Genomic DNA, 53929 nt, shown 5'->3' with positions numbered 1-53929 from the left:
CATGCCCATGCTGACCGTCGCCGACCTGTCCCGGGTCTGGGTCACCGCCGAGGTGGTCGAAGACCAGGGCGCCTGGATCGCGCCGGGCAAGAGCGTGGAGGTGAAGCTCGCCTCGCTGCCGGGCGAGGTGTTCGAGGGCAAGGTCGATTACGTCTACCCCGCTAGGCGTGCACAAATTATTTGAGACGCTGGCTCACATTATTTGCGACGTGCACGCATTGTATGCGACAAAACTTGTCTCACGGAATGCGTGCACGGTAGGCGGACGGCAGTTGCGATCCGGATACCTCGCTCTCGTAGCTCAGGCGGCAGTGGTCACGCTCAAGCGCCAGGAAAATAGCATCGATGACAGGGCGCAGGATGCGGCCGGCTAGCTTGCCTTGACTTTCCATGCGGTACGCCGCCGCGCTGATCGTCTCGTCCGGCGAGCCGTTGCCGAGCGTGAGCAACACCCAGGCAAGTTGGTCGAGCGCTATCAGGAGATTGAGCACACGCCATCTCATACCGCATTCACCTCTTCGATCGTCGTCGCGGCCTCAAGCGCAGCCTTCCGCGCCCATGACGTGGAGTAGGCAGTCTGCACCTGCTGCGCGATCACGCCAGCGATGGCGAGCAAGTCTGCGATGGACGTGACAGGCACGTCGTTGTTGTCTGCGTCACGCCATACCGACGGCAGCGGGAGCCCGGCTTGCGCAAGCGAGATGGCTTGGCCGAGTAGCTCTTGGCTGCGCTTGTCTGCCTGCCACACGTGGCCGTTGACAGTGACGTTCGCCACGCACTGCGCGTCGCGCTCGGCTTCGATCTGGAGCTTCTTGGCGGCTTTGACTTCGGCAATGGACGGCGTGGTATCAGGCGGATCGACCCACACACGGTGGATGACGTCGTAAACCGCGTCTGGGCGGTGCGGGGCCGTAGCTGTAGCGAACGTGGGACAACCTTCGGACTCGGTCTCACCGCTATATCGACGAGTGATTGGATTGAAAGCGTAATAGATCATGGCGCCCCCTTAGTATTTGATGTGTGCGTAAATCGCGTCTTCGCCGTAGTAAGTTGCTTCTGGCCCAACGTTTGGCAAGTAGAAGTTTCCAGTTGACGGGTTCTGCGCGATGTAGGACTTATGCGGGGTTAAATAATCGTTAAGCCCGCCTGAAAACGAAGCGGTGTAGACAGTGCTTACAGCACTGCTGACATAACCACCGAGCAGATATACTCGGCTGTTGGTGACGATGGCTTGAGAAAGGCTTAACGCCCCTGGCAGGCTCGTTCCGGTAGTCCATGCGCCTAGCGTACCGTCCGGATTGATCGGCGCAGTGTAGACAGTGCTTACAGCACTGCTGACATAACCACCGAGCAGATATACTCGGCTGTTGGTGACGATGGCTTGAGAAAGGCTTAACGCCACTGGCAGGCTCGTTCCGGTCGTCCATGCGCCTAGCGTACCGTCCGGATTGATCGGCGCAGTGTAGACAGTGCTTACGGAACCGCCGTTATCGCCGCCGAGCAAATATACTCGGCTGTTCGTGACGATGGCTTGAGAACGGCTTAACGCCCATGGCAGGCTCGTTCCGGTAGTCCATGCGCCTAGCGTACCGTCCGGATTGATCGGCGCAGTGTAGACAGTGCTTACGGAACCGCCGTTATCGCCGCCGAGCAAATATACTAGGCTGTTCGTGACGATGGCTTGAGGACGGCTTAACGCCCCTGGCAGGCTCGTTCCGGTAGTCCATGCGCCTAGCGTACCGTCCGGATTGATCGGCGCAGTGTAGACAGTGCTTACAGCACTGCTGACATAGCCGCCGAGCAGATATACTCTGCTGTTCGTGACGATGGCTTGAGAAGCGTACAACGCTCCTGGCAGGCTCGTGCCGGTCGTCCATGCGCCTAGCGTACCGTCCGGATTGATCGGCGCAGTGTAGACAGTGCTTACAGCACTGCTGACATAGCCGCCGAGCAGATATACTCTGCTGTTCGTGACGATGGCTTGAGAAGCGTACAACGCTCCTGGCAGGCTCGTGCCGGTCGTCCATCCAGTAATATCCGCATTCTGCGTAGTGTTTTCCCAATACTGCTGTCTGTGCGGCTTCCCGTTGACATACACGTTGCGCGTGTAGTTGTAAGTATCGCCGACAACGGCATACAACTCCGCGTATGTAGTCTGGCTCACCTCCTGCCCGTTGCAGCGTAAAAACCCAGACGGCGGCGTTTTGCTAGACGTATAGATGATACTGCCGACCGGCACGCCGGATGCGCTCAGGACCACACCTGTCAACGACAGCCCGCTCCCGACGCTGATCTCTTCTACCGCGCCGTCGCCGCTCGACGCGCGACCGAGCAGCTTGCCGGAGGACTGGGTGAGACCGGAGGATGTGATCGCACCCTTGAGTGCGAGGCCGAGATTCGGGTCGCTCAAGCTTCCCACCTCGATCCAGCCGGTATTGGCGGCGTTGCGCAGCTTGAGCTTGCCGCTGGTGGTGTCGGCCCACCACTGATAGGGATAGGTCGTCGCCGGCTCGGTCGCGCCGGCGTTGTTGCTCACGATGGCGGCGAGCGCCGCGTTGAGGTCGGCGCGGAAGGCAACGCCTGGCTGGTTGTCGATCAGATAGTCATGTTGCGCCATGTCATCTCCTTACACGGGTATCTTGGCCGCCACGGCAAGTTCCGAGACGGCGATGTTGTGCGCTGGCGATCCTGACTCCAGCACGCATTTGAAGCGCGCGTAGCGCCCGGTGAAATCGGCCGTGAGAAACGGCGTCCACGGCCCCCAGGCGATGCCGTCATCCGAGAGGGAGGCGAAGACGGTCGCCGTGCAGTCGTCGATGTCGCCATGCACGTTGAGCCAGTCGTCAACCGACTGGGTGCGGGTATCGATCAGGTCGGCGGCATCGTAGGACAGCGCCGCGATATGAGCCTGGAAGCGCCTTGCTGCGGATGAGCCGAGATCGAGCACGGCGTCGAAGGCGTATTCGCCGGTCGATGCGATGCCGCCCACGGTGTCGATGTCCGGCTGATCGTCTATCGCGCCGTAATCGTCGATGTCGGTCTGGTTGGCGAGCCGGATCGCGCCGCCGTCGAGATAGACGCCGGTCTTCGCGCCGGCGAAGGCCGGATGCTGCACGCTCGTGGCCACGGTCTGGAAGCCGGTCAGAATCGCCTCGGTCATCACGAAGCTGGCGGCATTGGCCGAGTGGCGACCGCCGGAGTCGACGAACTTGGCGAAGTATGTGCCTTGAGCGAGCGAGACGACCGCGTTGCTCGCGCTGCCGTTGTGCGCGCCGTCAGGCAGCACCACGGCATCATGCCATGTCGCGCCAGAGGTGAGCGGCGACCAGCGGATTTCGATGTCGCCGCCGACCAGCACATCGAGATCGGTGGCGCGATCCCACGAGGCGAAGGCGAGCCCCGCCATCGGCCGCGCGGTAAAGCCATGCACATCCTGCGGCGCGGCGGTGATGCCGTAAATCTCGCGACGCGCCGTGGCGGCAGCGGAGCGGCGGCCCAGCGCATCCACCGCGACGACGGAGAAGTCGTAGATGCCCGGCTCGATGGGCGCGATGTCGAGCGACGGCGCGTCGGTAGTCGCCGTGCCTGACTGGCCGTCTGCCCTCGTCCAGCGCACCTCGTATCGAGAGGCCGATCCCGTCCAGGACAGCGTTGCTCTGCCAGCCACCACCGCCGGGTTGAGTAGATAGAGCGACTCGGTGACGGTGAGATCGACCTGCGGCGCTGGCCCATCGCCGAGCAGCGTGGTGCGCGCAGGCTCCAGCACGATGTCGCGCTCGATGGCGTCGTACTTGCCGGGCTGATGCGCGAGCGCGGTCACCTCGACCTGGTGGCCGTCTACCTCACGGATGCCGATCACGCGCCATAGCGTGGGCGCCAGATCAGAGGCGGCAAGCACCCACACCGCGCCCGTCACAGGCGCGGCAGGCAGCGCGGAGGACAGGTTGAGAACCGTCGTCTCGCCGGGCGAGTTCGCCACCGCGCCGCTACCCACCGTGCCATCGGGCAGCATGACCGAGAGCGTGTAGCTATTGCCGGGCTCGATCGTGACCGGAGAGTCGAGCGTCACGCTCTCCGTGGTCGCCGCCATCACGCGCCCGCCGAAGCGCACACCGGCGCGCGCGGCATCTTGCACCGCGATCACCGCGCCCGGCCACACCAGCGCGGCATCGAGACCGGCGCGGAAGGTGACCGTCTCGGTCTCCATGCGCTCGGTGTAGAGCAGCCAGCGGCCCACGCGATGCGCCTGGCCGCGCGAGGTGCAGCCCACCGCAACGATCTCGGTCTCGCGCACGCCGAAGCGGCGGATGCCGTCCTCGTCTTCGACGTATTCGACCTTCTGCCGGTACATGTCGGCCGGATCGTTCCAGGTCACCAGCGCCACTGTGTGGCGCTGCTTCGCCGAGCTGCCGGAGTAGGTGAACAGCCCATCGACCACGTTCGCCGCCGTGAACAGCGCCACCGGATCGGCGGGCGCGTCCTGCGAGCAGGTGAGCGTTCCATTCGCCCACCACGTCATGCCGCGGAAGATCGCGGCCATCTGCTGGATGACGGTAAAGGCCTCTTGTCGCGTCTGCAAATAGATGTTGCATGTAAAGCGCGGCTCGGTGCCGCCGAAGCCGTCCGGCAAGCGCTCGTCGCAGTAGCGCGCGATCTCGTAGAGCGCCCACTGGTCGATCTGGCTTGCGTCGAGATACTGGCCCAGGCCGTAGCGCTCTGAGGTCAACAGGTCGTAAAAGCACCAGGCCGGGTTGTCCGTCCAGGCGATCTTGAAAGCGCCGTTCCACACGCCGCTGTAGCTGCGGGCGATCGGATCGTAGTTGACCGGCACGCGCACGCGCAGGCCCAGGATGTCGTAGCCCCGGCGTGGGATGCGATTGAACTGCGCCGCGTCGATCTGGAGCGCCACCAGCGCCGAGTTCGGATAGCGCAGCTTCGAGTCGATGATCTCGGTGTAGCTGTCCCAGAAGGTCTTGTTTTGCATGTTGGCCTGCGTGGAATCAGGCGTGATGCGCCGCACGCGCACCTGCCACGGGCCGGGCTGCGGCAGGTCGATGCGGTAGCTGCGCTGGTAGCGGCTCATGGTCTTGCCGCTGATGGTGTCGCGCCTGACTTCCTGCCAGCCGCCGCCGGCGTTGTCGATGTCGATGGCGATCTCGACAGACGTGCCAGACAGATCGCCATTGGAGGGATTCTGGTAGGACAGCTGCGGCACCGAGACGGTGACGCGCACGGCGGAGAGATTCGGGTTGGTGATGGCGCGCGCGACCGGGGCGGTATTCTTCACCTCGGTCGCCACGGCGATCTCGTTTTCGACGGCGGGAAAGCCTGGTACATGGCTCTGCGCTGGCAGACCATTGCGCCAGGCGACCGACACCCCGGAAAAGTTCATCGCGCCATCGGCGGACTGGATCGGCGTATCGTCCAGATAGATGCTCTTGAGCCCATCGACCAGGCCCTCGATCTCGCCCTCGGAGAGCACATCGATCACCCGCGCGTAGGCGCGACTGCGCAAGGTGTTCGGCGCCTCGGTCGGCACATGGGAAGAGCCGCCACCTCCGCCCTTGCCGCCTCCGCCGCCGCCAGCGCCGCGCGCGATCAGATCGTTCATGCCGCGTACTCCTCGGCGGCCATGCCAGCGGAGATGACCTGCGAGCCGACGATGAGCCGCCCATAGCACACCGGCACCGGGTTGCCCTGCGCGGCGGTGTTGACCGGCCCGTCGAAGATGTAGGATGGGCGGTTTTCCGGACGATCCGGCGCGCCTGGCGTCTTGGGCTGCGGCGAGAGCATCTGCGCCACGCCGCCCAGTACCAGAGACATGCCGACGTTGAACGCGATTGCTCCAGCGAAGGTTGCGCCGCCTGCGGCCCAGGCTGCGCTAAGCGACAGCCCGGAGCCGCCGGTGGCGACGCCAACGGCGATCAATGCCGCTCCCAGGATGACACTTCCAAGCCCGCGCCCGGCGCCAGCCGTCACGGGCACGATCTTGATCACGCCATCGGCTGGCAGCGCCAGCGTGTCGATGTCGCGCGCCACCTTGCCATCGAGCACGCGGTAACCTGGCCTGGAGTGCTCGATCACGTGCTGCCGGAAGCCGGGCAGCGTCGCACACAATGCGCGCACGGCCTCGGCCGGCGTGCGCACCTCATAGCGGTGCACGCGCCCGAAGCGCTTGGCCAGATGGCCGTAGAGCCGCACCGTCCTCATGCCATGCTCCTGTGCCGCAGCACGTGGGTGGTCACCTTGCGCCAATAGCCGCCATAGACATCGCGGCTGGAGAGCCTGCCGTGACAGTGGTGCACGAGATAGCCGTCGGCGTCGATCACGCCTGCGTGGTTGGGCACGGGGCTGGCGATCTGCATCAGCACCGCGTCGTGTGGCCCGAGCGCATCGGGCGCGATCTCCACAAACCCGGCCTCGGCGAAGTGGTCGAGATACAAATTGCCGCCCTTGAGCCACCAGTCGTCCTCGCGCCGGTAGTCGGGCAGGGTGACGCCGCACACCTCGCGGTAGTAGTCGCGGCACAGCGCGTAGCAGTCGAGCACACCATGCACGAAGGGCCGCCCGATGAGCGGCGCGCGGTAGCCGGATGGCGCGAGCATCTCATGCGTGCCAGCCGGATGCGAGACGATCAACCACGGCAGCCCGGTGGCCTCGCACATCACCCGATCAGCCTCGGACGGCACGGGCGGCAGATGCACGTGGCTGTGGCAGACAGCCACCACCTCGCCAGCGTCTTCTGCCGCGGCCTGGTCTTCCGGGTGGATGGCGAACTCGGCCTCGCCCGCGATGTTGCGGCAAGGCCAATAGCGCAACCGGCCCTTGACCACCACCGCCAGCCCGCAGCACTCGCGCGGCGCTTCGCGCGCGGCGTGTTCGCGGACGTCATCCAAGATGGGCGAGAAATCCATCATCGCAGCAGCCCCACGGCAGGGAAGCCGCCGAACGGGAGTTCTGCGTATGGCCCGAAGCGCAGCTTGCAGGAAGCGAGCCGCTTGCCGCAGCGGTCTTTTGCCGGGTCGGCGGTCGGCTGGTCTTTCTCGTCGGCCACGGGGCCGCCGGTGTAGCAGCACTCAGGCCCACGGTAGCGCCACGGACAGACGTTCTGCACGAACTGGCGGCGCGGCAGCATCACGCCAGCCAGGTCGAAGGCCGCCGCCAGCTCGAACTCCACCAGCAGCTTGTTCTCGGTGGCCTTGCGATCGACGAACCAGATTTCGCGGTCGATCACCTGGTTCGGGTCGGCCTGCGGGTTGCCGCCCGCGAAATTGACCGCGTCGAGATACTTGATGAACGTGCGCTCGCGGATGAGCTTCGCGCCGATCAGATCGTCGGCCACCGCGCCCACCAGCCCGCTGACGTTGGCGACCGCCAGCTTCGGGCGCGGCAGCGCGCCTTGGCCGGAACGCGCGAAGCCGGAGGCCTCGATTGGCAGGCTGGTATAGGTCAGCCCGCCGAACACGATGTCGCCGCCCAGCTCGTTCGGGCCGTGCGGGGTGAAGCGCAGCACATCCATGCCGCCCACGACGGTCGTATCCAGCTCATAGAGCTCGACGATGGCTGGAAGCTGGGCCTGCTGGATGTCGGCCTGGATGCTCACAGCGCCACCTCCTCGAAGGTCGCGGCCAGCTCCGCGCCGCCGCCCGGCCCATAGCTCACGCTCCAGGATCGGCACACCCACTTGCCGGGCCGGTGATCCAGCGCCGTCCAGTCGAACGGCTCGACGCCAGCGCGCGCGCGCAGGAAATCGTCCGCCGCCTTGACTGTTGACTCGTCCGCCGCCAGGCGCACGCTCCACTTGCGCAGCATCGTGTGGATGCCATCCGGGGTGCGCTGTTCATACCCGTCGCCAAAGCGCGTCACGCGCACGCGCGGGGCGATCTCCATGCGCTCACCGCTCGCAACGGGCCACGTCCACGCTGCCATCTCAAGCCCCCGCCAGCAGCCCGCCTGGCCGCTTCTCGGCCACCAGGATGCCGCGCACAGCACCGGCGATCATGTCGCCGAGTTGCCGCGCGCTGCCCGCATCGCCTTCGACCCGCGAGCCTGAGGCGTCGACAGCGACGTTGACCACGACATTGCCCGCGCCGTGCGCCTCCACGCCAAGCCGACCATCCGGCCCGCGTTTGAGCGGCATGATGGCCTCAGGCCCGGCTTCGCCCATCAGCCCCAGGCGCGGAATGCCGCCGGTGGCGAAGGTGAACAGCGTCGGCGCGGAGACGATCCGGTTGGCGTAGCGCGCAAGCGATTCGGACGTGTAGACGCCGCCTTGCGCGTTCTTGCGCACGCCGAACGATTTAAGGACGGCTTTGAAAATCCCCTCAGCCGCCCGCTGCGCGAAGATGCGCGCCAGCGATTGCAGGATGGACTGCGCCATCGAGCGGAAGGCGTCCGCCACGGTCTTGGTGCCGGTGACGATGTCGCCGAAGGCGTTGGCGAAGGCGTCCTGCATCTGCCCGGCAACCTTGGTCATCAGCGAGTCCGCCACCGGCTGGGTCTTGGTGATCTCGGCGCGCATGGTCTCCATGCGCCGCGCCACCTCATCGGGCGGGAAAAGCGTCTGCATCGCCGCTTCCAGATCGGGCAGCAGCGCCTCCAGCGCGCCCTTGGCCTCGCGCGCGGCGGCCTCGATGCGCGCCTGCGCCTGCGCGGACGTGAGCGTGCCAGCCTGCTGCAAGACGTTGGCGTTGTCCTGGGCCTGGCGCATGCGCTCGATGGCCTCGCGCCACTTCGCTTCCAGCGCGGCGAGATTGGCCTGCGCGGCCTTGACCGGCACGAGCTTATCGACCAGCTCGCGCAAAGCCGGATCGTCGCCGAAGCGGGCGAGGAGGTCGTCGTACTCGCGGCGGATGGCGGCCAGGCGCATCTCGGGCGTCTCCGTGCCGGTGGCCTGGGCGAATTCCTGCGCGAGCCTGGCCTTGATGTCGGCCAGTTCCTTGTCGAGCCGGGCGCGATCGACCTGGATGGCAAGCTCCACCGCCACCCGGCGGCCATTCAGGGCATCGAGCTGCGCCTGCAATTCGGCGGCCTTGTCGCGCGCCTCGCGCAGACGCTCGGCGATCTCGGCCTGCTGGTTGGCGTCCTTGGGCTTCACGCCGGAGAGCCGCCGGATCAGGTCTTGCTGCGCGGCGAGCTTGTCGGAGAGGCCGCGCTCTTCCAGATCGAGCGCGCGGCGCTGCGTCTCGGCGCGGGCCTGCCAGTACTGGTTTTCGGTCAGCAAACGGCCTTTGAAGCTCTCTTCGATGACGCTTTCGGCCGTCTTCAAGCCGTCTTTGAGGCGGGCGAGTTCGGCGTCGAAGGCATCGGCGAGGGAGGGCAGCCGGGTTTCGCTTTTCTCGAACGACTTGCGCACCAATGCCTCGGCTTGCTTGAACTTATCGGAATTCAACGCGATCCCGGCCTTCGCGGCCTGCTCACGCAGCTCCTTGAGCGCGGCGGAAAGCGGGTCGAGCTTCTTGCGATATTGGTCGATGTACTGGTCGAACTGCTTGCCGAGCAGTTCCGCGCCCAGTACGGTAGGGCCGCCGAGCGCTTTTTCGCGCGCTTCGATCTTGGCAAGTTCATCCTTGCGCGCGGCGAGTTCTGCGCGCACCCGCTTGAGTTCCTCGGCGGCCGCCTTAGAACCGGCCTTTGCCACGGACTCATTGAGCAGCCGCTCCTTTTGCTCCAGCGCGGCGATGCTCTCGCGGAAGATGGCGGCGTCGCCCGTGCCGAATCGCTCCTCTTTGCGCAGCCGCTCGGCGGCCTCACGCGCCGCGTCGATGGCGTCCCTGGCTTTGTCAGCCGACGATTTCGCGCGATCGCCCCAGATGGCCCAGGCCGTCGCTCCGGCGGTGAGCAGCGTGAGTATCAGGCCGAGCGGGCCGCCGACCAGGCCAAGCGCCGCGGACAGGCCGCGCGCGATGCCGGTTCCGGCGGCCATCGCCGCATTGTGCGCCGCCTGCGCGGCGGCGAGCCGCTGCTGCGCCGGGACAAGTTGCGTCTGCACGACGGAAAGACGCGCCATGCCGCTCGATGCGGCGACCGCTGCATTGGCTGACGCAAGCATGGCCTGTGCCTTGGCCACCTCGTGGGCGGTCACGGCCTGAGCCGAAATCGCCGCCTGCCGGTCGGCGGCGATCTTCGCCAGCATCTCGCCGATGGCTGTGCGCGCCGCCTGCGCGCCGCGCACGATGGCGGCCGTCATGGCCCCGGCGGCGGCGACACCCGCCACCCCCAGCGCCGTCTGCATGTGCTGCGCCAGCGCCGAGAAGCCGCTGGCCAGCCCCGCCGTCGCGCCCGTCGCCCGATTGAACTCATCGACCACGCGGCTAAACTGGTCGCGCACCTCGGAGAGCGACTGGCCTATCGTATTTGGCATGCGCGCGGCTTCGTCGGCTAGTTTCTGCCGCTGCGATTCGAGCGCGCGCGTGATGATGTCCGTGGTGAGCAGACCCTGCTCGGCCAGCTCGCGCAGGCGGCCGATCGGCAGGCCAAGGCCATCGGCCAGCGCCTGGGCGAGCCGCCCGCCGTTCTCCATGATGGAATTGAACTCGTCGCCACGCAGCGCGCCCGCGCCCAGCGCCTGGGAAAACTGGCGGATGACGGAGGAGGCCTCGGCCGCTGAAGCGCCTGAGACCTTGAGCGCCAGCGCGGTCGCCTCCGTGGTGCGCGCCACTTGTTCCTGCGTGAGACCGAAGCCGCGCGCGCCCTGCGCGAGCCGCGTGTAGAGCGTGGCCACCGCCTCGTAGCCCGCGCCCGTCTGCGCCGCGACCCGGTAGGCCAACTGCTGCGCGGCGACGAATTCGCGCAGGCCGTCCGTGGAAAGCTTGAGCCGCGCATTGACCGCCTGCACTTGATCGGCCAGTTGCGCAAGGCCGGACAGGCTGTTGTTGAGACCCGAAAACGCAAAAGCGGCTGCGCCGTAATGACCGATGCGGCGCAGCGCCTGAGCAAGCCGGTCGGACTGCGATTCGACGTCGCGCAGCGCGGCCTTGACACGCTGGTTGCCCTCTAGCGCGAGGCGGATGGCGATGGTAGTATCGGTCGCCATGTGTCAGTCCATCCTCTCCGGTCTTTTCACGGGCGCGCTGCTCGTCGCCATGCCTGCGGCAGCCTTCCTGCTGTGGGCAGGCGGCCTTGGCTGGATCGTCATGACGTGGGCTTGCGTGCTCATCCTGGGCATCGTGCTCGGCATCGCCGAAGGCGTCGGCTGGCGCTGGCCGAGGATGCTCGGCCGCATCCTGTTCATGCGCTGACCGCCTTCAGCCACTTCTCCCACCCCTTTTCATCCGCCTGCGCGGCCCGCGCCGCCACCGCCGCTGCGAGGAGCTTCTCGCGCTCGATCCGCACCACGGCTTCGGCGAAATCGCGCGCCAGCGTCCACGGCATCTTCATCACGGCTGCGTAGTCGAATCCTGCGCCGACGAGTCGGGCGACCCACTCGTGCCACCAGAGACGATCCGCGCCAGCCGCTCGGCCGCCTGATTGATCGCGGGCAGCACGCGCTGGACGAAAAAATCCCAGTTCACCTCCAGCACGCGGGAGGCGAGCTCCACCAGCACGTCCGGTTTCTGCGCGCCAAGCCAGGCGCGATCCACTCTGGCGCCGATGGCGGTAGCCTCGATCACGGCATCGGCATGGCGCAGCAGCGCACCCATGATGTCGCCCGATGCGATCTCGGCAGCGATGGGTTCGATGGCCTTGAGAAAAGCCGGCAGGTCGGCGACGGAGACGGGTTCTAATGTTTCAGGTAGACTTGGATTCATGATTCATGACCGGATGATTGATTGCGCCACGACCGCCGCTAACGTGACCGTGACGTTTCGTCGCATCGAGCACACGGAAAGCATGACAGGTAAGCGGCAGATCGATTTCATCATGGACAGGCCGATCGACTGCTCGCACAGACGCGCCTGCGGCGCGTGGGCAAGCAGCCGCTGTCAACTGTTTAAACCGCAAGACAGCCATTGATCCCGCCCTCGCGCGCGCGAAAGAATCGACCCTGCGCGCCGCACACGGTAGAGAACTCCCGCGCGTAGCGACAAGGCGTGGCCGCGTTGCCGTCGAGCATGGCCACCACCAGAGGCGCATGGCACATCCAGTCGAACGGGGCGGGATCGGCCCCGACGCTGGCCCAATGGCAATCCGGGCAACCTGCCAGGCCGTAGCCGGCACGGTCGGCCACGGAGACAGGCTCGATGGTGCGATCACTCATCGCTTACCCCGCCATCACCACCCGCCCGAACATGCCGAGCATCGGATCGGTGGCCTTCGTGGGATCGGCCAGCACCGAGCCCTCGAACTCCAGCTTGCCCAGATCGTCCTGGATCAGCGCAAGGTTCTTGATCGGGTCGAACTGCACCTTGTGCAGCTCCACCAGCACAGGGGCGTTGGACTGCGCGGTGTTCACCCCGCGCAGGCGCAGCCGCCGCGCGGGCGGATTGACCAGGAACATGCCCACGTTTTTAGCGCTGCCGTAGGCATAGTCCACCTTCCACGGCATGGTGGTGCCGGTGGTGTCGAGCACCTTGACCGCGCCAAAGGTGGCATCCAGCTCGTATTTCGTGGCCGGCACGGTCGCATCCGCGCCGTCCTTGACCACCACGGACGAGACGCCGACCGGGTTGGCGAGCGGGTAGACCATGCCGGCCACCACCGTGCCGAGCGACTCGGCGGTGACGGTGCCGGCAGCGCGGGTGAGTGTCTGCCCATAGAGCCCGAGCGCCAGATTGTCCAGGCTTAAGCTCTCAAGCGTCATCTTGATGCTGGCCTTCTTGGCCTTGATGAGGCGCAGATCGGTCATGCGCTGGCCGGACCAGCTCTCGGTGTGCTCGATGGTCTCCACCTGAAGATCGACGGACAAGGCGGGGCAGTTGCCGACCTCGTATTCCTCCAGCGCGTTGCTGCCGGCAGTGCCGAGCGTGACGATGCCCTGGAAGCTGTAGTATTGAGTCTCGATAGCCATGTTTTACTCCTTGCGCTTGGGGTTCTTGCTCCCCTCTCCAGCTGGGAGAGGGTCTTGGGGTGAGGGCTGCGCCACGCCTGCCTCGATCAGCCAGCGGGCGGCATCCTCGGGCAGGTCGAGCACTTCGCCCGGCAGGTAGGGCTGCCCGGCGTGGGTGTGGGGCTGGGTGAGTTCGATCTTCACGGCTTCCTCTCAATGAGTTCGACGGTCTCGAAGGCCAGCGGCCACAGCAGCGTGCCCGCGGCGTAGTCCGGGCGCGGGGCGGCCACAGGCTGCATGGGCTGCCAGGCTGGCGTGGGCTGCCAGCCCAAGAGCCGCGCGAAGGCCTCGCGCACGATGTCGGAGGCATCGGCGCGCGCGGCGTCGCCCTCGCGCACCCGTGCGACATTGCTCACCGCCACCACCACAAGCCAGCGCACCGCCACGCGGCAGCGGGCAGAAGATGCATCGATCACCCGGTAGCCGTCCGCGCCGACGAAGATGGCTGGCAGGCGCTTGCCAGCGATGCCGTCCTGACCGAAGTCGGCCAGGCCATGCACCCCGGCCAAGCCAGGGATGTCCGCCAGGCGCGCGCGGATGTGGCTCTCGGCGTCCAGCATCAATAGCCACCCATCTGCTCAGGCCCGAACACCGGCGCCGGTCCGCTCTTGGCCGCCGCCAGGCTCAGCGCGGGCTGGCTCTCTGGCGGCAGTCCGGCTGGCAGGCCAAGGCTCGCGCGCCCGCTGGAGATGTTCTCCAGCAGACGGCGGGCGTCCTCATAGCGCTGCCGCACCTCATCGGAGGCGCGGTCCTCCCACAGACGGTAGCGCGCGATGTCGCATGCAATGCGGGCAAGCAGCGCGGGGGTGGTCGGCAGCGGCAGGCGGTAGCGCGCGGCAAGATACCCATCGATCTCGGCCTCGGCGTCATCGAGCGCGCGGGAGACGATGGCCGTATCCACCACGCCCGCGCCCACGCGGTCGGTGAGCTGGATCAACTCATCCTCACCGTAGCGGGTGATCAGATCCGCTGCCGTCGCGTAAGGCATGCCTTACTCCTGCCCCACCTCGGCCACCGCCAGCGCCGGGTCGGCCTTGAGTTCCGCCGCCTGCGCAGGCGTGACCTCCACCACCCGCGGCTCGCGGGTGAAGGGGCCAAGGCCCGCGCGGTAGCGAGGGTGGTCGCCGTGGCTGGCTGCGGTGCGCACCATCAGGCGCACCGTGCCGCTTTGCGTGTCAGCGGGTTTTTTCGCCATCACGCGCCCCTATCAGGCCACCCAGGGCGAGACGATCAGGTCGACCACGCCGAAGTTGGGGTTGGAGGCCCCGCTGGCGAGCCGCTCGTTCTTGACGATCTCGATGGCGGCGGCGCGCAAGCTGGGCGGCACCACCAGCACCGTGGGCTTGACCCCCAGCGGCCGGCCGCCGTCGGCGATGATGCCCATCATCGCCGCCATCGCGGCGTTGAAGTTGGCGGCATCGAGCGTGGCCTTGCTCTTGTAGGCCATCTGCCAGAAGCCAAATCCCGCATTGCAGCGGTAGCGGATGCCGTAGCGGTACTCGTCGCGCACGAACACGCCTTCGTCGTTGGTCGCGGTCATCGCCTCCAGCTCTGGCGTGGTGCGCTCCTGGAAGATGAGCGGCTTCAAGGCACGGCTGGTGTCGAGCAGGTACCAGGGCGCGCCGGTGCCCGCTTGCAGGTTGGAAACGGTCGTCACCGTGCCGGTGCCGTCCACGTTCGGATAGACAGGGTGGTCGGTGTCGAAGAAGTTCTGGCCGTCGTAGCACAGGGTCGATTCGCCCGCGGCGAGCAGGCCGAACACCAGCTCGTCGCCGTGCGCTTTCGCGGCGCGGCCCATCTCGGCAAACAGCGGGGTGTAGATGCCGACGTTATCGTCCTCGATGTCGGTGCGGCGCACGCCCACCGTGCCCTCGTAGAGCTTGTTGGTGACGGTGTAGCCCTGCGCGGCCATGTCCTTGACCACGCGGTCGCCAACCCACTCGCGCAGCTTGGGAAACTGGTTGAGCCAGCCATAGGTGTTGCTGGCGTTGGAAGAGGGCGCGCGGGTGGCGACCTTCTCCCAGTCGGTTGGGGTGGCGGCCAGCGCGTCCTGGAAGGCTTTCGAGAAGCCGGTGCGCAAGCTGGTGATCAGTGCGGGGGTGATGATGGCCATGTCTTACTCCTTGACGGTGATGGTTTTCTTGTGGGCGGCGAAGTCGCCTTCCGGGATGCCCAGCAGCGCACAGGCGATGCGGTCTTCCTCGGTCAGCGTGTCCGCATTCGATGCGACGCGCTGCGCGGCGCGATCGGTTTCAGGCGGCAGGATGACCGGGGATTTTTCGGTCCACTGGGCGAAGCCTTCCGGGTCTTTGCTGGCGTAGGAAAGCGCCCAGTCCTTCATGGCCGGCGCGAGCTTGCCCGCGCGCATCGCGGCGGTCACCGCGGCCTCGGCCTTCTCGGCGGCGATCTGCGCTTGCAGGGCGGCGAGCTGCTCGGCCACCGTGCGGTGCTGGCTCATCGGCACCCACTCGGCTGGGTCGGGCTGGCGGGCCTGCGCGGCGGCGGCCTCGGCGGTAGTGAGGCGGTCGATGATCTTCTGCAGCTCGGCCACCACGTCTTCTGGCGTGCTGGCGGCGGGCAAGTTGAGCATCATGATGAGGCGTTCGATCAGGTCTTCCACGGCATTGGTCTCCTTTCGACTAGCGGCAGCCTTGAGATAGAGGTTCGGGTTGTGCGTGAGCCCCGCGCCTTCGAGCGCCACGACGCGCCCTTGCTTGTCGTGGCGGAAGACCGGGGAGAGGTAGCGGTACTCTTTATTGAGGAGGTGCTGGCTGGCCGCAGGCGTCCACTCCACCCGCGCCCAGATGCCGTCCTCGCGCGCGGCCAGCTCCTTGATCCACCCGGCGGCGGGCACAGGCCCGGCCTTGTCTTCCGCCGAGAGGCTCTGGTGATCGTAGTCCACCGGCAGGTCGGCCCCGTGCGCGGCGAAGACCGCCAGCACGGCCTCGGCATCGAGCCGGTACGGCCCGCGCCCGTCGCGCCCGGAAAAGACACCCGCCGGAATGAGGTGCACCCATTCCGGCGGCGTGAAGGCCGCGTCATCGGCGGCGGATGAGGCAACGAGCAGATCGACGGCGCACGCGCCACGCTCGACGCGGCAGGCCGAGGCATTGGCGCGAAAGAGGATGGGATGGCTGTACGTCATGGCCGCCATGATGGCGGCCTGGGTGGTTACGACACAGGCTGAAGCGGTTCAGATCATGCCGCGCTCCCTGCCGTGTTCCGGGCCGGGTTCGTTATCCCCCTTTTATCCCCGGGATAATGCCTCGCCCAATCGATTTTCATGGGCCGGGTGGTAGTCAGGGTGCTGCGCGCCCAAAAAATCGCTCTACGGGCCTAAAAACGGCCCTGCAAGCGATTTTGCGTCAACCACGCGGTTTTGCTGGCGGTTCGGCAGGTCAGAGTGGGCGACCTTCGATCCAGCGTGAGAGGATGTCGAGGATGGCGGCGCGGTCGTCTGCGCCGATCCACTGCCCGTCCTGGGTGACGGGCAGGAAGGGGCGCGCGGGGATGGTGACACTTTTCCCGCGCCCGGCCTGGCCGCCGAGCTGGTGGATGGCGGCGTAGATGCGCGAGGAGCCCACCTCGGCCCAGTCGCGCCCGGCGGCGTAGTGGATGTTCTGGAGCTGCTTGCTCTCGCCGATCAGCGGCTTCTTGCCCGCCGCGCGCGCCGCGCCGCGCTTGCTGAGGCTGCCGTCCTTCTTGTAGCTGCCGCCGTAGCGGCCCAGATAGGCGGCGATGGTGGCCGGCGCGTTGGGTTCCCACGCCTGCCCGTCCGGCCCGGTGGAGGTGGCAAAGCGGCGGCGGGCGCGCTCCATCAGCGTCTGCCCGATGTCGTGCATCGCCGGGCCGGTGTCCTCCACCCGGCTTCTGAGCCGGTCGAGCGCGGCGCGCAGCGCGCGGTCGTCGAGGGTGATCTCGATCATGTCATCTCCTTGCACGCATTGCGCGCGACATGCTACAGTTCAGATGTCCGCGATGGCCGTCGCGGATCGGGATTGGCATCCCGGAAACCAAGGCGGACGGTAAGGCCGCCTCATCGAGAAAGCAGCGAGGGCGGCTTTTTTCACGTCCGCGCATGGTGCCGTTCATCATGGGCGGCCCGTGCGGGGAGCGCTCGCGCTCGCCGGTGCCTTGGTTCCGGTATGCCAACCCGCACGGTGCCCGCCCGCCCCGTTGGCATGGGGCGGCGGGTTGAGCAATCAACCTGAACCAAGGAGTCCAACCATGCACAACCTGATTCCAGCCGAGTTCCTCGGCACCCATGTTTCCATTATCGACCATGCCGCACGCCGCTGGCTCACCGCCCGCGACGTGGGGCTTTGTCTTGGCTACGCCGACGAATTTGCTCGGCAGGCCATCATCAAACTCTACAACCGTCACGCCGACGAGTTTGGATCGGAAGATACCTGCGAAGTCAATTTGACTTCGCAGGGCCAAATCAGAAACACCCGCATCTTCTCCCAGACCGGCTGCATCCTGCTGGCGATGTTCGCCAACACGGCCTTGCAGCAGGCGCTGGAGTCGGTGGGACGCCGCATGCTGGCGGCGATCGATGCCGTGGCGCTGGAGGCTTGAGCCATGGCCGCGTTCATCATCCCGGAATCCGCCGAGAACGCCCTGTATCTGGCCGAGCGGCTGGCGCGCTGATGGAGTCGGCCTTCGCCCAGCTGGGCGAGGCGCAGGTGGAGGTCCGGGGCGACGAGCTGTCCGCCACCTTCGGCCTGATCCGCTGCCAGATCGCCCAGGCCAAGGACGCCGCGCGCTTTGATGCGCGGGCGTAGGTTGGCTATACTGGGTACAAGCGGTTGCGGCAAAACCTCCTCGGCGATTCGCTGCGGGCTGGCCTGGAGCCCTAAAGTATCGTCGGCGGTGCTGGGAGCCCGCCGCGCAACCGCCACGAGGCAGCCCAGGCGCTGCCTCATTTTTTTCGTCCGCCACCGCGCAACAGGCGGCCAATTTCAGCATCACGCTCGGCGACATCCGTAGGCAGCCTGCGGTAGCTGGTCACCCACAACCCACGGCCAGTCTTCGTAGCTTTGACGACCAGCACGTAGCCACCGGCCTCATTCGGGCGCACATAGACGATGCTTTTAGTGCCGGTCTTGTTGCCGGCCTGGTCAATGTTGTCTTGAATATCCTTGACAGCGGCCAGATCGACCACCTCCTGCGCCATCAAGTAATCTGAGGCGTCAAGATCGCCGTGTCTGTCTTCCTGTTTCCTATAGGTCTGGCGCGATAGTCTGGCGATGCGCGCCTCGGCTGCGCCCAGCGCCACGGCGTCATCGTCCGGCAGGCGCACGAGCGGTATGGATTCAGCCTCGGACGCGGCCCATATCGGGAATGCGCGTCGCAGCGCACTCTTGAGCAGCGCCGCGCCCAGTGCATGACGCAGCCGCGCCGCTTTGTCGGCGACCGTCTCCAGCAGCCGGAAGTCCGCGCATCGCCTGCCGCCGCTGGCGTGCGCATCTGCGCACAACACGCTTGCCCCCGGCATGTAATCCCACCCCTCATCCACACCCGGTAGCCGCCCCTTGGCGTCACGCACGTCCCACCCGGCGGGCGGTGCGGTGTAGCCGGGCTTGCCGCCAAGCCGAGCCGCGCCTTCGGCCGAGCGCGCGCCCACCACGTAGCATGAGCAGTTGCTTACAACAATGCCACCCGCTAGAATAAGACCTGTGGATGTCGTGAAATCGTATACATGACCAGACCACTGGAATTTTCCGATCTCGACGATCTCGTCACGCGCTATCTTTCCGGAGCCAGCATCAAGCAGCTGGCGATAGAGCGCGGATGCAGTCGCGGTGCACTCACGCGCGCGCTGCGCCTGGCCGGCGTTTCCCTGCGCGACCGCGCAGAAGCCGGGCGCGCGTCGTGGCAAGCCATCAAGCGTACTGACGGATGGCGCGAGCGCTTCCTGGCCAAGGCGTGGGCTGCGGCAGACGCGCGCAATGCCGACATCGAGCGCGCCGTCATCAGCCTCTATCGTAACGGCCTGACCAGTGCGCGCATGATCGCCATGCGCCTGGGCGTCGCCAAGCCAACTGTGCTCGATATGCTCAAGCGTCGCGGCCTCGGCGGCGATCGCTGGAACCATCGGCGCGCAGCCGCCAACGTGGGCGGCTTCAACGCAGCCATGCAGTGCAAGGTCGAGCCAGCCTTCGGTGCGCAGTTCGTCGCGCGCGGCCTCGATTTCGTGCATCAGGCCGCAATCGGCACCCGCAATGTGGATTTCTCCTTCCATGCCGAGCGCGTCGCCGTAGAAATCGTCCGCCGCCACTGGAACGATGCGAAGTCCCTGCGCCGAGAGCGCCTCGAACAGATCTTCTGCGCGGGCTGGCGGATGTTCATTGTGTACGATCCCGTTCAGCGCGGCATCGACATCGGCGCATGCACCGATCAACTCGTCGCCTTTTTGGAGTTCGTGCGCGGCAACCCATCCGCGCCTGGTCAATACTGGATGGTTGACGGTGAGGCGCAACCGTTTCCCGAGAGCCGTGTGCAACTCCACCATTTCTCCCGAATACCATGCCCGTTGACCGGCGATCGCGTCGCAGCGCACTGACGTATCGCCAGGGAAGCAGTTCCACGCGCTGGGTGGATAGTGCGTCTTCCAGAAGTCGTGATCGGCGGGCAGCGTGAGTCCGTTCCAGGCCAGATGCTGCGGGCGCGGGTCGCGGCTTCCGCCGTGGCGGTAGACCCACAGGGCATAGCCGCCCTCCTTGAGCTGCGCGAGCCGCCCGGCGGCGTAGCTGGTGGAAAGATTCGTCTGGTAGATCACCCGCGTGCGCCAGGCGCGCCCGGCTGCCGACTCCTCGCCCGTCCAGCCGTGCCAGCCGTGGCGCTGCACGATCTCGCCGAAGCGGCGGCGGAAGGCGTCCAGGCTCTCGCCATCATGGATCGCCTTGTCCACGGCGGCGGCCAGATCGGCGAGCAGATCCGCCTTGGCCGCGCCAGCGACCATGAAGGCGCGGTCGTGCTGGCTGCGCATGATGTCGCGCCACGTCGCCGTGGGCACCAGGTTGCCGAGCTTGCCGCGGAAGAACGCCACCTGCTCGGCGAAGGGCCGTTTGAGCGCGGCGCGCAGGGCAGGATCAGCGGCTGCCGCCATGCGCGCGCTCCCAGTCGTCACGGCAGTCCACAGAGCACCAGCGCAGATGATCGGCCAGCGGCTCGCCGCACCACAGGCATTCGCCGGTGGGCCGCGGCCCTGCGGCACGGCGCAGGCGCAGGATGTGTTCCATCTCGCGCTCGAGCCGCTCGGCGGTGATGTCGACCTCGTCCATCACTCGCTCTCGGCGCGCGCGGCGAAGCGCCCTGCGAGTTCCGCAGCGGCGAAGCCCATCGCCATCACCTCGGCGAGCTCGCTCTCTGGCAGGTCGGCGAAGGCCGCCAGCAGCGCATCGCGCAGCTGAGGCAGGCTGTCCGCGCCCTCCACGATCTGCCGCACCTTGTCCATGATGGCCGTCCAGGCCGCCTCGGCCTCGATCTCCATGCGGTCAGCCTGGAGTGCCGGGATGTCTGGCGCGTCCGGCGCGCCCTGCGCATGCGCCGCGCAGCCGCAGCGCGTCGCATGCAATGCGTGCACGGATTGCGCGGCTGGCGCATCCTGTGGCGCAGCCGGCGCGCCCAGCACAGGCTCGCCGTCCTGCGCCTCTGGAATGCCGAACTTCTCCCTCACCCACCACTGCGGAATCGGCATGCCAGCGCCGGTGAGCTTGACCACGTGGTCGGCCAGGGCGGTGAGGTCTTCCGGGTCTTCGACCAGGAGCTTCAGCACCGGCAGCGGCGCGGCATCGCCCAGGTTGAGCCGCACGATGGGCGCGATGAGGTCGCGCGTGAGGGTGGCGGCCACCGCCCGCGCATCGGCTTCGAGCAGATCGCGGCGCACTTCCTGGTGCACCTTCGCCTGCGCGAGACTGCCGGAGGTGCCCGAGTCGGTGGTCATGGTCTGGCCGAGCACCGCCTTGCTCACCTGCCGGTCGAGGTAGTCGATGAGCTGGTGATAGAGGTCGGCGCTGGCCGACTTGCTGCCGGACTCGATGAGTTCGAGCACCATCTCCTGCGGGATCACCGCCGCCGCATCCGAGCCGAGCGAGAACGCCGCCTGCTTGAGCACGGCCACGTCATCTGGGCTCGCGCCCTGGTGATACTTGCCCACGCGGATGGGTTGCCCGAACAACTCACAAAACCGCGCCCAGTCGCGCATGGCGTAGCTCTTGAACACCCAGGCCCACAGCGCGCTTCGCGCCACCCCGCCAAGGAGCGGAATACCAGCCGCCACCGGCGGCGCGTGCACGATCATGCGGTAGGGCGGAATCTCCGCCCCCTCCGCGCTGCCATCGACCAGACGCAGCAGCCGCCCGGTGTCGGCATCGAAGCTGAACCAGTGCGCCTCGCGCGGCAGGATGCTGCGCGGGTACCACACATCGCCCGAGGTCTCCCAGACGATCTCTGCCACCGCATAGCCCTTGGCCACCGCGTCCATGAGGTGGGTGATGAGCACGGCCAGATCGCTCTCGCGCACGGCATCCTGCACCAGCTCGGCGGCGCGCTTCGCGGCGGGCGAGTCGTCCCAGGGCTGGATGTCGATCGGCAGGCCCGCTACCGCCAGCGTGCGCGTCTGCAGCACCGCGCGGTAGTGCAAGTCCTTCTCGCGGATGTCGTCGGCAGCCAGCAGGAAGTCGTGCGCATCGCCCTGTGCTGCGCGGCGCAGCACGTCGGCCACCATCGCAGGCGTCATGGAAGCCAGCGGGCGCCACTGCCACACGCTGCGCAGGCCCGTCTGTGCGGGCCGGGCGATTTCCTCGCGTAGCTGCGCGGCGGCTGGCTGGCTCTTGTGGATCGTCACCGGCTTGTGTTTAGCGTGTTTCATGATCTTTCTCCTGCTCGATGCACCAGCGCAGCGCGCTCTCGAAAGCGATCCATGCCAGGATCAGAGCACCCATCATGACGGTCTCACGCTCAACGGCCAGCAATGCCAGCACAGCGATTTTTACGCCGCGAACGTAGCCAATAAACCATTGCGGCGATCGCGCATACTCGCGAACCGAGCGCGGCGCCACGAAATAGCCAACGGCCGCAAGCGGCGTGACTGCCCAGAAAAAGGCCTTGAACACGCTCTCTGCCACCGTGTTTTCAAACACAACCCACAGCGCCAGCGTCATGCATGCCGCGACGTCAAACATGACGATGGCCGCGAATTTCTTTCCTGTCACCATCCTGCCCACTCCCCGGCGCGGCTGCGCCATTCATCATCCCAGCGCGGCGCGAAGCTGCGGCGCGCCACACTCTCATACCCATACACCGGCACGCCTTCGCCCGCGGCGGCGCAGGCCAGCGCCAGCGCCCAGAAGCGGTCGGCGTGTCCCGATCCATCCCGGTCGGCGAGCAAGCGCGGCACGCCGCCAGCGCCAGGTTCCATGCGCACGGCGCGCAGGTCGTCGATCAATGCGTCCCGCGCATTTCCATGCACGTCAGGTATCAGCAGCCGCCGCGCCTGCAGCCGGTCTTTGAGCGCCACCGCCATCTCCAGCTTGTTCGCGGCGTTGAACAGCACGCCAGCGACGCGGTACTGCCCATGCCGCCGCTGCGCCTCCTGCACCGGCATTTCGCCCATGCCGGTCTGGTCGATGGCGCAGCGCGCCACGCGGTAGGCGCGAAACACCGCATCGAGCCGGGCAAGCTGCGCGGCGAACGATTCCCCGCGCATCACCTGCATCTCGCGCAGCGCGAGCACGCCCGCGCCCACGTCCTCGATCACGGCGATCACCGACAGGTCGCCACGCGCGGCGATGTCCATGCCCACATAGACGGGCCGCCCGTCGTAGGGCGGCAGCGGCGGCGCTTCCAGCGCGGCCAGGATTTCCTCGTAGGTGAGCCACTCGCGCCCGGCGCGATCGAGGAAGGCGCACTCGAATTCCTGCGCCCAGGTGTCCGGGTCGCGCGCGGCGCGGCGCAATTCGGCGATGTCGCGCGGCAGGCCGTCGGCCACCGCGTCGTGAATGGTCACCACATGGCGGCTCCACAGGCCATCGTCGGCGGTCATGATCTCGTGGAACATGTCGCCAACCCCGTTGGGCGTGGAGATCACCCGAATCTTGAGGCTGGGCTTGGACACCACGGGCACCAGCGCCCGCCACAGGGCGCGGTTGTCCTTATGGTGCGCGAATTCGTCGAGGATCAGGTTGTCCGACATGCCGCGCGCCGTCTCGGGCCGCGCCGCGATCGCCCGCACGTAAGAGCCGCCGGGGAAGCGCACCATCGCCGCCTGCTGCTCGATGCCCAGGCTGTCGTCCATCAGCAGCTCGTAGGCCGCGCCGATGGCCTGCGCGTGCACCGCGGCCCCGGTGCGGATGGCGTCCAGCGCCCGGTCGCGGGATATCGACAGGATCGTCCAGCGGGCAATGCGCCCCTCGGCCTCGGCGGACAGACAATCCAGCACCGCCTCCAGCGTGGTGGTGAAGGTCTTGCCCGTCTGGCGGCTCCACATCGCCGCCTTCCAGCGGCTGGCATCAGCCAGGTAGCGGCGCTGGTAGGGGTAGAGGATGGGGGCGGTCATGACAACTCGATCACCACGACCGTTCGCCACAGATGGATGCACAGCCCGTCCCACCAGTAGATGCCGAAACCGGCCACCGGGTCGAAACGCCGGTAAATCCGCAGCCCATTAACCGCCATACAACCCCTCCCGGATGGCCTTGAGCGTCTCGGCATCGAGCGCCTTGCCCGCATTGCGTGCGACGCGCTCCACCTCGTCGAGCTTCGCGCGCACCTCGTCGGCCCAGCGCTTCTGGCCGATGGACGCGCGGCTGGCCTCGGCAATGGCGCGCGCGGCCTGGCTCAAGACCTTGACCTGCTCGGCGGGGTCGGCCAGGTCGGCGGCTTCGGTCACCCGGCTCATGGCGTCGAACAGCGCCGACTGCACCATGCGCAGCACGGCAGCCGAGTGCTCGTCGGCCTCATCTGGCGCGGCCTGCGCGATCAGCCGAGCGGCCTCGGTGCTGGCCTTGATGCGCAGCATCACCGCCTGCACCCGCTGGTCGTAGCGGTGCAGGCTGCTCTTGCCGATCTCGTAGCCCTGTTCTTTGAGCCACGCGGCCAGCGCTTCATACCCGCCGTGCGTGCGGTCGGCCAGCAGGCGCTCCAGCTCGGCCTTGAGCGCGGGCGGCAGGGTGTCCACCTTGCTGCGTCGCGCCATCTCACCACCTCGGCGGGCGCGCCAGGCCCGCTGGTGCGTCGGCGCGGTACTCGTACACGTCTTCTCCCAGCGCGGTCAGCTTCGCAGACCAGATGGGCGACGACTCGCGCACGATGGCGGCGAGCCCGTGGGATTCCAGCCAGCCTAGCTCGCGCCGGATGAGGTCGGCGGTGGCGTAGATCGGGATCTCGTGCGCGCACGACAGCAGCACGTCTTCACGAGTGCCGTAAGGACGCGCGTGCCACAGCGCGGTGAGCATGAGCCAGCGCAGCGCTTCGCGCTCGGCGCGGGCCATGTCGATGGCGGCATCGAGGCGACGTTCAGTCATGGGGCGATCTCCTGGCGAGCAGTTCGTAGAGCCGGTCGAGCTTGGTGTTGATGGCGGTGAATTCGCGGATGGCGTCCTCGCGCCGCTGGTAGTGCAGCGGCAACTCGGCCATCAGCCGCTCGAAGCGGCTCTCCAGATCGTCAATGCGGGTGAGGCGGCTCTCGATGTCGGAGAGCAGCCGCCCGGCGAACCACTTGAGCAGGGCGAAGATGCCGCCCAGCAGCGCACCGCCGATAGCCAGCATGGCCGGCCAGTTGAAGGCGCTGATGATCACGTCACCTTCCATGCGTCACCTCGTCCCACTGGCGGATGGCCTCGATCCTGGCGCGGCAGGCGTCGTAGGCGCCGATGACGCCGGCGATCCAGCCGCCGAGGTCGGCTTCGGTGACGCCAGACTGGCCGGGATCTGCGGGAGATTCGGAAGCGGCTCGATCAGGCTCGCTGGCACGCGCGGGCATGTCGTCGGCGTCACTGAGGCGGGCGTTGAGCAGCCCGCGAGCAGCGTAAGACAAGCCATAAGACTGAGCAGTCGGCAGGGCATAGAGGGACTCCTTCAGGCGTTTTTCGGTGACGGCCAGGCGCGATTTCGTCGCATGCAATGTGCGCACGGCAGCGGCCTCGGCAGCCTGCGCGGCGGAAAGCCTGGCGGCAGCGGCTTGCGCGGCCGCGGCCTGCTGGTCTGCCATCTCGGCGCGCAGGACGGCCACTTCGGCCTGCCGCGCGCGGTGCTCCAGCGAGTAGGCGATGCCAGCGCCGGCCGCGCCAGAGACGGCGGCCACCAGCAGCAATGGCCAGACGGACGGCATCACTGCGCTGCCCCCAAGCACTGCTTGTATTCGGCCTCGCGCCGCTTGACGAGGCCCGGCAGCACGCGGCCGCCGGCCTTGTCCCACATCTTGATCGCCGCGCACGCGCCGGAGTAGTCTGGCGGCGTCTGTTTGAGACGCTTGACTATGGTCGAGCGGCAAAAGGCGCTCGCTCCGATGTTGTAGGCCAGGCTCACGTAGGCGTCGAACTCGTGCTGGGCGAGCGGCACATGGCCGATGCACGCGGCGATCTGCCGCCCGATGGCATCGGCATCTTTCGCCAGCCGCAGCACGGCGCGCTCCGGCGTAATGGTGTCGCTCTTTCGCACGGGGCTGCCGTCCTCGCGGCGCGTTGTGCCAAAGCCGACCGTCCGCACGCCAACCCCGTCGTCGTAGGCGCGCGCGCGGTACCCCTCGTGCACGGCGATGCCCGCAACGGCGACGGCGGAGACGGCAATCATGGAAGGAAGAAGGCGCGGCTTCATGCCGCGAGTATCAGGCGCGCGCGCGATGCGCGGCAGCCTGAAGCGGTTCAGATAGCTAGAACAGATCGCCTTGTTTGTCGTCCTCGTGGCGACCAAGAATCTCGTAGATCCACCGCTCGGTTAGCCGGTAGCGCCTGGCGATGGCTTGAACCGGCTCGCCTGCGTCGTAGGCGGCGCGGATCGCCGCGTCGCGCGCCGCGCGCGCCGCGCCGTCGCACTTCGGCACGTAAAGCTCTGTGCCGCCCGCCCAGGCTGCCAGCGCCTCCTGCGCCGGCATGGGAAGCTCGGCCAGCGGGCCGTCGAGCGGCGGGTTCTTGGGGATGTAGACAACCAGCCCGCCGGCCACGGAGATGAGCGTCTCGAGCGCCTCGCGCCCGATCAGGCGCTCGAGCAGCGCCGTGTCTGCGACCGCCATCATCCCTCCAGGCGGTATTCGAAGCGTTCGCGCCCGACGCGGCGGCAGGCGATGGGAAAGCCGTTCGCGCGAAGCTCGGCAATGCACGAGTTGACGGCGCACACGCCCGCGCCGATCACGATATCGAGCGTGGAGTGCCACGCCCGGTCTTCGAGCAGCGCCAGCACGCGCTGCAGCCGATCGCTTTTTTCAATTCTGGCCGCTTTCATTGATGGTCCTCTTGCTCTTCAGCGCTTCCATGATCCCGGCCAGGATAGCTCGCGCCCTCTCTTTTTCCTCCGCCGTCTGCGCCGGCGGCGGCAGGCTTTTCTGCGGCATCCGCGCCGGCAGGTACCGCAGAAACACCGCTGGCGTCGGCCAGCGCGTCTCATGCAATGTGATCTGACGGAAGGCCTCGCCGATGCGATCGGCGTCCAGTGCCTCGACCCAGGCGCGCCCAGGCCAGAGCGCTTGCACCCACACCTTGGCCGTCGCCTCGACCGTGTCCGCCGGCGGGTGGCCTTCCATGCGCAGCGCCATCAGCGCGGCCAGGCCGCGCTTGATGCGCCGCTCGAACCACGGCTCAGGCTGCGCCGCCATCGCCATCCTCCAGCAGTGCCTCGATGGCCTGGCGCGTCTTGCTGCGGGTGTCAGCGCCGCGCGATCGCGCCCACTTCTCTAGGCCGGTGATCACCTCGGTCGCCCCGCGCTTCGTCAGAAAGCGCGGATCGTCCAGCCCGGTTGTGCGCTTGACGAAAGCCGCCAGCGCGGTGTCTGTGAGCGCGAGGCTGCCAGCCAGCCGCTCGATGGTGGCCCACTGCGCTGGCGTGGGCCTGTTCCAGCCCAGCCCGCCCTTGGGCGGCGGGGAAGGGATGCCGATCTCGGCCCCGCGGCGCTTGAGTTCCCAGCACCATGCCACCAGCTGCTTGTCATCGAAGTCCTTGAGCGATGCGCGCCCGGCGAATGCGGCCTGCGCCTGCCGCCTGGCATCGTCGTCCAGCCCAAGCTGCAAGGCGGCCCTGTGCGCCAGCCCCAGCAGCACGCGGCGGCGAGTCTTGCTGTCCATCATCGTCTCCAGTCTGTGAACCCCGTGCATGCCCACGCCGCACGGCATGGGCATGGGCTGGGTCACACGGACAGAGGCCTAGGCCGCGCGCATTCGGCCAGCGCCTGGCACGCCTTCATGGCATCCTCCGCACGTCCGTAGATTGCGATCTCGGTGAGCGCCACCTCGTAGCGCGCCAACTTCGCCATGGCGCGGGCGACGATCTCGGCATCCATGGCCGTCGTCATGCCCTGCTCGATGCGGTCGATCAGGCCTTCACTCATTTCTCCGCCCTCCAGGTCACGCTGGAGGACTTGCCAACCGTCAGGCATGCGGCGATGGCCGGCTGCAGCGGTTCGTCACCGTCGCATGCCATCTCGATCAGCCGCGCCTCGGCCTTGTATGCGACCTCTGTCCTAATCAGGTCATCGAAGCGATCTCCAAGCACAGCCTTCAGTCGCGCAGCGTCTGTGACTTTCACCGCCTCGCGCTCGGCGATGCTCGCCCGGCACACCCCGCGCACGATGAGCGAGCAGTCCGTCCCATGCGCCTCGATGATCTGCGCGTTCACCTCATCGAGCGCCGCCTTGAGCTCGTCAATTTGCTTCTTGATCTGCCAGCCCTGCATCACCAGCCGGATGCTGGCCGCATCCAGCGGCACCACCTCGCCGCCGTCGCGCAGGATTTTTTCTCCAGCAGGCAGCCCGGCTTTTGCCACCGTTGCCGTCTCTTGCTCTTTCGTTGCTACTTTTGCCATATCAATCTCCTTGTCCGCCGCCCGGCCAGGCGGCCATACCCTCAAACGTTCAGTTCAGCAATCCGGCAGCCCGCGCAGTCCTCGCGCGGGCAGGCGCGGCAGATCGCCGTCGCCTCCGGGCTTCTCGCCGCCCGTTCCACCACCGCCACCAGCAGCCGGTAGCGCTCGGCGAGTTCCCCATCCGGGTAGCTTCCTGCGCGGATGCGCCCCACCGCAGCGTCCGAAACGCCCAGGATGCGCGCGGCCTCCGCGCGGCTCACAAGATGCTGCACCATCAGCCCTCCACGGCATGCCGGTTGGCCATCCACTTGCCCGCCAGCTCGAGCACCGCAGGCGTGAGTGACTGAATGCCGTTGCTGGCCATGATCCGCTGGCACTCGCCGGCCAGCTCCACCGCCTCGCGGTAGTTGCCCTTGCGGCAAAGCGTCCAGAACTGCGTGATCACGTCCTTGTCAGCCACGTCGCCGAAGATGGGCCGGATCACGTGTGCGTATGTCTCTGCGCGGTCGAGGTGGCGCGTGCTCACACGCTTGGCTCCGATCCTGGAGCCCAGTTGCAGCAGCAGCGGGCGCGTTCTCGCCTCGCTGAACTTGCGGGAATACAGCTCCGTGCCGATCAGGATCACAGCGATGGCGCACTCATCCGCCAGATACCGCAGGGTCTCCAGAACGCGCCAGCTGCACTTGTTGGCCTCATCGACCACCAGCAAGAGCCGCTCTGCGTCCTCGCCCCGGCGCAGGAGCTTGTCCGCCGCGCCCGCGCCCTCGATGCCCGCCAGCAGCGCCACCTCGCGCAGCAGCTGGTGGCGCGTCATGCCGTCCCACGCGGCTATGCGCAGCGCCCCGTGCTTGTCCACGATGGCGCGACCCGCCATCGTCTTGCCTGTGCCCGCCGCCCCGGTGATCTCGCCGATTGGGTTGTCCTCGGCGAGCACCAGCTGGGCCAGCGCAAGCGCCTCCCTCACAACCTTGGTGTCGCGGATTTCCTTGTTTTTTGCCATAATGCGATCTGCTCCTTGTCGTTTGCCGTTTCACACCAGCCGCCCGGTTGCCGCCGGGCGGCCACCTCTTCAAAGCCCCATCTCACGCGCAAGCCGCGTTTCCTCGTCGTCCTCCACGCCCAGGCGATTGAGTTTTTCCGCCGTCATGCGCACCTCCATGCGCCGGTTGATCTCCTCGATCTGCCGCGCCCGCGCGGCCTTGATGCCTTCGTGCAGTTGCAGCACTTCCGCGCTGGGCTGCACCCACTGCGCGGCGGCCTCGGCCTGGTCGAGCGTCGCATCCAATCCGAGCAGCTCGGCCCGTGTGCCGGCCAGAGCCGCCTCGTTGAGCGGCCCGCCCGCCTGCTCGATGCGCTCGGCCAGCAGCACATTCAGCGCCTGCCGCCTGCGCGCGGCTTCCTTCGCGCCAGCCGGGTCGGTGATGCCGTAGGTCTTCTCCGGCTCAACCCAGCCCAGGATGCGGCGGCCCTGCGCGTCCAGGATGTAGGCCCCGGTTTCATTCAGGATGCGCGGCACCGCCACCGTCACGCGGCCTTCGATGGCCATCAGGCAGTCGCCGCTGTAGGTCACTCCATCCACCGAGACCGTGCCGCGGTTGACGCGCCGCACCTCGTAGTCGGCAAAGGCCAGCGCCAGCGTCAGCCTGTCGATCTTCCACGGCCGCCAGCCGCTCTCCAGCGCTTGTGTCAGCTTCTGCTGCGGGCTCAGGCCGCCCATGTGCTCGGCGCCCGGCTGCGGCGTGACGTGATAATCCGCCAGCGTCCGGTTCAGCCAGTCTTTCACCGCCTCGAACGCGGCGGGCTGCACGCCCTTGCCGAGCGTTGCCACCTTCTTCGTGATTCGGTTGCCGCCCACATAACCAAACCACCAGCCGAGCCAGTCCGTGAGGTTCCCGAACAGCCCCTCGATGCGCTTGGCGCGCGGCCTGAATGGGATCGAGCGCACCACCTGCCGATCCGCCGCCGTGGTCGCCGCCTCCTCGAAGGCGAACTGCTGCCCGGTCAAGTCCGCCAGCCGCTTGCAGGCCACCAGCATCTCGTCCCACTGGTATTCGCTGCCGTTGTCCAGATACAGCCTGCGCGGCGCGCCAAACGGCGCCCGCTCGCACATGCGTGCGTAGCTCGCCGCCACGTGCTCGCGGCGGATGCCCTGGCCCTTGTCCAGTAGCACCGCGTCAAGCCACAACCAGTTGGTCGCGACATCGTGCCAGGCGACGAGGCGCGCATACGCCGTGCTGCCGTCCTCGCGCAACACCGGGATGTCCAACGGCGTGATGTCGCCGCACACCAGCTCGCCCGGCATCAGCCCAGCCGCCGTGCGCTTGACCGGCGTCAGGTGCCGGTCGTAAATGGCTTTTCCGTCGCGCAGCGAACGGCCCGCCACCCGGAAATGCTGCCCCTCGGCCCCCACATACCGGCGCGGGCAGGGCACAGAAAGCAGGCTGGCGCACACCGCGCGCGGCGCGCCCAGCTCCATCAAATCGCGCGCCACCTTCGCCGTCGCTTTCAGCCAGCACTGCCGGTCACTCGGCGCGCCGCCCACCCAGGCCATGCGCACCGCATCGCGCATGCGCGTGGCCAGCGTCGGCACATCCTCTGCCGCCCACTGCGCCGCCGCATCCTGCGCCCAAGCCAGCCACGGCCCCGAAATCAACCGCCGCGCCTGCCCACGGTCGCGCCGCTGCCCCAGGCGCGCCAGCGCGGCCACGCCGCCATCGCGGGCGATCTCGGCCAGCCGATACACCTGCGCAACACTTCTATCAAGAGACTGCGCGATGCTCTCGGCCATCGCCCGGCGGCCCTTATGCCGCTCGGGCAGGTCGAGCAGAGGCTTGAGCAGTAAAAACATGTCGCGAGCGCGTAATACCCGCTCAAAATCATCATCCCGCACGCCAGCGCCAACGATCTGGCCGATCAGGAGCGCGTCGGCGTCGGGTTCGGTCGGTTTTGCAATGGTGGTGGGGGTAGCCGGAATCGAACCGGCCCTACGGGTTAGCGGCCCGTTGCCCGCGTTCGCCGCCGCCGTCGCAGCGGCTGCCATCGGGTACCCTGCCGGCGCGGCGGTGCCACCGCCCGGCACGAAGGCGCATCCAGCGCCACCCCCGCCGGTGAGCCCACCCGCGCCGGTGGCCGCCGGGCTGGTTTCAGCGGGGAGAGGGCACCGCCCCGCCGGGATGGGCTCACCGCCGGGGGCGGGCAGAACGACAGAAGGCGCTACATCTGGCGTAGCAACAGCTACATTTGGCGTAGCGGGAGCCGTCACCGCTCCCGCTCCACGCGCGCCGCGTGCGCTAGGCGCGCATTCGCCCACAGCATCGCCACGGCCTCCGCCTCGTGACGGCTCGAAAACCTCGGCGGCGGCACCGGCGCCCCCAGCCGCTCCGCGATCTGCGACCAGTACGGCATCCACCGCACCGGCGATCCAGGCCGGCCGTTGCCCGTGCGCACGATCGACGCCACCAGCACCGGCCCGCACATCACCCGCGAGACGGGCTTCATGGGGTTGACTTTCATGGGTGTTCTCCTCTGTCATCCGCGCCGCAAACCGCGCGTAGTAATCCCGCTGAGCCTCCACCGGCAGGCTGTCCAGCAGGATTTCGATGCCTTTGCCTCGCAACCTGTTGCGACTCTTGGCTAAATTTTTTTCGGCCCATGTGCGCACGCGGCGATCCGTCGTCGGCATGCCAGCCAGCCGCATCTCGGCAATCTGCTGCGGGGTGAGCCACACTTCCATCACGATCTCCCATTCCTGGCGCTTCGATAGCCGTGCCAGTACGCATCAACGAAGGCTTCCGGCACGCAGCGCCGCACGCGCTGCCCGTCGCATCCATCGTCCCATCCTTCATGCCACCAGAAGGCATACTCCATGCCGCAGCAAAATCCCTCCAGGTAGTCGTCAGACTTGTCGATGCCGGGCACCATGTAGCTGAATCCGTCGAGCTTCTTGCACATGGCGTCGTAGCCGTCCTCCCACCCAATCCGCCACTGCCGCTCGCTCATCGCGCCCCCCCTTCAAGCGTCTCGCGCAGCATCTTCATCACCTGCCGCGCGATGCCGCCGTGCGGCTCGCGGTCGGCGCGCTGCGCCCAGTCGTAGATCACCCGCCGCGCCGTCACCGGCTTGATGCCATGCTTGATGGCCCACTCCGCCACCGACCGGTACCCGGCCAGCGCCAGCTTGCCACGCACCGTTGTGGCGTCACCAAGTTCACGCTCTCGTTTCATGATGCTATCCTCGTAACGCATGGCGAGAGTATAACGCAAGAGGATACGATGTCAACAACTTGTTGCGAAGTTTTTCTTTGTCCGATTCGTGTCCGATTCACGTCCGATTCGCGCGTCCGATGTCCGATTCGCGCGTCCGATTCGTGAGGCATGGGAACATGGAATCGGACACACTAGCCAAGCGCCTGCGCGAGTGCATCGGAGACGAGACAGTCTCTGCATTCGCGCGTAAGGTTGGGTTGCCTGAGGCGACCATCCGCTCTTACCTGGACGGTAAAAAGCCTGTCTACGACAAGCTCGCCCGCATCGCCGACGCTGCTGGCGTCTCGTTGGACTGGCTGGCCACCGGGCGCGGCCAGAAAGCGCGTAAACCCGCGCCAGAACAAGACTTTTCCGCCGTCCCCTACGCCCGCCGCCTCGAAAAAATAGGCCTCCTGCTGGCCGATATGCCAGACCAGGAGGCCGCTGCCTTCCTCGATGATGTTTTCGCGCGCGCTCGCTCGGCGGCAGAGGCGGCCGAGCTGCGCCGGGCGCTAGCCGACCTCCGCGCCGAGGTCGAGCGCCTCAAAAAATCCGCCTGATACACCATTCATCGTGCGTTTTTCGTCGCACGCAATACGAGCACGCCGCCCGATCTGTGGATAACGTGGCTAACGCATTGATTTATCGCAATTTCCCGCTTCTTCCCGCCGATTCCCGCGACCTTTTGTCTCATCAACCTTGTCGCATCAAATCTTTTCATCCCTACCGCGGTCAATCCGCAGACCCGCACCCACAGCCTGCGCATCGTGCTGGACAACCCCGGCCTCCGGCTCAAGCCGGGCATGTACGCCAACGTCACCGTGTTCGGCGGCAAGGGCGAAGAAGCGGTGCTGGTGCCGACCGAGGCGGTGATCCAGACCGGACAGCGCGCCCTGGTCCTGGTGGCGCAGGGCGAAGGCCGCTACGCCCCGGTCGCGGTCAAGACCGGCATGGAAAGCGAAGGCAAGACCGCCATCCTGGCCGGGCTATCGGGCGGCGAGCAGGTGGTGACCTCCGGCCAGTTCCTGATCGAGTCCGAGGCCAACCTCAGGGGCGCGCTGGCCCGGCTAGGCGCGCCGCAGGCGAATGCAGCCGAGCCGCAGGCGAAAGGCGCCGAGGTCTACACCGGCCGCGGGCGGATCGAGCAGGTCGATGCCAAGACCGGCGAGTTGGAGATGACCCACGAGCCCATCCCCGCGCTGAAGTGGCCGGCCATGACCATGGGCTTCGCGGTGCGCGACGCGAAAATATTGCAGGGCCTCAAGCCCGGCCAGCGCGTCGACTTCGACCTGGTGCGCGAGGGCGAGGGCTTCGTCGTGGTCGCCATCCGCCCGGCTAAAGGAGGCGGCAAATGATCGCCCGGCTCATCCACTGGTCCATCGCCAACCGCTTTCTGGTTCTGCTCGCCACCCTGATCGCCAGCGCGGCCGGCGTGGTCGCGGTGCTGAAAACGCCGCTCGATGCCCTGCCCGATCTGTCCGACGTGCAGGTCATCGTCCGCGCCTCCTATCCCGGCCAGGCGCCGCAGGTGGTCGAGGACCAGGTGACCTATCCGCTCACCACCACCATGCTCTCGGTGCCGGGGGCCAAGGCCGTGCGCGGCTATTCCCTGTTCGGCGACTCCTACGTCTACATCCTGTTCGACGACAAGACCGACCTCTACTGGGCGCGCTCGCGGGTGCTGGAATACCTGAACACCGCGGCGCAGCGCCTGCCCGAGGGCGTGCGGCCGGCGATCGGGCCGGACGCCACCGGGGTCGGCTGGATCTACGAATACGCCCTGGTCGACAAGAGCGGCAAGCACGACCTGGCGCAACTGCGCTCGATCCAGGATTGGTTCCTCAAGTACGAGCTGCAGGCCCTGCCCAACGTTTCCGAGGTGGCCACCATCGGCGGCATGGTCAAGCAGTATCAAATCCTGATCGACCCCGACCGTCTGCGCGCCCTCGGCATCCCGCTCGGCCAGGTAATGAGCGCGGTGCAGCAGGCCAACCGCGAGACCGGCGGCTCCATCGTCGAGCTGGCCGAGGCGGAATACATGGTGCGCGCCAGCGGCTATCTGCAATCGGTCGCCGACTTCGAGAAGATCCCGGTCAAGCTGGGCGAGGCCGGCACCCCGGTGTTCCTGCGCGACGTCGCCCGCATCCAGCTCGGACCCGAGATGCGCCGCGGCGTGGCCGAACTCGACGGCCAGGGCGAGGTGGTCGGCGGCGTCATCGTCATGCGCTACGGCGCCAACGCCATGACCACCATCGAGTCGGTGAAGGCCAAGCTGGAGACCCTGAAAAAAGGCCTGCCCGAGGGCGTGGAGATCGTGCCGGTCTACGACCGCTCGGCGCTGATCGAACGCTCGGTTAAGACCCTGTCGCACAAGCTGGTCGAGGAATTCATCGTGGTCGCCCTGGTCTGCCTGGCCTTCCTCTTTCACCTGCGCTCGTCCTTCGTCGCCATCGTCTCGCTGCCGCTGGGGGTGCTCATCGCCTTCATCGTCATGCGCAGCCAGGGCATCAACGCCAACATCATGTCGCTCGGCGGCATCGCCATCGCCATCGGCGCCATGGTCGACGCCGCCATCGTCATGATCGAGAACGCGCACAAGCACCTGGAGGCCTGGCGCCAGGAACGGCCCGGACAGGAACCGAGCTCGGCGGAGTATTTCGAGCTGGCCGGCCGCGCCGCCGCCGAAGTCGGCCCCGCCCTGTTCTTCAGCCTGCTCATCATCACCGTCAGCTTCCTGCCGGTGTTCACCCTGGAGGCGCAGGAAGGCCGGCTGTTCGCACCGCTGGCCTACACCAAGACCTATGCCATGGCCGCCGCCGCCGGCCTGGCGGTGACCCTGGTGCCGGTGCTGATGGGCTGGTTCATCCGCGGCCGCATTCGGCCGGAAGAGGCCAACCCGCTCAACCGCTGGCTGATCCACGGCTACCGGCCGCTGATCGCCCGCGCCCTTGCGGCGCCGAAGGCGCTGCTGGCCATCGCGGCGGGGCTGCTGCTGCTCACCGCTTACCCCTACCTGCGCATCGGCGCCGAGTTCATCCCGCCGCTGGACGAGGGCGACCTGCTCTACATGCCGACCTCCCTGCCCGGCCTGGCGCCGGCCAAGGCGGCGGAGATCCTGCAGTTGTCGGACCGGATGATGAAGACCGTGCCCGAGGTGAAAAGCGTGTTCGGCAAGGTCGGCAGCGCCGAGAGCGCAACCGACCCGGCGCCGATGACCATGATCGAGACCACCATCCAGTTGAAGGACCCGTCCGAGTGGCGGCCGGGCATGACCCTGGACAAGATCATCGCGGAGTTGAATAGCCGGGTGCAGATTCCCAGCTTCGCCAATTACTGGACCCAGCCCATCCGCACCCGGCTGGACATGCTGGCCACCGGCATCAAGAGCCCAGTCGGGGTGAAGATCGCCGGGCCGGACCTGAAGGTGATCGAGCGCATCGGCACCGAGGTCGAGACCGTGCTCAAGCGGCTGCCGGGCACCGCCAGCGCCTTCTCCGAGCGGGTCTCCGCCGGCCGCTATCTCAACGTCTTGATCGACCGCGAGGCGGCCGCCCGCTACGGCCTCAACATTACCGACGTGCAGGACCTGATCGCCATGGCCATCGGCGGCGAGCGCGTGACCGAGACGGTCGAAGGACTGGAGCGCTACCCGGTGCAGATCCGCTTCCCGCGCGAGCTTCGCGACAGCCTGGAAAAACTGGGGCAGCTACCCATCGTCACCGCCATGGGCGCCAACGTGCCGCTTTCGGCCATCGCACGGCTGGAGATCGCCGACGGCCCGCCCATGCTGAAAAGCGAAAACGCGCGGCCCAACGGCTGGGTCTATGTCGACCTCAAGGACACCGATCTCGGCAGCTATGTCCGCCGCGCCCAGCAGGCCGTGGCCGAACAGGTCAAGCTGCCGCCCGGCTATTCCATCGCCTGGTCCGGCCAGTTCGAATACCTGGAACGTGCCGAGGCGCGGCTGTTGCTGGTGGTGCCGCTCACCCTGGTGATCATCTTCGTCCTGCTCTACCTCACCTTCCGCAACCTCTGGCAGCCGCTCTTGATCATGGCCAGCCTGCCCTTCGCCCTGATCGGCGGCTACTGGCTCTTGTACCTGCTCGGCTTCAACATGTCGGTGGCCGTGGCCGTCGGCTTCATCGCCCTGGCCGGGGTCGCGGCCGAATTCGGCGTGGTCATGCTGATCTACCTCGACCACGCCGTGGCCCAGCGGCGGGCGGCAGGCCGGCTCAACAGCCGGGCCGACCTGATCGAGGCCATCATGGCCGGCGCCGTGCTGCGGGTGCGGCCCAAGGCGATGACCGTGGCGGTGATCATGGCCGGCCTGCTGCCGATCATGCTCGGCAGCGGCGCCGGCAGCGAGGTGATGCAGCGCATCGCCGCGCCCATGGTCGGCGGCATGGTCACCGCCCCCCTGCTGTCCATGTTCGTCATCCCGGTCGCCTACCTGCTCTGGGTCGGCCGCGGCCTGGGTAAATAATCCCCTCCCCCGCAAGCCCACCCTAAAGGGCATAAAGGGGAGGCCGGGAGGGGCTCAAACCCGCCCCAGCGTCAGACCCCTCCCCCATTTATGGGGGAGGCTGGGAGGGGGATTTGCGGTCTTGCCTCCCACCCAAAACGCACATAAGGGCTTTACAAACCCGAACGGCATCGCTAATATCGCGGGCTTCGTTTGGGGGTATAGCTCAGCTGGGAGAGCGCTTGCATGGCATGCAAGAGGTCAGCGGTTCGATCCCGCTTACCTCCACCAAGGACAAATCAGGTTGTTCCTAGCGGCCTGAAAAGTTAAGTCCCCATCGTCTAGAGGCCTAGGACATCGCCCTTTCACGGCGGTAACCGGGGTTCGAATCCCCGTGGGGACGCCACAAAAGAAAACGCCACCCTCGCGGTGGCGTTTTCTTTTGTGGGATCGCCATGGGCTGACGAGAACCCCGCCGGGTTCGCTGAGCAAGCACCGCTTGCGAAGGACCGCCGCAGGCGGGTCCGCAGCGCAGCGGAGGACGAGGTTTCGCAGAGGCAATGCGAAACCGAGCAATCCCCGACAAGACAGAACGGCGCGGTGGCGTTTTCATTTGTGGCATCGCCCCGGGCTGACGAGAACCCCGTCGGGTTCGCGGTGCAAGCACCGCTTGCGAAGGACCGCCGCAGGCGGGTCCGCAGCGCAGCGGAGGACGAGGTTTCGCAGAGGCCATGCGAAACCGGGCAATCCCGGTGCAAATACAAAAAAGCCACCGCGAAGGTGGCTTTTCCTTTTCTGGGCGGCGCTTCTTATTTAAATCAGAACACCCCCACCAACTGCAAGGTCACCTGATTGCGGTCATAGCTGTAGAGCGCGAGGTTCGAATCGGACTTGGTGTAGGTGTAGCCCAGGGCCAGGCTGAGGCCTTTTTTGTCCAGCTCCTTGGCCAGATTGATGTTGACGGTATAGATCACATCCTTGCGCGTGGCCTCGGGAAAGGCCGCCTCCTTCTCATCGTAGGCGTTACGCGCAATCGAGGGCTGCACCACCAGGGTCAGGCCGTGGGGCAGGCCCTTGAAGTAGGTGGCGAACACGCTGTGGCCGGTGAAATCGAGATAGGCCTGGCGGGTGTCCTCGCGGGTGAGGCGATAGCCGGCCTGGATGAAGCTGGTCTCGTCCAAGCTGTAGCGCAGCCCGGCATTGGCCGCGTAGACGCCGCCGTTGCGGTCGCTGCGCGTGGTCGCCGTGGCCGTGTTGAAGTACTCGCGGGTCTGCACGGTGGCGCCGCCCTCCAGCAGCATGCGCTCGTTCAGCGGATACTGCACCTGCGGCGCCAGGCCCCAGGCCGTGCTGTAGCGGTCGCCGCCCAGGCGCATGTGGTCCAAGACCACGGGTGCCGAGACCACATATTTGGGCAGCTTCCAGGTCGGGCCGGTGGAGACGGAGATGTTGTCCGAGTCAAAATCGGAGACGTTGGTGTAGTCGGTTCGAGAGTAGGCCGCCGTGGTCTGCCAGGCAAAGCGCCGTGAGCGTGGATAGACATGGTTGATCGAGGCCGAGACGTTCCAGCCGCTGTCATGGCGCGGCAACGAGGCGTTATTCAGGGTGAAGGGCACGCCGAAGGCCAGAATCGAAGAACTGGACGGGCCGGCGTTGACGTTGTCGTCGTGGACGAAGCCGAGGGATACCCGGGCGCTCCAGAAGCGCTGGGCATCCATGGCAGCCAGATACTTGTCGATGTTCTCGCCCACCGCGGCCGGCGGGTTAAGCGCCTTCACCGCGCGGAATTCGGCCCGTGCCTTTTCGAACTGGGCATTGGCGTTGTAGGCCCGCGCCAGCTCCAGGCGCACGCGCGGCAGGTTGGGGTTTTCCCTGAGCAACTGTTCGAAGATGGGAATCGCCTCGTCCGGCCGGTCCAGCTCGGTCAGCGCCACGCCCATGAGGAAGGGGGTCTCGACGTCGTTCGGATTCTTTTTCAGGTTCTCGGCCAAGAGGTCATAGGCCTCCTGGTGCAGGCCCAGGGCGAGAAGCTGGGCGGCCAGCTTGCGGTAGTCGTCCACCGCGGCGGCGGCCTCGTCCAGCACCGCCTGCTGCACCTGTTCGACGGTCGGCGTGGTCTCGAAGCTGCGCTCGGCCGGCGGGTCGGTCTTGGCCTTCTCCTGCCCCATGGCCTGTCCTGCGAAGCAGGATGCCGCCATGAACAAAATCGCGAACGACGGCTGTCGGCAATTCATGATTTCCCCTTGGTTCTTGCTGTGACTCATAAAACGACATGGCCAGTTAGGAAGAGTCTGATTAAGTCGTCATGCCCGCGCATACCCTGAAGGGCATAAAGGCGGGCATCCAGTTCGTTGATTTTCTGGGTTCCCGCCTGCGCGGGAACGACGATATTGGGCTTTTTCAGAGCTTCCTTAGGCCATGTCATCGTAAACCATACGCTAGTCTTCTGTCCCGTCCACTGGCCCCTTCTGCGGCGGCGGTGGCGGCGCCTTGGGTGCCGGCGGCGGTGGCGGCGGTGGCGGCGGTGGTGGCGCTGGGGGCGGCGGCGGTGGCGGCAGAAGTTGCGGCAGCGGCAGCGGTGCCAGGCCGCCCGCCCCCGGCAGCGCCGGCAGCGGAATCTGCTCGATCTCCTGGAAGCCGGCCCGCACCGCGGCCGGCAGCGCGCCCAGCATGGTCGGTGCCGGCGCCGTCTGCGCCGAGGCGACGGCCGCGAACTGGCCCGCACCGACTTGCAGCACGCCGGCCGGGTTGCTGATGCCGACCCGGCCCTCGTTCACCCGCACATAAGTGCTGCCGAGGATGACATCGAAGCCGGTGCCGCGAATGCCGATGGTGGCGGCGGGGGTTTCCAGCTTGAAGCCGTCCGGGTTCTTCTTGCCGATCAGGCCGGTGATGGCGCGCAGGCCGCCCTTGCTGGCGGACAGGGCGATGACGCTGTTCTCCCCATTCCTGGGCGGGTAGCGGTATTGCTCGATCTTGAACTCGCTGTTGGATTTGAGCGCGACGAGCTGGCCGTCGGCGAAGCGCAGCAGGGCAAAGCTTTTCTCGCCAGTGGCGATGGCCGTGCCGTCCACCAGCTTGTCGCCCTGTTGCGCCGGGCGCGCCGGCTGGCCGGGGTAGGTGATGGAAACCGCGCCGCCCAGGGCATGGATCTGGCTGACGGCGGCCTGGGCCAGCGCGGCGAACAGCAACAGAGAGGCGCCAAGCACCAGGTTCCAGATGCGCGCGTGTTTCATCCTGGGCTCCCAACCGATAGTTTTGTCCGGCATCAGCAGCTGCGATTGTATCGGGTCCGGCTAAGCGATGTTCTGTTCCGACAAAAATGGCATGGCGCTCGACTCGCCATGCCATTGATATTGGTCAATGAAGCCCCGGGTCCGGGTTCGAAGTCAGCGTCTGTTGAATACTGCGATGGATGCCGGCGCCCTTGCTGCCATCGTCTTTCTGGATAGCCCAGTTGCCGCCCAGTTCACGGGCATTCAGGCCGAAGAATGCGCCGTTGATGGTGCCGGTAACCCCTTCAGCAGGGTTGGCCAAATTGCCAGTGATGGCATTCGTGCCTGGCGTCCAGCCCACATTGACCAGATTTGCCGTTTCGATCCAGGTAACGCCACCGGCCTTGAGATTATTGAGACTACCGCTCAGCTGATTGCTAGTGGCGCGAAAATTCGCGGTCAGATTCGTAGTGCCCGTCACCGGTGCGGCTAGACCTGATGCATCGACGCGATAGCCACGCACCTCGCCCCGATAGGTGCCGCTCTTGCCATAGCCGTACTCACCAGCGTCATTGCTCAAGGCAGTGAGCGTTTCCACCGGCGTCAGCGGACCGGCCACCCAAAGCGACTCCGGCTCAATGCTTTGTTTGCCGTCGTCGATCGGTACCTCGGCGCTGCCCCAGCGGCCCCAGCTCAGGTACTGGAATTCGTGGTTCGTCGGTAGCGGTCCTTCCACTTCGCTCGGCTCGCTGGGCCAAGTCAAGGTATCGGTCTGCTTGGTAGCCGTCACCAGCCCACTCTCCTCACCGTTGCTGGTGCCGATCACACCGAAGGCCTTGGGCGAGACATAGGCCGAATCGAATTCGGCACTGGTAGCGTCGAGGGTATGTTCTGTGCCTGTCCATGTCCCACCGTCTTCGAGTTCGCGGGTGGTCACCGAGGCGGTCAAAGTACCGGTCAAGGTGTCGCCCGAGTGGTCGAGTGTAATGACCACGTCGTCCGGGCTACCCGTCGTGCCGCCGGAGAGGGCGGGGATTACCGTGACCTCTACTTCATAATCAACATATTTTTCTTGACGGACATAAGCGGCGGCGAAGCCCTTGAAGACGTTGCTACCGTCAGCCACGCTGGGGGTGAACTCATAGCTCTGGCTGGGGGTGCTCACCAGGCCGGTCAACATCATGTTCGTATAGGCGTAACTGTCGCCGTTGTACCAGTAGGCGCCGAAGGTGCCGCCGAAGCCGGCCGGGGTGCTGCCCGTGCCATAGAGCTGCATATTGGTATTGCCGCGCCGGGCGTCGTCGAGTTCAGGACGTACTGTTGAAACTTCACAGTCATTACAAAGCTCAAAGCCGTAGTACCGGCCTTCGATCTTCTTGCTGTCGGGGTTGACCGCGCCGATGAAGAAACCGAAGTTCTGCTCAGGTTCGTCGGCAAACAACGGCGACTTATCCAGCGCGAAGACCTTTCCGGTCGCCCAGTTCACCATCAAGTCGCCCGATGGCGTGGCACTGGCGCCGTGTCGGTCGCCATTGTTGTCGTGCGCGCTGCTGAACAGGTCGAACACCGTCACCCCACTGCTGGCGCTTGGCCGAGTGGCGAGCTTGTTGCCAAAATAGCCTTCGACCACGCCAGAACATTCGCTACAGGTAGAGCCCTCCAATAGGAAGCGGTAGAAGTCTTTATTGGACGACCACTGCGCGAAAGAGTCTTCTTCGAGAGAAGCGCCCCAGAGGTCCACGTTGCTCAATGCTGCGCTACCCGCTTGTTTGTAGGTCCGATCGGTCACCGTCGTGCCCATAGCCGTGTCGAGGGTGAATTCCACGCCCTCCTGGAAGGGATAGGTCAGGACGAAGTCGATCTTGTTGGCTGCGCCTGTCTGGGCTGCCGCCAACACTGACCGCGCCGTGCGGGTCCGCCAGGGCGCCTCGTCCATGTTGAGGCTGTTCATATAGCCGCCGCTATAGGGCTGGGCCTTGGCGAGCAGGGGGTTCGCGATGGCCCGGAACAGTTCATTCGTCAACGCTTCGGATGAGTACTCCCCCGGCAGCCGAATATAGACGCCACCGGTGAGGTCGGCCAGTTCCTGGGCCGCGCCGGCGGCCTGGCTATAGTCAGCGGAACGCCAAGCATTGGGGTCATGGTTACCCTCATATCTGCCATCCATATCATAGGCATCGATGAAAGACGCGCTGATGCCCTCGCGTTTGAGGATATCACCCAGGTCTTTTTCGGAAACGCTCGACTGCAAGGATGGAGTATCTCCGAAGACCAGCAGGGTCTTGTAGGCGTTGACGCCAGTACGCCAGCCGGTGTTCTGGCCGGTGCCGTCCGCGCGAGGGGCGACGGCACCGCTCTCGGCGACCTGCTGAATAGCATAGAAGTTGCCGCCAGAACCGTAATATGGCGAATCGTCCGACCAAGCCTCAATCGCCGCCTGGCCCGACGGCCGGCTGGGGGTCATGGCCTGCTGCAACTGATAGGCGTCGCTGGGAACACCATCGTAGGGGTCGTCGAAATAGCGGCCGACGCCCCAGCGGATGTTGCCACTGCCGTCGGGTAGGATATCGTTGGCGCGGGCCAGGAGGTCGAGGATGTTGCTACCCTGCATCGCCTGGTATAGCGGCGTCATGGAGTCGCTGGAATCATAGCCCGCAGCCAAGAAGAAGACGTCCAAGCTGGCCCGGTCGGGCGGCGGCGGCGGCGGTGGTATTACGGGCGGCACCGGCTTCGGCGGGGGCGGCGGAGGCGGCGGGGGCGCGATCTCGATTTCAATCTCACCGTCACCGCCCCCCGCCCCCGTCGGTGGCAGGTTGTTGATGATGATGTTCTCCAATTCCTGGAAGCCCGCCTTGGCGCCCGGGGGCAAGGCGCCCTCGGTGGTCGGCGCCGGCGGCGTCTGGCGCGAGGCGATGGCCGCGATCTGGCCGGCGGCCAGTTGCAAGAGCCCGGCCGGGTTGACGATGGCGATCTTGCCGTCGGTCACCCGGATGAAGGTGCCGCCGTCAATGAAGATGTCGAAAGTGGTGCCGCGGATGCCGATGGTGGCGGTGGGGGTGTCGAGCTTGAAGCCGTCCGGGTTCTTCTTGCCGATCAGGCCGGTGATGGCGCGCAGGCCGCCCTTGCTGGCGGTGAAGCCGATCTTGTTGTCTTTGTCGACCTTGGGATTGAACCGGTATTCGTCGACCCGGAATTCGCTGTTGGACTTGAGGGCGACGACCTGGCCGTCCGCGAAGCGGAGCATGGCGAAGCTCTTTTCGCCGGTGGCGACCTGGGTGCCGACCTCGAGCCGGTCGCCCTTTTGTGCCGCCCGTGCGGCCTGGCCGGCATAAGCGATGGAAACCGTCCCGCTTAGGGTGTGGATCTGGCTGACAGTCGCCTGCGCCAAGACCGCAAACATGAGCAAGCCGATGCCGAACCAATACCGCCAAATAAGCGTGTGCTTCATAGGGCCCCCTTCAGGCCAATACACCCCCACCCTTTGTAGGTATTTTCCCTTAACTATATCTACGTATTTCGACACCGCAAGGCGAAAGATCGCGCTTGGCCGTATCGGGCCATTGTCTCCCCAAGGAAACAAGGACTTATTCGGTCCCATGGTCATTCCAGGCAGGGCGCCAAGCCGGGTTCTCGGTGTGGTTTAATTGGCCAACCCCGCAACAAAACCCCGGAAAGGTCGTTAGCGATGCACCTCAGCCCCCTTTTTCGCGCCCTCGCCGCTGCCGGCCTGTTGGTTTCCCTCACCGCCCAGGCCGGTCCGGTCGAGGACATGCGCAGCCTGATGGGTCAGAACAAGGCGAAAGAGGCCTACGCCATCGGCCAGAAGAACCCGGACCTGCTGGGTGACCCCGATTTCGATTTCTTCTTTGGCCTGGCCGCCATCGAGGCCGGCCACGCGGCCGAGGGCATCCTGGCCCTGGAGCGCTTCCTGCTGCTCAACCCGGACAACGCCCGTGCCCGGCTGGAGCTGGCCCGCGGCTACTTCGTGCTGGGCGACGACGTGCGCGCCCGCGAGGAGTTCGAGGCCGTGCGCAAGCTGAACCCGCCGGCCTCGGTGCTGGCGGCGATCGACCGCTTCGTCGACGCCATCCGCAGCCGCGAGGGCCGCTACCAGACCACGGCCAGCTTCTATGCCGAGGCCGGCTTCGGCATCGACACCAACGTCAACGGCGGCGCCTCCACCGCCAACATCACCCTGCCGGTGTTCGGCGCCGTCACCCTGAGTGACACCGGCGTCGAGAAGCGCGACAGCTTCGGCCACCTCGCCCTCGGCGGCCAGGTGGCCAAGCCGATCGCGCCCGGTGTCTCTTTGTTCGGCGCCACCGGCTTCGACGGCAAGTACAACCGCGACGAATCGGCCTTCAACCAGGCCTCGCTCGGTCTCACCGGTGGCGTCAGCTACGTGAAGGACAACAACCTCTACCGGGCCAGCGTGAACTGGAACGGCGCCACCGTCGGCAGCGAGCATTACCGCGACGTGCTCGGCGCCAGCGGCGAATGGTTCCACCAGCTCGACGAGTTCCAGGCGGTCAATGCCTTCGCCCAGTACGCCGATCTCGAATACGGCGGCGCCAACCGAGTGCGCAACGCCACCCTTACCGGCATCGGCGCCGGCTATCGCCGCGCCTTCAGCGTCAAGTGGCAGCCGGTGGCCAGCGCCCGCCTGAGCTACAGCAAGGAAAGCAACCGCGTGCACCGGCCCGATTTCTCCCGCAGCATGCCCGGCCTCAACCTGGGCGTGAGCCTGTCGCCCGACCCGAAATGGGGCCTAGGCGTGAACTATGGCTACCAGAAGAGCAACTATGATGGGAAAACGCTGGGCGTCGACCGCAAGGACACCTACCAGTCGCTCGGCCTGAATGCGACTTACCTGGTGAACAAGCAGCTCAGCCTGCGCGGCGAGCTGAGCTACAGCGAGAACGAGTCCAACATCGAGCTCTACAGCAACAAACGCACCCTGGGCGCCGTCAACGTGCGCTACGACTTCAAGTGAGGCCCGCCATGCGATTCGCCCCCTCCCTGCTCATCCTGTCTCTGCTCGCCGCCTCCGCCTCGGCGGCACCGATCGGCCGCATCCTGGTCGCCGTCGGCGACGTCAGCGCTCAGCGCAACGGCAAGACGGTGCCGCTCAAGGCCCGCGCCGAGATCGAGTTGGGCGACCTGATCAAGACCGGCCCGGCCAGCAACGCCCAGATCCGTCTGACCGACGGCTCCATCATCGCGATCAAGCCGGTCACCGAGTTCAAGTTCGACGACTACCAGTTCACCGGCAAGCAGGACGGCACGGAGAAGGGCGCCTTCAGCCTGGTCAAGGGCGGCTTCCGCACCATCACCGGTGCCATCGGCAAGCAGAACCCGCAGAACTACAAGGTCGCCACACCCATGGCCAACATCGGCATCCGGGGCACCTTCTACAACCTGGCCATCTGCGACTCCGGCTGCTTCAACCCCGATGGCTCCAAGGCCAAGGACGGCCTCTATGGCGGCGTGGTCGACGGCAAGATCGCCGTGAGCAACACCGCCGGCGAAAAGACCTTCGGCAACGACGAATTCTTCCACGTCGCCAGCGCGAACGAAACCCCGCAGGGCCTGATCGCCCCGCCCAGCTTTTTGCAGGACAAGCTGGAAGGCCAGAAGCAGTCAAAGAAAGAGAAGGAAGAAGGCCAGGCCGAGGCCAAGCCCCAAGCGCAAACGACGAAGGCCGAAGACGGCGGCAGCGGCTTCAAGGGTGACAGCCGGGCCGGTGTGGTGACGGATACCGGGACAGTGAAAACCGAGCCGGTGGTCGGCGCCAGCGACGACAGCTATAAGGCCACAGAAGACAAGACCATCAGCGACACCCCGATTCCCGTGGTTGGGGTCAAACAGTTCTTGCTCGCCCACTCCTTCGGCGACGGCCAGCCCTACGGTGCCTACCCAAATGAAATCACCGAATTCCACGGCCTCTCAGACTTCATCTTCCTGAACCAGGAGCCGGTCGGCGTCATCACCGACGCAAAGGATTTGGTGCTCATTGACGCCAGCCTGCAGGATATCGGCCATGCCAAGGATACTGGCGGCAATCTGGCCGTGTTCTGGGGTAAATGGATGAATGGCACGATCACCGTCTACAACAGCAACGGTTCAATAGACATCGACACCCTATCCAATTTCCAAGCTGTCCATTTCATCGGCGGCGTAGCCCCCAGCAGCCTACCGACTGGTAGCGTGACATATAACTATCTAGCCAACGCCAGCACCAAACCCAGCTTCAGCGATGGTTCGGCAAACACGAACAGTGCGGTCACCGGCGGCTCCGTCACCATCAATTTCACCACGCTGGCCGCTTCGGCCAGCCTGACGTTGAACCTCGATCATGGCGGTAGCCTCGGCGGTTACACCTTGGCCACCACTACAGGAAGTTTCAACCCCACCACCTTCGGCATCACCGGCAGCGGCAATACGACCTTCAACACGGGCACCGATGGTCTCAATTGTGGCGCTGGCAATTGCCCCAGTTATGTCGCCGGTTTCGTAGCCGGCCCCGGCGGCACCCATGTTGGTCTTGGCTATGGCATTCACGCCAATACCCTCTCCGCACCGCTCCAGGTAAACGGTGTTGCAGCTTTCCAGACGGGTGCCCAACCCGCTGCGGTAACCGGCAGCCTATATCCTGCCGGGACCATCCCTCAGTGATCGCCGCAGCCCGCCCTGTGGCCACTACCTATTAACAAGCCGCGCCGCCTGCGATAATTTGGCCTGAACCAGAGAAAAACCCCTTAGGGACCGAATCATGCTGAACACCAAAACGACCCTGGCGGCCTGCGCCGCCCTCTCTCTGCTGGCCGGCTGCGCCAGCAACGGCGACCCGCGCGATCCGTTGGAGCCGATGAACCGGGCCATCCACAGCTTCAACGAGGGCGTCGACAAGGCGGCGATCAAGCCGATCGCCCAGGGCTACCAGGCGGTGATGCCCGGCTTCGCCCAGACCGGGGTGCGCAACTTCTTCGCCAACCTGGACGACGTCTCGGTGCTGGCCAACGACCTGCTGCAATTGAAGATCGAACTGGCCGCGCGCGATTTCATGCGCCTGGCCATCAACACCACCTTCGGCCTGGCCGGCGTGCTCGACATCGCCAGCGAGGCCGGCCTGAAAAAGCACAACGAGGACTTCGGCCAGACCCTGGGCCACTGGGGCGTGGGCAGCGGGCCCTATCTGGTGCTGCCCATCCTGGGGCCGAGCAACATCCGCGACACCGCCGGTCGCGTGGTCGACGGCAAATACCTCGACCCGGTCTACGACCTGCAGGACGACGAGGCCAAGGCCGGCGTGCTGTTCGCCCGCCTGATCAGCAAGCGGGCCGAGCTGCTCGACGCCAAGGAAGCCTTGGATGCCGCCGCGGTGGACGGCTACGAGTACACCCGCGACTTCTACCTGGAGCGCCGCCGCGCCCTGATCTACGACGGCAAGCCGCCGAAGCTGGAAGACTGAACTCCGTCCCGGCCTCTATCCTCGGGTAGCGGAGACACCTAAATTTCGTCCCCACCCCAGCCCTCCCCATGAATGGGGAGGGTGCCTGCACGCCTCCCGCACCTGTGCCTCCCGAGGGGCATAAAGGGGAGGCTGGGAGGGGCTCAAGTCAGGCCTGGCGCTAGACCCCTCCCCCATTTATGGGGGAGGCTGGGAGGGGCTCAAGTCAGGCCTGGCACTAGACCCCTCCCCCATTTATGGGGGAGGTCGGGAGGGGGAACTGTACAATCAGCAACTACTCTTAAGTTGGCCTTGTCATGCCCCCGCAGGCAGGCATCCAGTCTATGATTCGAGCTGGATTCCGGCTTGCGCCGGCATGACGATATTCGGCTTTTCGCGCATCCCTTTTCAAGACGGCAAGCACCCATGAGCAAGGCCTTCGTCCGCGACGACGGTGACGAGCAGGAAGACGACGACCCCACCCCGGCGCTGCCCGCCGGCGGCAAGAACTATGTCACGCCCGCCGGCTATGCCCGGCTGCAGGCCGAGCTCAACCACCTGGTCCGGGTGGAGCGGCCGCAGGTGGTCAACGTCGTGTCCTGGGCGGCCGGCAACGGCGACCGCTCGGAGAACGGCGACTATATCTACGGCAAGAAACGGCTGCGCGAGATCGACCGCCGCCTGCGCTTTCTGACCAAGCGGATCGAGCAGGCCGTGGTGGTCGACCCGGCGCGGCAGGAGAACACCGACCAGGTGTTCTTCGGCGCCACGGTCACCGTGCTCGACGGTGATACCGAGTTCACCTACAGCATCGTCGGCATCGACGAGGCCGACCCAGGCCGGGGCCGCATCTCCTGGGTGTCGCCCCTGGCGCGCGCCCTGCTCAAGGCGCGCACGGGTGACAGCGTGCGGGTAGCGACCCCGGGCGGGGTGCGGGAGCTGGAGATCCTTGCGGTTGAATACCTTAGCCTCGACTGAGGGCGAGGCGCTTAGAACTTGACGCCGACGTGCAGGGCGACCACGCCCGCGGTCAGGTTGAAGTAATCCACCTTGCCGAAGCCGGCATCCAACATCATCTGCTTCAGCGTCTCCTGGTCCGGGTGCATGCGGATGGATTCGGCCAGGTATTTGTAGCTGGCGGCATCCTTGGCCACGAGTTGGCCGAGGCGCGGCAGCAGGCCGAAGGAATAGGCGTCGTAGGCCGGGGCCAGCGGCTTCCAGACCTTGGAGAACTCCAACACCAGCAGCTTGCCGCCGGGCTTGAGCACCCGGCACATCTCCTGCAGGGCGACATCCTTGTGGGTCATGTTGCGCAGGCCGAAGGCGACGCTGACCAGATCGAAATAACCGTCGGGGAAGGGCAGGTGCTCGGCATCGCATTGGGCAACCGGCAGGGCCAGGCCCTCGTCGAGCAGGCGGTCGCGCCCCACGCCGAGCATGGAGCCATTGATGTCGGTCAGCCAGACCTCGCCGGTGGGGCCGGCATCCTTGGCCAAAAGGCGCGAGATGTCGCCGGTGCCGCCGGCGATGTCGAGAACGCGCATGCCCGGCCGCACAGCGGCCTGCAGGGCGGTGAAGCGCTTCCAGATGCGATGCAGGCCAAGCGACATGAGGTCGTTCATCACATCGTAGCGCTGGGCCACGGAATGGAAGACCTCGGCGACCTTGCGCGCCTTGTCGCGCTCGGCGACCGATTCGAAGCCGAAGTGGGTCTGCTTGTCGCTCATGGCATGACAGTCAGTTGGGCCGGAAGCCCTCGGGGGCGCCGACGCCTTCGCCGAAGAAATACTTCTCGGCCTGCTCGGCCAGATATTTGCGGTGCTGGGCATCGGCCAGGTTGAGCCGGTTCTCGTTGATGATCATGGTTTGCAGGCGAATCCAGCCTTGCCACGCCTCTTTCGACACATTGTCGAAGATGCGCTTGCCCAAGTCGCCGGGGTAGGGCGGGAAATCCATGCCTTCGGCCTCGCGGCCCAGTTTGACGCAATTGACCATGCGCGCCATGGGGGTGCTCCTTCAGGTATTCCGGGGTGAAAGCGGATAGTAGCGGATGCGGCCTCGGCCGTCACCCTTCGCCCAGCTGCTTGAGCGCCCGCTTGCGGAACACGGCCATCTCCTTGGCCGCTTGGACGTCGCCCCGGGCCTCGGCCACCTCGATGCCCTGACGATAGGCCTCGGCCGCCTCGGCGAACTGGCCGAGGTCCATGCGGGCACGGCCGAGCAGCTTCCAGGCCGCGGAGTACTTGGGGTCGAAGGCGAGGGCCGCCTCGAACTGGGTGCAGGCCTCGGCGTAGCGTTCGGCCTTGAGGTATTCGTTGCCCAGGGAGTAGCGGAGCAGGGCGTTGTCGCGACCCGCGGCCAGCATCTTCTCGAAGTTTTCCAGTGCGCTCATTTTCGCCAGAAGGCCGGGGTCAGCACCACCAGCAAGGTGAACAGCTCCAGCCGGCCGAGCAACATGGAGAAGCTGCAGACCCAGGTCTGGAAGTCGGTGAGCACGGCATAGGTGGTGGCCGGGCCGACCTGGTTGAGGCCGGGGCCGGTGTTGTTGATGGTGGCGACCACGGCGGAGAAGGCGGTGAAGACATCGAGGCCGCTGGCGATCAGGACGAAGGACAGCACCACGATGGAGGCGATGTAGATGAACAGATAAGCCAGCACGGCGTAGGTGATCTTGTTCGTTACCGGCACGCCGCCCAGGCGGGTGAGCAGGTTGGCGTTGGGATGCAGCAGGTGCACCAGCTCGCGGTAAACCTGTTTGTAGAGCAGGATGGCGCGCATCATCTTGATGCCGCCGCCGGTGGAGCCGGCGCTGGTGGAAAAGCTGCACAGAAAGAGCATCCACAGCCCGGCGAAATAGGGCCAGGCGTTGAAATCGGCATTGGCCAGGCCCATGGTGGTGGCCACGGAGATGGTGTTGAAGCTGGCATAGCGCAGGGCGGTCAGGAAATCGACGTAGACATCCTGGTACCAAAGAAACAGGGCCAGGCCCAGACAGCTGCCGAGCACGATGAAGAGGTACCAGCGCAGTTCGGGATCGACCCGGTAGGGATGGAAGCTGCGCTGGCGGAAGGCCAGGAAATGGGTGGCGAAGTTCATGCCGGCGATCAGGGCGAAGACCACGGCGATGCCCTCGAGCAAGGGCGAATTGAAATGGCCGAAGCTGGCATCGTGCGAGGAGAAACCGCCCAGACCCATGACCGAGAAGGCGTGGACCACGGCATCGACCCAGCCCATGCCGCCCAGCCAGAAGGCAATGAAGCACAGCAAAGTGAAAAAGAGATAAACCACCCACAGGCCCTTGGCGGTCTCTTCCATGCGCGGGGTGAGCTTGGTGTCCTTCATCGGCCCCGGGGTCTCGGCCTTGTACATCTGGCGGCCGCCGACGCCGAGCAGGGGGAGCACGGCGACCACCAGCACGATGACGCCCAGGCCGCCGAGCAGATGCAGCTGCGCCCGCCAGATGTTGATCGAGGCCGGCAGGTTGTCCAGGCCCGAGAGCACGGTCGCGCCCGTGGTGGTCAGACCCGACATGGTCTCGAAATAGGCATCGGTGAAACTCAGGTCCGGCAGATAGATCAGCAGGGGCAGGGCGGCGAAGATGGGCAGCACCGTCCAGATCAGCACCACCAGGAGGAAGCCGTCGCGCGAACGCAGCTCGCGCTTGTTGTGGCGGGTCAGCAGCCAGAGAAAGACGCCGCTGCCGATGGTGGCCAGCACCGCCTCGTCGTGGGCATGGCGCGCCGCATCGGCCATGGCCTCGGAGATGACCAAGGGGAACAACATGGTCAGGCCGAACAAGGCGATGACCATGCCCAAGACCTTGAGGATGGGGATGAGGCGGTCCTGCATCAGAAGAAGCCCATGCCGACCTGGAACAGCTTCTCCACCTTGGGGATCAGGCGCTTGTTGGGCACGAACAGGATGACGTGGTCCTCCGCCTCGATCACCGTGTCGTGGTGGGCGATGATCACCTCGTCGCCGCGCAGGATGGCACCGATGCTGACGCCTTCCGGCAGGTCGGTCTCCTCGACCCGACGGCCGACCAGGCGGGACGAGTTGCGGTCGCCGTGGACCACGGCCTCCATGGCCTCGACCGCGCCCCGGCGCAGGCTGTGCACCGCCACCATGTCGCCGCGCCGGATGTGGGTGAGCAGGGGGCTGATGGTGGCCTGGGCCGGCGACAGGGCAATGTCGATCTCGCCGCCCTGCAAGAGGTCGACATAGGTCGAGCGGTTGATCAGGGCGACCACCTTGCGCGCGCCCATGCGCTTGGCCAAGAGGCAGGACATGATGTTGTCCTCGTCATCGTTGGTCAGGGCGCAGAACACGTCCATGTCGTCGACGTTCTCCTGCAGCAGCAATTCCTCGTCGGTGGCGTTGCCGGTGAACACCATGGTGTGCTTGAGCTGCGCCGCCAGCTGCTCGGCGTTCTTCTTGTTGCGGTCGATCAGCTTGACCTGGTAATCGTCCTCCAGCGCCGCGGCCAGGCGGCTGCCGATGTTGCCGCCGCCGGCGATCATCACTCGGCGCACGGTCTTGTCGGCCCGGCGCATCTCCTTCATCACGGCACGGATGTTTTCGGTGGCGGCGATGAAGAAGACCTCGTCGCCGTCCTCGATCACGGTGCGGCCCTCGGGCACGAACATGCGATCGCGGCGGAAGATGGCGGCGACCCGGGCATCCAGCTTGGGCAGGTGCTTGCGGATATCGCGCAGCTCGTGGCCGACCAGTGGGCCGCCGAAGTGGGCGCGCATGGCGACCAGGCGGATGCGGCCGTCGGCGAAGTCGACCACCTGCAAGGCCTCGGGGTAGTCGATCAGCCGGCGCAGGTAGTTGGTCACCTCCTGCTCGGGGCTGATCACGAAGTCCACCGCCATGTTCTCCGGCGCGAAGATCTCGGGCTGTTTCATGTAATCGAGGGCGCGGATGCGGGCGATCTTGGTCGGGATGCGGAACAGGGTGGCGGCCAGCTTGCAGGCCAGCATGTTGATCTCGTCGTTCTGGGTCACCGCCACCAGCATGTCGGCATCTTCGGCGCCGGCCTGGCGCAGAATCGAGGGGTGGGCGGCCTGGCCGCAGATCGTGCGCAGGTCATAACGGTCCTGTAACCAGTCGAGCTTGGCCTGGTCGACATCGACCACGGTGATGTCGTTGGCCTCCGAGACCAGGCCGAAGGCCAGATTCGACCCGACCTGGCCGGCGCCGAGAATGATGATTTTCATGACTCGCCTGCGCGAAAGGTGCAGGCAAGCGTGCCTGCGATCGGTGAGGCGTAGGACGCAGCCGGCATGGCCGGTCGGCTAGGCCTCTTTTTTGGCCGGCAATTGTATGCCCAGTTGCTTGAGCTTGCGATAGAGATGGGTGCGCTCCAGCCCGCTCTTCTCGGCCACCCGGGTCATGTTGCCGCCGCAGCTGCCGAGCAGGGCCTCCAGGTAACGACGCTCGAAGATCTCGCGGGCATCCTTCAACGGCATGTCGAGGTTGAGGTCGGCCACCGCCTTTTCCTCGGCGCGGCTGTCGCCCATCTGGGCCGCCACCTCGTCGACGTCGATCTCCTCGTTGAGCGCGGTGGTCGCCAGGCTGCGCACACGGGCGCGCAACTCATCGATATTGCCCGGCCAGGTGAACTGATTGAGCGCGGCCAAGGCCGCTTCGCTGAACCGGCGCGGCGGTAGACCCTGTTCCTGGACCACCTTTGCCAATTCAGCCTGGGCCAGTGCGGGGATGTCTTCCTTGTGCTCGCGCAGCGGCGGCACCCGGACCGCGGCCTGGGTCAGGGCGTTGTATAGGTCCTTGGAGTAGCCGCCTTCCAGGGCCTTCTGCGCCAGGTTCTGGGCAGAGGCGCAAACGATGCGGACATTGAATTCCCGCCGGCGCGATAGCAGCAGGAGAAGCCCCTTCTGCTGCATGGGTGTAAGTTCGGCCACCTCGCGCAAGAACAGCAGGCCGCCCTTGGCCTGGTTCAGCCAGTCGATCGGCCGTTCGGCCAGATCGCTCATGCTCTCGGGCACGAACCAGGGCGTGCCCGGCACGTGCAGGAAGCGGGCACAGGCCTCGGCGCCGGCACCCGATTCGGCCGTCACCAGCAAGGGCGAGTCGACCGTGGCCACCTGCTTCAGCCGCTGGGCCAGGTTCTGGATCGCCGGACTGCTGCCGAGACCGTCGAGATTGAAGCTTGGCGTCGGCGCCGGGCCCTGGGCCTTGAGCGCACGGGCGACGGTATCGATCAGGTGGTTGTAGGGGACGGGCTTTTCCAGATAGTCGAAGGCACCCAGGCGGGTGGCCTCGACCGCGGTGTGGATGGTGCCGTGGCCGGACATGATGACAACCGGCATGGTGAGCAGACCGTCGGCGGACCACTCCTTGAGCAGGGTGATGCCGTCGACATCGGGCATCCAGATGTCGAGCAGGACCAGCGACGGTTCCTTGGCCAGACGCTCCTGGCGCGCCGCCTGGCCGTTCTCCGCCAGGCGCACTTCGTAGCCCTCGTCTTCGAGGATCTCGCGCATCAGCTCGCGGATGCCGGCCTCGTCGTCGACTACCAGAATCTCACTC

The 53929-nt window shown here is 66.2% G+C and carries 64 protein-coding genes, 2 tRNA genes and 1 pseudogene (3 of these 67 cut by a window edge); 14 read left to right on the top strand and 53 right to left on the bottom strand.

Annotated features, from left to right (window positions below):
• Window positions 1–184, top strand: partial view of a heavy metal-binding domain-containing protein gene (locus tag EL388_RS00635; RefSeq protein WP_126458110.1) — the end only. It extends 710 nt beyond the left edge of the window; only the last 184 of its 894 coding nucleotides appear in the window; the start codon falls outside the window, past its left edge; its stop codon occupies window positions 182–184.
• Between the two features lie 55 nt (window positions 185–239).
• On the opposite strand, the gene EL388_RS00630 is transcribed toward EL388_RS00635, so the two are convergent.
• The 9 genes from EL388_RS00630 to EL388_RS00590 form a co-directional block, all read right to left on the bottom strand.
• A complete protein-coding gene (locus tag EL388_RS00630; protein WP_126458107.1) occupies window positions 240–491 on the bottom strand; it encodes a hypothetical protein in 252 nt (83 codons plus the stop codon).
• An 8-nt stretch (window positions 492–499) separates the two neighbouring features.
• On the bottom strand, window positions 500–997 hold the full coding sequence (locus tag EL388_RS00625; RefSeq protein WP_126457906.1) for a DUF4376 domain-containing protein: 498 nt from the start codon (window positions 995–997) through the stop codon (window positions 500–502).
• Window positions 998–1006: 9 nt separating this feature from the next.
• Entirely contained in the window at window positions 1007–2617 is a 1611-nt protein-coding gene (locus EL388_RS00620) for a tail fiber protein (protein ID WP_126458104.1), read from the bottom strand.
• Between the two features lie 9 nt (window positions 2618–2626).
• The gene (locus EL388_RS00615; protein WP_172599370.1) at window positions 2627–5515 is read right to left on the bottom strand and encodes a TipJ family phage tail tip protein; all 2889 of its coding nucleotides are present in this window, start codon (window positions 5513–5515) and stop codon (window positions 2627–2629) included.
• Between the two features lie 92 nt (window positions 5516–5607).
• Window positions 5608–6210 (bottom strand): tail assembly protein, encoded by a 603-nt coding sequence (locus EL388_RS00610; RefSeq protein WP_126457897.1) that lies wholly within the window; start codon window positions 6208–6210, stop codon window positions 5608–5610.
• A complete protein-coding gene (locus EL388_RS00605; RefSeq protein WP_197721799.1) occupies window positions 6207–6896 on the bottom strand; it encodes a C40 family peptidase in 690 nt (229 codons plus the stop codon). The genes EL388_RS00610 and EL388_RS00605 overlap by 4 nt, the downstream gene beginning before the upstream one ends.
• A gap of 17 nt (window positions 6897–6913) precedes the next feature.
• A complete protein-coding gene (locus tag EL388_RS00600) occupies window positions 6914–7603 on the bottom strand; it encodes a phage minor tail protein L (RefSeq protein ID WP_126458101.1) in 690 nt (229 codons plus the stop codon).
• Window positions 7600–7929, bottom strand: a complete 330-nt coding sequence (locus EL388_RS00595) for a phage tail protein (protein WP_126458098.1) — start codon at window positions 7927–7929, stop codon at window positions 7600–7602. Before EL388_RS00595 ends, EL388_RS00600 begins: the two co-directional genes overlap by 4 nt.
• Before the next feature lies 1 nt (window position 7930).
• Complete coding sequence (locus EL388_RS00590) at window positions 7931–11035, bottom strand: tape measure protein (protein WP_126458095.1); 3105 nt, start codon at window positions 11033–11035, stop codon at window positions 7931–7933.
• Between EL388_RS00590 and EL388_RS00585 the strand changes: the two genes are divergently transcribed.
• Window positions 11034–11240: a hypothetical protein gene (locus EL388_RS00585; RefSeq protein WP_126457885.1), complete on the top strand. Its 207-nt coding sequence runs from the start codon at window positions 11034–11036 to the stop codon at window positions 11238–11240. The genes EL388_RS00590 and EL388_RS00585 overlap by 2 nt on opposite strands.
• Here the strand turns inward: EL388_RS00585 and EL388_RS13775 are convergent.
• The 11 genes from EL388_RS13775 to EL388_RS00535 form a co-directional block, all read right to left on the bottom strand.
• Entirely contained in the window at window positions 11230–11379 is a 150-nt protein-coding gene (locus tag EL388_RS13775) for a hypothetical protein (protein ID WP_165919219.1), read from the bottom strand. The genes EL388_RS00585 and EL388_RS13775 overlap by 11 nt on opposite strands.
• Complete coding sequence (locus tag EL388_RS00580) at window positions 11379–11750, bottom strand: hypothetical protein (RefSeq protein WP_126457882.1); 372 nt, start codon at window positions 11748–11750, stop codon at window positions 11379–11381. The genes EL388_RS13775 and EL388_RS00580 overlap by 1 nt, the downstream gene beginning before the upstream one ends.
• A gap of 182 nt (window positions 11751–11932) precedes the next feature.
• Window positions 11933–12199 carry a hypothetical protein gene (locus tag EL388_RS00575; protein ID WP_126457879.1) on the bottom strand — a complete coding sequence of 89 codons (267 nt, stop codon included), beginning with the start codon at window positions 12197–12199 and terminating at the stop codon, window positions 11933–11935.
• Between the two features lie 3 nt (window positions 12200–12202).
• Window positions 12203–12949 carry a phage tail tube protein gene (locus EL388_RS00570; RefSeq protein ID WP_126458092.1) on the bottom strand — a complete coding sequence of 249 codons (747 nt, stop codon included), beginning with the start codon at window positions 12947–12949 and terminating at the stop codon, window positions 12203–12205.
• Window positions 12950–12952: 3 nt separating this feature from the next.
• On the bottom strand, window positions 12953–13132 hold the full coding sequence (locus tag EL388_RS00565) for a DUF7210 family protein (RefSeq protein WP_126458089.1): 180 nt from the start codon (window positions 13130–13132) through the stop codon (window positions 12953–12955).
• Window positions 13129–13548, bottom strand: a complete 420-nt coding sequence (locus EL388_RS00560) for a phage tail terminator protein (protein ID WP_126458086.1) — start codon at window positions 13546–13548, stop codon at window positions 13129–13131. The genes EL388_RS00565 and EL388_RS00560 overlap by 4 nt, the downstream gene beginning before the upstream one ends.
• Window positions 13548–13976: a gp436 family protein gene (locus EL388_RS00555; protein ID WP_126458083.1), complete on the bottom strand. Its 429-nt coding sequence runs from the start codon at window positions 13974–13976 to the stop codon at window positions 13548–13550. The genes EL388_RS00560 and EL388_RS00555 overlap by 1 nt, the downstream gene beginning before the upstream one ends.
• Before the next feature lie 3 nt (window positions 13977–13979).
• The gene (locus tag EL388_RS00550; RefSeq protein ID WP_126458081.1) at window positions 13980–14183 is read right to left on the bottom strand and encodes a hypothetical protein; all 204 of its coding nucleotides are present in this window, start codon (window positions 14181–14183) and stop codon (window positions 13980–13982) included.
• Between the two features lie 12 nt (window positions 14184–14195).
• On the bottom strand, window positions 14196–15101 hold the full coding sequence (locus EL388_RS00545; RefSeq protein WP_126458078.1) for a Mu-like prophage major head subunit gpT family protein: 906 nt from the start codon (window positions 15099–15101) through the stop codon (window positions 14196–14198).
• Between the two features lie 3 nt (window positions 15102–15104).
• Window positions 15105–16142, bottom strand: coding sequence for a phage protease (locus EL388_RS00540; protein WP_126458075.1), 1038 nt, complete (start codon window positions 16140–16142; stop codon window positions 15105–15107).
• Between the two features lie 244 nt (window positions 16143–16386).
• Window positions 16387–16929 (bottom strand): phage virion morphogenesis protein, encoded by a 543-nt coding sequence (locus EL388_RS00535; protein ID WP_126458072.1) that lies wholly within the window; start codon window positions 16927–16929, stop codon window positions 16387–16389.
• Between the two features lie 286 nt (window positions 16930–17215).
• Here EL388_RS00535 and EL388_RS00530 point away from each other — a divergent pair, with 286 nt between their 5' ends.
• From EL388_RS00530 to EL388_RS14390, 3 genes are all read left to right on the top strand, one after another.
• Window positions 17216–17566 (top strand): BRO-N domain-containing protein, encoded by a 351-nt coding sequence (locus EL388_RS00530; RefSeq protein ID WP_126458069.1) that lies wholly within the window; start codon window positions 17216–17218, stop codon window positions 17564–17566.
• A 71-nt stretch (window positions 17567–17637) separates the two neighbouring features.
• Window positions 17638–17772, top strand: coding sequence for a hypothetical protein (locus EL388_RS14315; protein ID WP_269470951.1), 135 nt, complete (start codon window positions 17638–17640; stop codon window positions 17770–17772).
• 917 nt (window positions 17773–18689) lie between these two features.
• Window positions 18690–19553 carry a helix-turn-helix domain-containing protein gene (locus EL388_RS14390; RefSeq protein ID WP_420856660.1) on the top strand — a complete coding sequence of 288 codons (864 nt, stop codon included), beginning with the start codon at window positions 18690–18692 and terminating at the stop codon, window positions 19551–19553.
• A 27-nt stretch (window positions 19554–19580) separates the two neighbouring features.
• Here the strand turns inward: EL388_RS14390 and EL388_RS14385 are convergent.
• From EL388_RS14385 to EL388_RS00420, 23 genes and pseudogenes are all read right to left on the bottom strand, one after another.
• Window positions 19581–19952: pseudogene (locus EL388_RS14385) on the bottom strand (phage head morphogenesis protein); the annotation flags it as partial.
• A gap of 130 nt (window positions 19953–20082) precedes the next feature.
• Window positions 20083–20274, bottom strand: coding sequence for a hypothetical protein (locus tag EL388_RS00520; RefSeq protein ID WP_126458064.1), 192 nt, complete (start codon window positions 20272–20274; stop codon window positions 20083–20085).
• Window positions 20274–21863 (bottom strand): DUF935 domain-containing protein, encoded by a 1590-nt coding sequence (locus tag EL388_RS00515; protein WP_126458060.1) that lies wholly within the window; start codon window positions 21861–21863, stop codon window positions 20274–20276. Before EL388_RS00515 ends, EL388_RS00520 begins: the two co-directional genes overlap by 1 nt.
• Window positions 21850–22239: a hypothetical protein gene (locus EL388_RS00510; protein ID WP_126458057.1), complete on the bottom strand. Its 390-nt coding sequence runs from the start codon at window positions 22237–22239 to the stop codon at window positions 21850–21852. Before EL388_RS00510 ends, EL388_RS00515 begins: the two co-directional genes overlap by 14 nt.
• Window positions 22203–23549: a phage terminase large subunit family protein gene (locus EL388_RS00505; RefSeq protein WP_126458054.1), complete on the bottom strand. Its 1347-nt coding sequence runs from the start codon at window positions 23547–23549 to the stop codon at window positions 22203–22205. The genes EL388_RS00510 and EL388_RS00505 overlap by 37 nt, the downstream gene beginning before the upstream one ends.
• On the bottom strand, window positions 23546–23668 hold the full coding sequence (locus tag EL388_RS14310) for a hypothetical protein (RefSeq protein ID WP_269470950.1): 123 nt from the start codon (window positions 23666–23668) through the stop codon (window positions 23546–23548). The genes EL388_RS00505 and EL388_RS14310 overlap by 4 nt, the downstream gene beginning before the upstream one ends.
• Window positions 23658–24188, bottom strand: a complete 531-nt coding sequence (locus EL388_RS00500) for a DUF3486 family protein (RefSeq protein WP_126458051.1) — start codon at window positions 24186–24188, stop codon at window positions 23658–23660. The genes EL388_RS14310 and EL388_RS00500 overlap by 11 nt, the downstream gene beginning before the upstream one ends.
• A 1-nt stretch (window position 24189) precedes the next feature.
• Window positions 24190–24516, bottom strand: coding sequence for a cytoplasmic protein (locus tag EL388_RS00495; protein ID WP_126458048.1), 327 nt, complete (start codon window positions 24514–24516; stop codon window positions 24190–24192).
• On the bottom strand, window positions 24509–24802 hold the full coding sequence (locus EL388_RS00490; RefSeq protein ID WP_197721803.1) for a hypothetical protein: 294 nt from the start codon (window positions 24800–24802) through the stop codon (window positions 24509–24511). Before EL388_RS00490 ends, EL388_RS00495 begins: the two co-directional genes overlap by 8 nt.
• Entirely contained in the window at window positions 24792–25322 is a 531-nt protein-coding gene (locus EL388_RS00485) for a hypothetical protein (protein ID WP_126458045.1), read from the bottom strand. Before EL388_RS00485 ends, EL388_RS00490 begins: the two co-directional genes overlap by 11 nt.
• On the bottom strand, window positions 25322–25807 hold the full coding sequence (locus EL388_RS00480; protein ID WP_126458042.1) for a lysozyme: 486 nt from the start codon (window positions 25805–25807) through the stop codon (window positions 25322–25324). The genes EL388_RS00485 and EL388_RS00480 overlap by 1 nt, the downstream gene beginning before the upstream one ends.
• A gap of 55 nt (window positions 25808–25862) precedes the next feature.
• The gene (locus EL388_RS00475) at window positions 25863–26222 is read right to left on the bottom strand and encodes a Mor transcription activator family protein (protein WP_126458039.1); all 360 of its coding nucleotides are present in this window, start codon (window positions 26220–26222) and stop codon (window positions 25863–25865) included.
• Complete coding sequence (locus EL388_RS00470) at window positions 26222–26431, bottom strand: hypothetical protein (RefSeq protein ID WP_126458036.1); 210 nt, start codon at window positions 26429–26431, stop codon at window positions 26222–26224. The genes EL388_RS00475 and EL388_RS00470 overlap by 1 nt, the downstream gene beginning before the upstream one ends.
• Window positions 26412–26801: a hypothetical protein gene (locus EL388_RS00465; RefSeq protein WP_126458033.1), complete on the bottom strand. Its 390-nt coding sequence runs from the start codon at window positions 26799–26801 to the stop codon at window positions 26412–26414. Before EL388_RS00465 ends, EL388_RS00470 begins: the two co-directional genes overlap by 20 nt.
• Window positions 26785–27267 (bottom strand): phage protein GemA/Gp16 family protein, encoded by a 483-nt coding sequence (locus EL388_RS00460; protein WP_165919202.1) that lies wholly within the window; start codon window positions 27265–27267, stop codon window positions 26785–26787. Before EL388_RS00460 ends, EL388_RS00465 begins: the two co-directional genes overlap by 17 nt.
• A 62-nt stretch (window positions 27268–27329) precedes the next feature.
• Window positions 27330–27530 carry a hypothetical protein gene (locus EL388_RS00455; RefSeq protein ID WP_126458027.1) on the bottom strand — a complete coding sequence of 67 codons (201 nt, stop codon included), beginning with the start codon at window positions 27528–27530 and terminating at the stop codon, window positions 27330–27332.
• Entirely contained in the window at window positions 27527–28003 is a 477-nt protein-coding gene (locus EL388_RS00450; protein WP_126458024.1) for a hypothetical protein, read from the bottom strand. Before EL388_RS00450 ends, EL388_RS00455 begins: the two co-directional genes overlap by 4 nt.
• 41 nt (window positions 28004–28044) lie before the next feature.
• Complete coding sequence (locus tag EL388_RS00445; RefSeq protein WP_197721802.1) at window positions 28045–28278, bottom strand: hypothetical protein; 234 nt, start codon at window positions 28276–28278, stop codon at window positions 28045–28047.
• Window positions 28278–29003, bottom strand: coding sequence for an AAA family ATPase (locus EL388_RS00440; protein WP_126458021.1), 726 nt, complete (start codon window positions 29001–29003; stop codon window positions 28278–28280). The genes EL388_RS00445 and EL388_RS00440 overlap by 1 nt, the downstream gene beginning before the upstream one ends.
• Window positions 29004–29072: 69 nt before the next feature.
• Window positions 29073–31043 carry a hypothetical protein gene (locus EL388_RS00435; RefSeq protein WP_197721801.1) on the bottom strand — a complete coding sequence of 657 codons (1971 nt, stop codon included), beginning with the start codon at window positions 31041–31043 and terminating at the stop codon, window positions 29073–29075.
• 218 nt (window positions 31044–31261) lie between these two features.
• Window positions 31262–31516 carry a hypothetical protein gene (locus tag EL388_RS00430; protein WP_126458018.1) on the bottom strand — a complete coding sequence of 85 codons (255 nt, stop codon included), beginning with the start codon at window positions 31514–31516 and terminating at the stop codon, window positions 31262–31264.
• A 219-nt stretch (window positions 31517–31735) separates the two neighbouring features.
• Window positions 31736–32002: a hypothetical protein gene (locus EL388_RS00425; RefSeq protein ID WP_126458014.1), complete on the bottom strand. Its 267-nt coding sequence runs from the start codon at window positions 32000–32002 to the stop codon at window positions 31736–31738.
• Window positions 31999–32226, bottom strand: coding sequence for a hypothetical protein (locus EL388_RS00420; protein WP_126458011.1), 228 nt, complete (start codon window positions 32224–32226; stop codon window positions 31999–32001). Before EL388_RS00420 ends, EL388_RS00425 begins: the two co-directional genes overlap by 4 nt.
• Window positions 32227–32384: 158 nt before the next feature.
• Between EL388_RS00420 and EL388_RS00415 the strand changes: the two genes are divergently transcribed.
• The 5 genes from EL388_RS00415 (at window position 32385) to EL388_RS00395 (ending at window position 37115) form a co-directional block, all read left to right on the top strand.
• Window positions 32385–32807 (top strand): helix-turn-helix domain-containing protein, encoded by a 423-nt coding sequence (locus EL388_RS00415; protein WP_126458009.1) that lies wholly within the window; start codon window positions 32385–32387, stop codon window positions 32805–32807.
• An 84-nt stretch (window positions 32808–32891) separates the two neighbouring features.
• On the top strand, window positions 32892–33602 hold the full coding sequence (locus tag EL388_RS00410) for a copper-binding protein (protein WP_338057673.1): 711 nt from the start codon (window positions 32892–32894) through the stop codon (window positions 33600–33602).
• Window positions 33599–36730, top strand: coding sequence for an efflux RND transporter permease subunit (locus EL388_RS00405; protein WP_126458003.1), 3132 nt, complete (start codon window positions 33599–33601; stop codon window positions 36728–36730). Before EL388_RS00410 ends, EL388_RS00405 begins: the two co-directional genes overlap by 4 nt.
• Before the next feature lie 194 nt (window positions 36731–36924).
• A tRNA-Ala gene (locus EL388_RS00400) sits at window positions 36925–37000 on the top strand.
• 39 nt (window positions 37001–37039) lie between these two features.
• A tRNA-Glu gene (locus EL388_RS00395) sits at window positions 37040–37115 on the top strand.
• A gap of 412 nt (window positions 37116–37527) precedes the next feature.
• Here the strand turns inward: EL388_RS00395 and EL388_RS00390 are convergent.
• From EL388_RS00390 to EL388_RS00380, 3 genes are all read right to left on the bottom strand, one after another.
• Window positions 37528–38907 (bottom strand): surface lipoprotein assembly modifier, encoded by a 1380-nt coding sequence (locus tag EL388_RS00390; protein ID WP_126458000.1) that lies wholly within the window; start codon window positions 38905–38907, stop codon window positions 37528–37530.
• 240 nt (window positions 38908–39147) lie between these two features.
• Window positions 39148–39945: a FecR family protein gene (locus EL388_RS00385; RefSeq protein ID WP_165919201.1), complete on the bottom strand. Its 798-nt coding sequence runs from the start codon at window positions 39943–39945 to the stop codon at window positions 39148–39150.
• Window positions 39946–40069: 124 nt separating this feature from the next.
• Complete coding sequence (locus EL388_RS00380) at window positions 40070–43372, bottom strand: FecR family protein (protein ID WP_165919200.1); 3303 nt, start codon at window positions 43370–43372, stop codon at window positions 40070–40072.
• A gap of 237 nt (window positions 43373–43609) precedes the next feature.
• On the opposite strand from EL388_RS00380, the gene EL388_RS00375 reads away from it, so the two are divergent.
• The 4 genes from EL388_RS00375 (at window position 43610) to greB (ending at window position 48352) form a co-directional block, all read left to right on the top strand.
• Window positions 43610–44917, top strand: coding sequence for an autotransporter domain-containing protein (locus tag EL388_RS00375; protein ID WP_126457990.1), 1308 nt, complete (start codon window positions 43610–43612; stop codon window positions 44915–44917).
• 8 nt (window positions 44918–44925) lie between these two features.
• On the top strand, window positions 44926–46599 hold the full coding sequence (locus EL388_RS00370) for a FecR family protein (protein ID WP_126457987.1): 1674 nt from the start codon (window positions 44926–44928) through the stop codon (window positions 46597–46599).
• Window positions 46600–46696: 97 nt separating this feature from the next.
• Complete coding sequence (locus tag EL388_RS00365) at window positions 46697–47395, top strand: MlaA family lipoprotein (protein WP_126457984.1); 699 nt, start codon at window positions 46697–46699, stop codon at window positions 47393–47395.
• A 405-nt stretch (window positions 47396–47800) separates the two neighbouring features.
• Window positions 47801–48352: a transcription elongation factor GreB gene (greB, locus tag EL388_RS00360; RefSeq protein ID WP_126457981.1), complete on the top strand. Its 552-nt coding sequence runs from the start codon at window positions 47801–47803 to the stop codon at window positions 48350–48352.
• Between the two features lie 11 nt (window positions 48353–48363).
• On the opposite strand, the gene ubiE is transcribed toward greB, so the two are convergent.
• Window positions 48364–49101, bottom strand: a complete 738-nt coding sequence (ubiE, locus tag EL388_RS00355; RefSeq protein WP_126457978.1) for a bifunctional demethylmenaquinone methyltransferase/2-methoxy-6-polyprenyl-1,4-benzoquinol methylase UbiE — start codon at window positions 49099–49101, stop codon at window positions 48364–48366.
• A gap of 10 nt (window positions 49102–49111) precedes the next feature.
• Complete coding sequence (locus EL388_RS00350; RefSeq protein ID WP_126457975.1) at window positions 49112–49378, bottom strand: oxidative damage protection protein; 267 nt, start codon at window positions 49376–49378, stop codon at window positions 49112–49114.
• Window positions 49379–49439: 61 nt separating this feature from the next.
• A complete protein-coding gene (locus tag EL388_RS00345) occupies window positions 49440–49766 on the bottom strand; it encodes a tetratricopeptide repeat protein (RefSeq protein ID WP_126457972.1) in 327 nt (108 codons plus the stop codon).
• Window positions 49763–51223, bottom strand: coding sequence for a TrkH family potassium uptake protein (locus tag EL388_RS00340; protein WP_126457969.1), 1461 nt, complete (start codon window positions 51221–51223; stop codon window positions 49763–49765). The genes EL388_RS00345 and EL388_RS00340 overlap by 4 nt, the downstream gene beginning before the upstream one ends.
• The gene (gene trkA, locus EL388_RS00335; RefSeq protein ID WP_126457966.1) at window positions 51223–52596 is read right to left on the bottom strand and encodes a Trk system potassium transporter TrkA; all 1374 of its coding nucleotides are present in this window, start codon (window positions 52594–52596) and stop codon (window positions 51223–51225) included. Before trkA ends, EL388_RS00340 begins: the two co-directional genes overlap by 1 nt.
• 78 nt (window positions 52597–52674) lie before the next feature.
• On the bottom strand, window positions 52675–53929 hold the 3' portion of the coding sequence (locus tag EL388_RS00330; RefSeq protein WP_126457963.1) for a sigma-54-dependent transcriptional regulator. 2 nt of this gene lie beyond the right edge of the window; 1255 of the gene's 1257 nt are visible here — the last part of the coding sequence; the start codon is cut by the window's right edge — 1 of its three bases falls inside, at window position 53929; it ends in the stop codon at window positions 52675–52677.
• Window positions 53924–53929 carry the end of a sensor histidine kinase gene (locus tag EL388_RS00325; RefSeq protein ID WP_126457960.1) on the bottom strand. It continues 2130 nt past the right edge of the window, so the window shows 6 of its 2136 coding nt (coding positions 2131–2136); its start codon lies off the right edge, out of view; its stop codon occupies window positions 53924–53926. The genes EL388_RS00330 and EL388_RS00325 overlap by 8 nt, the downstream gene beginning before the upstream one ends.

It is taken from the genome of Sulfuritortus calidifontis (genome assembly GCF_003967275.1).
Lineage (GTDB): Bacteria > Pseudomonadota > Gammaproteobacteria > Burkholderiales > Thiobacillaceae > Sulfuritortus > Sulfuritortus calidifontis.
Note: the sequence above shows the minus strand (reverse complement) of the source record. Positions and strands in the feature narration are given on the sequence as shown.

Bases quoted from the DNA above. Each gene is read 5' to 3' on its own strand.
- EL388_RS00470 (WP_126458036.1), bottom strand. From the start codon at position 26,431: ATGAAAGCGGCCAGAATTGAAAAAAGCGATCGGCTGCAGCGCGTGCTG.
- ubiE (WP_126457978.1), bottom strand. From the start codon at position 49,101: ATGAGCGACAAGCAGACCCACTTCGGCTTCGAATCGGTCGCCGAGCGC.
- EL388_RS00575 (WP_126457879.1), bottom strand. From the start codon at position 12,199: ATGAGTGATCGCACCATCGAGCCTGTCTCCGTGGCCGACCGTGCCGGC.
- EL388_RS00625 (WP_126457906.1), bottom strand. From the start codon at position 997: ATGATCTATTACGCTTTCAATCCAATCACTCGTCGATATAGCGGTGAG.
- EL388_RS00530 (WP_126458069.1), top strand. From the start codon at position 17,216: ATGCACAACCTGATTCCAGCCGAGTTCCTCGGCACCCATGTTTCCATT.
- trkA (WP_126457966.1), bottom strand. From the start codon at position 52,596: ATGAAAATCATCATTCTCGGCGCCGGCCAGGTCGGGTCGAATCTGGCC.
- EL388_RS00505 (WP_126458054.1), bottom strand. From the start codon at position 23,549: ATGACCGCCCCCATCCTCTACCCCTACCAGCGCCGCTACCTGGCTGAT.
- EL388_RS00350 (WP_126457975.1), bottom strand. From the start codon at position 49,378: ATGGCGCGCATGGTCAATTGCGTCAAACTGGGCCGCGAGGCCGAAGGC.
- EL388_RS00495 (WP_126458048.1), bottom strand. From the start codon at position 24,516: ATGACTGAACGTCGCCTCGATGCCGCCATCGACATGGCCCGCGCCGAG.
- EL388_RS00370 (WP_126457987.1), top strand. From the start codon at position 44,926: ATGCGATTCGCCCCCTCCCTGCTCATCCTGTCTCTGCTCGCCGCCTCC.
- EL388_RS00380 (WP_165919200.1), bottom strand. From the start codon at position 43,372: ATGAAGCACACGCTTATTTGGCGGTATTGGTTCGGCATCGGCTTGCTC.
- EL388_RS14310 (WP_269470950.1), bottom strand. From the start codon at position 23,668: ATGGCGGTTAATGGGCTGCGGATTTACCGGCGTTTCGACCCGGTGGCC.
- EL388_RS00405 (WP_126458003.1), top strand. From the start codon at position 33,599: ATGATCGCCCGGCTCATCCACTGGTCCATCGCCAACCGCTTTCTGGTT.
- EL388_RS00595 (WP_126458098.1), bottom strand. From the start codon at position 7,929: ATGGCAGCGTGGACGTGGCCCGTTGCGAGCGGTGAGCGCATGGAGATC.
- EL388_RS13775 (WP_165919219.1), bottom strand. From the start codon at position 11,379: ATGAAGATGCCGTGGACGCTGGCGCGCGATTTCGCCGAAGCCGTGGTG.
- EL388_RS00420 (WP_126458011.1), bottom strand. From the start codon at position 32,226: ATGAAACGAGAGCGTGAACTTGGTGACGCCACAACGGTGCGTGGCAAG.
- EL388_RS00460 (WP_165919202.1), bottom strand. From the start codon at position 27,267: ATGGACAGCAAGACTCGCCGCCGCGTGCTGCTGGGGCTGGCGCACAGG.
- EL388_RS00450 (WP_126458024.1), bottom strand. From the start codon at position 28,003: ATGGCAAAAGTAGCAACGAAAGAGCAAGAGACGGCAACGGTGGCAAAA.
- EL388_RS00500 (WP_126458051.1), bottom strand. From the start codon at position 24,188: ATGGCGCGACGCAGCAAGGTGGACACCCTGCCGCCCGCGCTCAAGGCC.
- EL388_RS00540 (WP_126458075.1), bottom strand. From the start codon at position 16,142: ATGGCGGCCATGACGTACAGCCATCCCATCCTCTTTCGCGCCAATGCC.
- EL388_RS00550 (WP_126458081.1), bottom strand. From the start codon at position 14,183: ATGGCGAAAAAACCCGCTGACACGCAAAGCGGCACGGTGCGCCTGATG.
- EL388_RS00345 (WP_126457972.1), bottom strand. From the start codon at position 49,766: ATGAGCGCACTGGAAAACTTCGAGAAGATGCTGGCCGCGGGTCGCGAC.
- EL388_RS00590 (WP_126458095.1), bottom strand. From the start codon at position 11,035: ATGGCGACCGATACTACCATCGCCATCCGCCTCGCGCTAGAGGGCAAC.
- EL388_RS14390 (WP_420856660.1), top strand. From the start codon at position 18,690: ATGACCAGACCACTGGAATTTTCCGATCTCGACGATCTCGTCACGCGC.
- EL388_RS14315 (WP_269470951.1), top strand. From the start codon at position 17,638: ATGGAGTCGGCCTTCGCCCAGCTGGGCGAGGCGCAGGTGGAGGTCCGG.
- EL388_RS00415 (WP_126458009.1), top strand. From the start codon at position 32,385: ATGGAATCGGACACACTAGCCAAGCGCCTGCGCGAGTGCATCGGAGAC.
- EL388_RS00510 (WP_126458057.1), bottom strand. From the start codon at position 22,239: ATGGCGCAGCCGCGCCGGGGAGTGGGCAGGATGGTGACAGGAAAGAAA.
- EL388_RS00445 (WP_197721802.1), bottom strand. From the start codon at position 28,278: ATGGTGCAGCATCTTGTGAGCCGCGCGGAGGCCGCGCGCATCCTGGGC.
- EL388_RS00560 (WP_126458086.1), bottom strand. From the start codon at position 13,548: ATGCTGGACGCCGAGAGCCACATCCGCGCGCGCCTGGCGGACATCCCT.
- EL388_RS00580 (WP_126457882.1), bottom strand. From the start codon at position 11,750: ATGAATCCAAGTCTACCTGAAACATTAGAACCCGTCTCCGTCGCCGAC.
- EL388_RS00545 (WP_126458078.1), bottom strand. From the start codon at position 15,101: ATGGCCATCATCACCCCCGCACTGATCACCAGCTTGCGCACCGGCTTC.
- EL388_RS00480 (WP_126458042.1), bottom strand. From the start codon at position 25,807: ATGAAGCCGCGCCTTCTTCCTTCCATGATTGCCGTCTCCGCCGTCGCC.
- EL388_RS00375 (WP_126457990.1), top strand. From the start codon at position 43,610: ATGCACCTCAGCCCCCTTTTTCGCGCCCTCGCCGCTGCCGGCCTGTTG.
- EL388_RS00390 (WP_126458000.1), bottom strand. From the start codon at position 38,907: ATGGCGGCATCCTGCTTCGCAGGACAGGCCATGGGGCAGGAGAAGGCC.
- EL388_RS00385 (WP_165919201.1), bottom strand. From the start codon at position 39,945: ATGAAACACGCGCGCATCTGGAACCTGGTGCTTGGCGCCTCTCTGTTG.
- EL388_RS00425 (WP_126458014.1), bottom strand. From the start codon at position 32,002: ATGAGCGAGCGGCAGTGGCGGATTGGGTGGGAGGACGGCTACGACGCC.
- EL388_RS00585 (WP_126457885.1), top strand. From the start codon at position 11,034: ATGTGTCAGTCCATCCTCTCCGGTCTTTTCACGGGCGCGCTGCTCGTC.
- EL388_RS00365 (WP_126457984.1), top strand. From the start codon at position 46,697: ATGCTGAACACCAAAACGACCCTGGCGGCCTGCGCCGCCCTCTCTCTG.
- EL388_RS00340 (WP_126457969.1), bottom strand. From the start codon at position 51,223: ATGCAGGACCGCCTCATCCCCATCCTCAAGGTCTTGGGCATGGTCATC.
- EL388_RS00570 (WP_126458092.1), bottom strand. From the start codon at position 12,949: ATGGCTATCGAGACTCAATACTACAGCTTCCAGGGCATCGTCACGCTC.
- EL388_RS00475 (WP_126458039.1), bottom strand. From the start codon at position 26,222: ATGGCGGTCGCAGACACGGCGCTGCTCGAGCGCCTGATCGGGCGCGAG.
- EL388_RS00610 (WP_126457897.1), bottom strand. From the start codon at position 6,210: ATGAGGACGGTGCGGCTCTACGGCCATCTGGCCAAGCGCTTCGGGCGC.
- EL388_RS00515 (WP_126458060.1), bottom strand. From the start codon at position 21,863: ATGAAACACGCTAAACACAAGCCGGTGACGATCCACAAGAGCCAGCCA.
- EL388_RS00440 (WP_126458021.1), bottom strand. From the start codon at position 29,003: ATGGCAAAAAACAAGGAAATCCGCGACACCAAGGTTGTGAGGGAGGCG.
- EL388_RS00485 (WP_126458045.1), bottom strand. From the start codon at position 25,322: ATGCCGTCCGTCTGGCCATTGCTGCTGGTGGCCGCCGTCTCTGGCGCG.
- EL388_RS00465 (WP_126458033.1), bottom strand. From the start codon at position 26,801: ATGGCGGCGCAGCCTGAGCCGTGGTTCGAGCGGCGCATCAAGCGCGGC.
- EL388_RS00555 (WP_126458083.1), bottom strand. From the start codon at position 13,976: ATGCCTTACGCGACGGCAGCGGATCTGATCACCCGCTACGGTGAGGAT.
- EL388_RS00520 (WP_126458064.1), bottom strand. From the start codon at position 20,274: ATGGACGAGGTCGACATCACCGCCGAGCGGCTCGAGCGCGAGATGGAA.
- EL388_RS00435 (WP_197721801.1), bottom strand. From the start codon at position 31,043: ATGGCAGCCGCTGCGACGGCGGCGGCGAACGCGGGCAACGGGCCGCTA.
- EL388_RS00430 (WP_126458018.1), bottom strand. From the start codon at position 31,516: ATGAAAGTCAACCCCATGAAGCCCGTCTCGCGGGTGATGTGCGGGCCG.
- greB (WP_126457981.1), top strand. From the start codon at position 47,801: ATGAGCAAGGCCTTCGTCCGCGACGACGGTGACGAGCAGGAAGACGAC.
- EL388_RS00455 (WP_126458027.1), bottom strand. From the start codon at position 27,530: ATGAGTGAAGGCCTGATCGACCGCATCGAGCAGGGCATGACGACGGCC.
- EL388_RS00490 (WP_197721803.1), bottom strand. From the start codon at position 24,802: ATGGAAGGTGACGTGATCATCAGCGCCTTCAACTGGCCGGCCATGCTG.
- EL388_RS00620 (WP_126458104.1), bottom strand. From the start codon at position 2,617: ATGGCGCAACATGACTATCTGATCGACAACCAGCCAGGCGTTGCCTTC.